Source organism: Pedobacter sp. JY14-1 (assembly GCF_029269825.1).
GTDB lineage: Bacteria > Bacteroidota > Bacteroidia > Sphingobacteriales > Sphingobacteriaceae > Pedobacter.
In genome coordinates, this window is the sequence record NZ_JARJHU010000001.1 from 1,114,013 (window position 1) to 1,160,345 (window position 46,333).

The following is a 46,333-nucleotide window of genomic DNA, read 5'->3' on the forward strand; positions in this document are numbered from 1 at the left end:
ATCCTGTCTGCAGTGCTTTCGGGCGCGAATTATGGGCCCTGGGTACCTCCTTTCGTGGCTTTCCTGGAACCTGCCTCCGACCCGGTAGGTGAAGGTATTGGCCATTTTCTGGGTGCGATGCGGGTAGATGGGTTCAGACCTGTGGAAGATTTCAAGAGCCATATGGATACCTGGATACGGCGGTTTAAGTCTGCGAAGACAGTAGAACCTGGACAGCAGGTAGTAATCCCCGGAGAACCGGAATACGAAGCGGAAGCTCAGCGTCGGCAAAACGGCATTCCACTGATAGACATAGTGGTCAGAGACCTGAATGAACTGGCGGAGAAACTGGGGATAGAGCGGTTGAGCGCGCGAGAAATTTCATAAAATAAACAAGGGCTGTCCTCATCGGACAGCCCTTGTTCTACCAGCAGGTACTGATGCGCTTTTCTATTTCTGAGCCCACCAGAGGGGGGTCAGGATGGCGTCCGCACCATTGAGTGCCGACACCGCTTGTGCGTATCCTTTGCTGTTTGTATTTTGCAGGCTTGAAGGATACTTTAAACGTTGTGGCAGAAACTTCACGCTTGCCGTATTTACAGTAGATTCCGTAAGACCGGGAAGTGTATTAATGCTTTGCTCCACTACCGGGTTCTCAAAGAAAGGCAATCCAAGTCTGCGGTGATCGTTCCAGGTTTCCAATGGCAACCATGGGGTTTGTGCAATGAACTTCTGGGTAATGATCTTGGTCAGCTGGTCGTTGCGAACAGTCCCGTTCTTATAAAGATCATTTTTCGGATAGTTAACCGTCAGAGAACCTGCAGTGCCGGTCATACCATCTTCATAATTCATTAAACGTGGCCCCGGTTCTGTAGTATGTGTCCAGCTTACTGATGTACCGACTTTATTATAGTCTGTTGAAGTCAGGTAGCTCCCCAGTGAAAGTCCCCAGTATTCAAAACTCTTGGTAATGCCTGTCTCATAAGCTGTCTGTGCGCTGACAGGACTGTTCCAGTTACGTACCGCGGCTTCAGCAAGCAAGAAGTAAGTTTCCCAGGCACCGAAGAAAAGTCTTTTCTGGGTACTGTTCCTGAACTGCATATTGATGCGTGGCATGGTACCTCCATAGTTTAAAGGCTCATTCAAGGCGTCCTTGACACCCCAATTGCCATCTGTTCTTGTATTCCAGGTATATTTCGCATCGATTGCTTTGGCGACCGATCCATCTGCATTTTTCAGGTTGCGAACAGTAACGATATCGTAATTGCCGTTTTGCTTCGGATAATTAGCGTTCGTCACATCTCCGGGAATACTGAACAGCAGATAAGCGCGCGGATCTATCGCATAAGGCAGGCCGTTAAACCAGTATCCGGCAGAAGGGTCGTTGGTTTTAGTACTGAACTGGTCCGGATAGCGTTGTCCCAGCCAGTTTGCCGGTTTGACGTATGCAGCCAGGTCAGGACGCAGGTCGGCAGATTTGATACCGCCCAGTCCGGTGAACAAGTTATTTAAGGTTGAAGACAGTGGCTGTGTGTCCCATGAGCGGCTCATTACACCGGTCAGGGCATCCCATCCATCTTTTTCCTGTACCTGGAAATTGTCGGTATTATCAGTGATAAAGTCATTTGTCGCTGCTGCAGCCTCAAATTCGGTTTTCGCCTTACCGGCATCGACCTCGGAAAGCCTCATAGATAAACGCAAACGCAGTGAATTGGCATACTTACGCCATTTTGCATAATTATACTGATATGCGGGATCGAGTTTTTTAAGATTTTCATCTGGAAGCATAGAAATATCAAGTTTCGAGCTTGCGTCCTTCAGTTCGTCCAGTATGTAGTAGTAAACAGTTTTTACATCACTAAAATCCGGGTTAATTCCTTCGAACCCCTTGACAGGGATCGGACCAAAGTTATCAGACATTTCACTCATCAGATAAGCCCTCCAGATACGGGCGACCTGGATAAGGTTGGGCGTGTAAGTCTTTGCCGTTCCAGCGGCGATCTGCTTCTCGCCGATCTGAATGGCAGTGTTGGCCATGTTGAGCCAGCCAGATACCTGGTCATAATAGGCACCGATCCAGCCATCATTATAAGAACCTACAGAAATGACGCCTCCGTCGTAGTCAGCGGCCTGGTGGCCTGCCGGCTTCCAGTAAAGTACGAAGGAACGTTCTGCAACATCCGGATTCATCTGGGCTGAGATAATGGAGTTGTTCAGGAAGTATTCGACTTGCACCTGATCTTCATTGGCCTTCAAAGGGTCTACAGTCAGTTCATCGAATTTCTTACATGAGGCCAGCGCTACCGTTGCAGCAAGCAGGACACATGATTTTTTGAATATATTTTTCATCTTAACAGTGAATAAGATTAAAAGCCTAAAGTTAAATTGAACAGGAAGGTACGGGTAGTAGGCGCACTTGAGTTTTCAAAGCCTGTAGCATTTCCGCCCACGGCATATACTGACTCTGGGTCAAGTCCGTTCATGTGGCTGGTGATCAGCCATACGTTATTGCAGGATACGCCAATTTTTGCACGCTGGATCGGTGTGCGGGCGAGAAACTTCGGAGATAGGTTATAACTCAGGTTAACATTTCTCAGACGGATATTAGTCGCGTCATACAGGTTGGCTTCGGTAATCCCCTGATTATTGGCACCTGCAACCGTTTGCCAGTATCTTTGCGGAGAAACAGCAGTAGTATTTTTCTCATAGGCGCCGGTTGTCGTATTCAAAATATAACCGTCTACCACAAAATTGTCCCTGGCGCCATTGACCACAGTCTTGCTGGAAGTTCCGTCAGACTGCATCGAAGCCAGCGTACCGGAAAAGATCTTTCCTCCGAAACGACCGTCGACTAGGAAGGACAAGTTGAAACCCTTATAGGTAAAGGTATTCGTAATCCCCGCAAGTGCATTGGCCTGCTGATTGCCTAATCGTGAGCGGTCGGAAGACACCATGGGTAAACCATCTGAATTCAGGAGGATCTGTCCCGCATGTTCTCCGCTGGGTACGCGTTGGAAAGTAGTACCGTAGATTTCACCGTAACGTTGTCCGACTTTTGCATTTACCTGTACGTCATCAAATCCGCCCAAAGGATAAATATCCAGGTCGTCCGTAAGGTATTCCAGCGTGTTGTTGTTGCGGGAGAAATTTGCGGAAGCATGCCAGCCAAAGGCATTTTCGTTACGCAGGATATCAGCATCCAGTACCAGCTCGATACCTTTGTTCTGGATGTTTCCTGCATTAATGATCTTACGTTTGTAACCGCTGAGGGGGTCGAGTGAAATCTCAATCAGCTGATTGGTCGCATTTGATTTGTAAAGTGACACGTCCAGTCCCAGGCGGCTGTTGAGGAACCTGAATTCTGCACCAACCTCATAATTCTTGATCAACTCGTTAACGACATCGGGATTGAACAATATATCATTACGTCCGGCAGTAGTATTGCCATTAGGATCTTTACCGATCTGGTAGGTGTTGTACAACCTGTAAGGGTCCATATCGTTACCCACTGTGGCGAAAGAAGCCCTTACCTTACCATAGGTAAACCATGAAGGCAGTGTCTTGCCCATCCGTGTCAGCATTTCGCTGAATACGTAAGAGGCGCTCACTGAAGGATACAGGTATGAACGGTTGCCTGCGGCAAGTGCCGAGCTCCAGTCATTCCTCAGTGTACCGTCGAGGAACAGGTAACCATCCCAGTTTATCTGCAAGGTACCGTAAACGGAGTTAATTTTTTTATTGGCAGACACCTGCGAAACGGTAGGATTATTCTTCCCGTTGTTCAGCAGGAACAGATCGGGTACGACAAGTTCTCCGGAGTTTGCGCCCAGAATGTTGTTTTTCTGGTTCATCAGGTTGCCACCCAAGCTAAATGCACCGCCAAGTTTATCAATCAGGTTGTCTTTACGACCGGAAAGTAAAGCACTGAAGTTAGTTTCGGTAAAAGTTTGTTTGCTCAAACTGTAGGAACCGTTTGGAGTTGCGCGGCCACCTGAATAAAGCTTGCCTTCAACTGTAGTAGTATAGTTATCCACTCCGCCTTTCACTTCTGCATCCAGCCAGCTATTGAATTTATATTTCAAAGACCCCGTCATGATATAGCGATTACGTACATCGCTGTTCAGGTTGTTGTCCTTTGCCCAATAGGGATTATAGGTGTTGCCAGTAGGCTGATACCAGATCATCTTGCCGTCGGCATCGGTCGTATTTTTAAGCTGGGTAATATCAACAGACCTTGGCAGTGAATATAACGTCGCGAATACGTTGTTGATGTTTGCGCCATTGTTCGGCCTATTCTCCGCCAGGGAATTATTGAACTGGATCTTCGTATCTGTAGTCCAGCGGTCATCTTTACCAAATGTAGTTATTGCCCTGGCCATCAGGTTATTCCTGTGCAAAGAGGTGCCGGGGATAATGCTTTTATCGTCCAGTCGGTTATATGAGGTGTACACTGACGTCTTGCCTAACATCTGCTGAAAGTTTACACTCTGGTTTGAGGTAATGCCTTGTTCCGCATAGTTGCCAATGTTGTCATAAGTTCGGAGGCCTAGTTGCTGGCCATCCCAGCTTTCCAGCACCTGGCCTTCTGCCTTCGGCCCCCAGCTCAGTGAAGAGGTTTTCTCGAAAGCACCGTTGGTACCCTGTCCAAATAAATCCTGGGTTTTAGGTGTCGTAAAGATACGCTCCAAGCCGACAGTAGAAGAAATGGTGATGCCCAGGCCTTTCTGTGCCTTTCCACTCTTTGTGGTGATCATGATGACACCATTACCTGCTCTGGAGCCATATAATGCAGCCGCTGAAGGCCCCTTTAGTATAGATACACTTTCGATATCATCGGGATTGATGTCTCCCAGGCCATTACCCATATCTGTAGCAGGGTTGTAATAGTCGTTGTTTAACTGACCGTTAGTCGTATTGATCGCTCCCGTAAAGTTCGAAATCGGTACTCCGTCCACAACAATCAGTGGTTGGTTATCGCCGGTCAGCGAGTTGTTGCCCCTTAGGGTAATCCTGGAAGAACCTGCAGGACCGTTGCTTGATCTGGTGATCTGCAAACCCGCTACCTTACCGGAAAGCGCATTTACGAGGTTAGGCTCACGCGCCTCGGACAGCGTCTCACCCTTTACCTCCTGCACAGCGTAGCCCAGTGACTTTTTCTCCCTTTTGATACCAAGTGCCGTCACTACTACCTCCCCTAACTGGTTGGCGTCGTCTTCCAGCGTAACATTTATAGTCGAGGATTCGCCTACGGTAACTTCCTTGGCAGCCAGGCCGATAGACGTGAAAGTAAGTACTGAACCGGGCTTTACGGAAAGACTGAATTTCCCGCTTGCATCTGTGGAAGTCCCGTTGCGCGTGCCTTTTTCGGTCACGCTGACCCCGGGTATCGGCTGCCCCGCCTTTTCTGTCACCGTGCCGGTAACAGTTTTTTGTGCATAAGCGGTTACTGCCATCAATGTAAATAGCATAACGCCCAAACACCTAAAATAGATCTGTTTCATTTTTTTGATGATTAAGTGGTTAACGGTTAGTTCTGATAATTATTTAGGTTATGATGATTATTTATAATGGCAATGTTCCATCACGAGAATGGCCGCCCCAAGCAATTCAGATTCTGAAGCCAGTGCAGATATCCTGATCTCAGTGTCTTCCGCCAGTCTTGGAATACAAAACTCATGTATTGCCTGGTCAACCGGGGCCATCAGTATCCTCCCTGCCCTGGCACCTCTGCCACTCAGTATGATCTGTTTTGGATTAATGATATGGATAAGCGTCGCGATACCCTTTCCAACCAGGAAAGCAGCCTCTGAAAGCAAGGACACAGCCAGCGGATCTCCAGCTTTTGCAGCATCCAGTAAATGGTCTCCCGGAAGCTTGGTGTCATCCCTGAAAAGGTGCTCCATGCTGGAACTGGTTCCCTGAGCCATTTTCTCTTTTGCCCGTTCTACCAGCACCAGCAGCGATGCATCCACTTCAAGACATCCCCGCTTTCCGCATGAGCATAGTTTATTGCTTTGTGATAAGGGAATGTGACTGAATTCTCCGGCCAGGCCGCTATGACCGCGAAACAGCTGCCCATGAATGATCATACCCAGGCCAATTCCCCATCCTATATTGACCACCAGGACGTCTTTCTGCCCTTTGCCCACGCCAAATTTGTGCTCCGCAAGTGCGATGACCGTCGAATCGTTGTCGATAAATACCGGTAAGCCGATCTCCTTGTTCAGATGGTCACGAAGACTCACGTCCTCCCCTGTTTTAAAGAACGTATGGTTAATACCCTTTTCGGTATCCATAAATCCAGGCATACCGATACCCACTCCCAGAAAAGACTCTTTTGCAATACCAGATGAAGCAATATGCTGGTTTATGAAACGGACAAGTTGCTGAAGTGCATCCTTATCTTCAGCCAGCTTCAGGCTGATCATTTTCACAGGTGCCTGAGCCTGGTTGAACTGATCGTAAATAACAATCTGAACCGCAAGCTGGTCTACGGCGACAGCTACAATGTAGCGCTTTTGCTCCGAATTCAGCAAAAAAGCTACAGGCCTTCTTCCACCAGTGGAAGGTGCCAGGCCATGTTCAACGACAAATCCCTCTGCCGACAGGTCATTTACTATACTGGTTACCAGCGGCAGGCTTTTTCTGCAAAGCACACTTAGCTCTGTCAGTGTAAGCATCTTATGATAATAAAGCTGTCTGATGACATCCTTTCTGAGTTCCCGGTTTTTTTGGCGTATGACGGTCAAAGTGTAAAATTTGGTTGATCAAACTTAATTATATTTTTATAAAAACTTATTAACTTTTTAATTTTTTTTAAAAGTAACATCCACTTTACAAAGAACATCTGAAACTGGCAAAAAAAAAGAGGCTGTCCTGATTAGGACAACCTCTCAATACCTTTTAGGTAAAGCTTCTTCGGGATTAGTGAATACCTTTAAGCAGCCGGCTCCACCTGATCTTACTGAAGAATGATCCGTTCGTATCAAAGCTCATCCAGATGAATAATGCCTTGCCTACAATATGGTCCTCTGGTACAAAGCCCCAGTATCTGGAATCCAGTGAGTTATGCCGGTTATCGCCCATCATCCAATAATAATCCATCTGGAAAGTATAAGCTGTGGCAGGCTTCCCGTTAATGAGCCATCCATTACCCGATCTCTCCAGCTTATTGCCTTCGTAAATGCGGATACATCGCTCATATAACGGCATTGTGGCACTGTCAAGTCTCACTGTCCAGCCCTTTTTCGGAATGATGATCGGCCCAAAGTTATCTACGTTCCAGGACCTGCTGACATCAAACGGAAAAATATCCGGATCGGCTTCTCCCGCCGGCCTGTAAAGAGGATGGACCGATTTCACAAAATCCATTTTTCCGACCTTATCCATCATCTCTTCTGTCCCGTTGAATGAAAACATCGTTGGGGACAACTGATTAATGTCTTCCTGCATATTAAAACCAAGGTCCTCAAATGCACCAAAGTTTATATCCGTAGTCTTGAACTCTACCTGATAAGTGAAGTTACCCGTGGCTTTGAGCTTTTCAGGCTTACCGTTTACAGAGACCAGGCCCGCCGTCATACTCACCGTATCTCCGGGAATACCTATACACCGCTTAATATAATTTTCGCGTTTATCCACAGGACGGCTGATGACGGTATAGTTGGAATTAACCGCTCCCCAGCCGGCGTGTCTTACCAGCTGATAATAATCTGCATCCTGCTGTTCCAGTGCAACAGTGTCGCCCTGAGGGTAGTTGAAGACAACAACATCATTGTTTTTGATCTGTGACAGCCCGGGAAGCCGCCGGTATTTCCATTGCACGCCGTCCCAATACGCCTTAGTACCCGTAACCGGCATGGTATGATGTGCAAACGGAAACGCTATGGGAGTCATGGGTACACGAGCGCCGTAATTTACCTTACTTACGAAAAGGAAATCACCAATGAGCAGCGAACGCTCCATAGAACCTGTGGGGATGGTGTATGCCTCTATAAAGAACACCCGGATCACAGTAGCGGCAACTACTGCAAAAATGATCGCATCTACCCATTCACGGCTTTTGCTCTTTTTCTTTTCAGGCGCTTTGCCGTTGCCCTTGTCCTTTTTCCAAAACTTCCAATTCATCTTTAATTATTTAAAATTAAATATATCAGTAATGTTGTAAAAACCCTGCCTCTTTTCCAGCCATTCGGCTGCAAACACGGCACCGAGCGCAAAGCCCGAACGGTTATGTGCCGTATGCTTAAACTCAATCTCATCGACCTCGGAACTGTAAAGCACCGTATGCGTACCCGGAATATTCTCCATACGAAGCGATTCGATCAGCAACTGCTCCTTTTTCAGCACCTCTTCTTCCGCAGGCGTCCCGGCCAGCACATTTACCCATTCGCTCTTCCTGTCTACATTGGCAATGATATCTTCTGCGATCGTCATCGCCGTGCCACTCGGTGAGTCCAGCTTCTGCGTGTGATGGATCTCTTCGACCTGCACCTCATAGGCTGGGTAGTCGTTCATCAGCTTTGCAAGTATCCTGTTCACATGAAAGAATATATTCACCCCGATACTGAAGTTAGACCCGTACAACAGCGCATTGTTACTAAGCAGGCATTCATTCTTTACCTCCTGTAAACGGCCATACCAGCCGGTAGTGCCGACCACAATAGGCAGATTAGCCTCAAAACAAGCATATATATTCTCAACTGCCGAGTCAGGCGTACTGAAATCGATAGCTACATCAGCCTTCCTCAGGTTACTTTCAGTCAGGTCCTCCCGGTTATCGATATTGATCTTCAATACAATTTCATGCCCTCTTTCCAGAGCAATGCGCTCAATGATCTGGCCCATTTTACCATAGCCAAGCAATACAATCTTCATATTTAAAATTTAAGGGTAAGTTTAATGCCCGGAACGGGCTGGTTATAACCGTACATCATATCCGTGCGCACCAGCCCCGGTGTCACCTTAATGCTTGCGATATCGTCTACATTGAAATATTTAAGGCGGGCGTCTATATAAGCCTCAATAATATTAATCAGATATATACCCACATAGGAGAAGATAATCACCTCCTTGTTCCGCTCAAAGGTATCTTTAGCCCGGATCAGGCCATCGTCCTGGCGGTTTGCCAAAGGTCCAGGGCTCGCCTCGCCATGCTGTGCCCGGTACTTTAACTCATCTAATACCAGATTATAATTCCTGTTGTTGTCAATATAGGAAAGGGTAAGGAGAGTAGCTCCCGTATAAATCGCTGCAACCTTGGCCAGGCGATAAACAGTTACCCCATTGCCAAGCTGGCCCATGCCCGGCAGGATCATCGACCTGAAGGCCGCCCGTCTTCCCGCAATCTTACCGGGATTAACATAAGCGGGACGCTTCTTTACCGTATCCGCAGTCTTAACCACTACTGCATCTTTGGCAATTGAATCCTTTGGAACGGTCACCACTTCCTGCGCCTTTAAGCCAAAGACGCTAAGTACCAACACTACCGATAGCAAAAAGCCGCGCATTACCAGTCCAATAGTCCTAAGATACGGTTCAGGTCCTCTTCAGATACGAAAGGAATCTCTATGGCACCTTTCCCGTTTTCATTGACTTTCAGTTTTACTCTGGTCGCAAATTTGGCTGTAAGGTCACGCTGCAGCTTCTGAACTTCAAAGGCAGGGCCTTGCACTTCTTTTCTGCGGGCAGGCTTCAACTCGACGCTGTTGATACTTCGTACCAGCTCCTCTACCTTACGTACCGACAAACCCTTTTCTATGATCTCATCGTGGATATAGAGTTGCTTATCCGGCTGGTCCACATTGATCAGCGCGCGGGCATGCCCCATGGAGATTTTACCGTCCCGTATAGATACCTGTATCACCGGAGGTAATTTTAAAAGACGAAGATAATTGGTCACTGTAGTGCGGTTCTTGCCTACACGCTCCCCGAGTTGCTCCTGCTTCAGACTGCACTCATCGATCATCCGCTGAAAACTCAGCGCCACTTCAATCGCGTTCAGGTTTTCCCGCTGTATGTTCTCGATCAGTGCCATTTCCAGCATCTGCTGGTCGTCCGCCATGCGGATATACGCCGGGATCCGCGTCAACCCGGCCAGCTTAGAGGCCCTTAATCTGCGTTCACCCGAGATCAGCTGATACTTTCCATCTGTATGTTTTCTAACGGTGATCGGCTGTATCAGTCCCTGCACCTTAATGGATTCCGACAGCTCGTTAAGCGCAACCTGGTCAAACTCTGTCCTTGGCTGGAATGGGTTCGTCTGAACGTCACTGATATTGACCTCTCCGATCACATTGCCTGCAGACTCCTTCTTTATCTCGGCAGCCGGTACGGCCCCGTTCTTCGGCTGGTTTACGGCATCAGAGTCATCCAGTAGCGCGCTCAATCCCTTACCCAAACCTGTTTTTCGCTGAAAAGACGTCATTATATCCGATTATATAGTTGCCGTAGTTGAATTTTCTGTCTCCCTTAACATCCCGTTTTTTCCCACGATCTCCCTGGCCAGGTTCAGGTAATTGATAGCGCCCTTACAGTTCGCATCATGCATGATCACCGAAACGCCATAGCTTGGTGCTTCACTCAAACGCGTGTTACGCTGGATGATCGTATCAAATACCAGGTCCTGGAAATGGGTCTTCACCTCTTCCACCACCTGGTTGGAAAGGCGCAGGCGGACATCATACATTGTCAGAAGAATCCCCTCTATTTCCAGCTCAGTATTCAGTCTGGTCTGTACGATTTTGATCGTATTGAGTAGTTTGCCGAGTCCTTCAAGCGCAAAATATTCACATTGTACTGGAATGATCACCGAGTCTGCGGCAGTCAGCGCATTGATGGTAATCAGGCCAAGGGATGGTGAACAGTCAATGATGATGAAATCATACTGGTCCTTCACCTTCTCTAGCACCGCCTTCATCTTATATTCACGGTTACCCAGATTGATCATCTCTATCTCCGCACCCACAAGGTCTATGTGCGCCGGCAGCAGGTCCAGGTTCGGAGTCTCCGTCTTCTGAATTGCATCCTGAGGATCAATGTCATTGATGATACATTCATAGATGCTGTTCTTTATGCTCCTTGGGTCATACCCGATACCCGAAGTAGAGTTGGCCTGCGGATCGGCGTCAACCAATAAAGTCTTGTATTCCAGTACGGCCAGGCTTGCTGCTAGGTTAATGGAAGAAGTTGTTTTACCTACTCCTCCCTTCTGGTTTGCCAGTGCAATAATTTTACTCATCTATCTCTTAAATGTTGTGTTACGGCTTGCTTTATTTTCGCCCCTTATCTGCAAAAAAATGCTATTTTTGCACTTATCCGGGCATATTTTTACGGATAGCTAAGATACAAACTAAAAGGCAAAACTTGTAGGAAAGCAGTAAACCTTTTACACATGTTACTAACAATTACCGCATGGTCACTATTATATCAGGCACCAACAGGCCTTCAAATAATACGCTAAAAGTTGCAGAATATTATCAGCGTATATTGCAACAGAAAGGACTGGAAACAACCCTTTTGAACCTGCAGGTGCTACCCCCTTCCCTTATCGCTTCAGACCTTTATGGCAAACGGAGCGAAGCCTTCCTGCCCATACAGGAAATGGTAGACCGCAGCACGAAGTTCCTCTTTATCATCCCTGAATATAACGGCAGTTTTCCTGGCGTCCTAAAGACCTTTATAGATGCCTGTACCTTCCCCGGAAGTTTCTATGACAAGAAAGCCGCGCTGGTTGGCGTCTCTTCCGGAAAGTATGGGAATATCCGCGGGGTAGACCATTTTGGAGGCGTATGCAGCTACCTGCACCTGCATGTATTGCCCCTGCGCCTGCACATTGCCTCCATTAAGACAGAGCTGGATGAAAACGGAAACTTCTACAAAGAAGACACCCTGAAATTTACCGGCGAACAGATGGATAAATTCATCGCGTTTTAAAATCGGACCAGGTCTTACCTTCGTTACCAAAGACGAACTGTCCCGGATACAGCATCTCTGCCAGGTCCTCCACAGCAGCCACCGTCCCATCGGCCCCGGCCGTTAAACCTTCCCAAAGATAGACCCTGTCATATATTACCGCAGGCCATTCCTCCCGCAGTAAGCTGGGCACCGTTCCCATCAGTTGCAGCAGACCGGCGCCTTCCTCAAGGTATACCACTACCCTCGCCGCCAGCGGATCAGGCTGAAGTTCGGCTCCCACAGCCTCCGCCAGCCACTCCAGCCCATTCACCGGGATATTTCTTGCATCCAGCAAAGCCAGAGGCACCCTTTCCATAAACCTGATCTTGTGCTGTACGATATCTACCCGTTCCTGCAGTTCCTCCATCAATAACTCATCCGGGACCTTATTTATGACCGCACTTAAAAAAGACATAGCGAATTTATTTATTACTTTGTACAAAAGTAACATTCCCGTCCCATGCTCCGAATGATCCGTCCCATTTTTTATCGCATCCTTTGCGGCCTGCTGCTTGCGGTCATTACAGTCACCGCCTGCCGGAACCCACGGAAGGCCGGCAGCAAAAAAACCTTCAGTATGAACCTGGACCAGAACCTGACCTCCATGGACCCTGCCTTTGCCCGCAACCAGAATGCGCTGTGGATGATCAATCAGGTCTTTAACGGTCTTGTACAGATCGACAGCAATCTCCATATCATCCCCTGCGTTGCCAAAAGCTGGGAAATCTCAGAGGACGGCCTCAGCTATACCTTCCATCTGCGCAACGATGTCTATTTTCATGACGACCCGCTGTTTCCCGGAGGCAAAGGAAGGAAAGTCATTGCGAGCGACTTCGCCTATAGCTTTTACCGGTTGATAGACCCCGAAGTTGCATCTTCAGGTGGCTGGATCTTCAGCGACAAAGTGAAAGATCACAGTAGTTTCAGTGCCCCGGACGATACTACTTTCCGCATCAGGCTAAGCAAACCATTTCCGGCATTTATGAACCTCCTGACCACCCAGTATTGTTCCGTTGTACCGAGGGAAGTCGTGGAGCACTACGGAAGAGACTTTCGCAGCCATCCTGTCGGCACGGGCCCTTTCAGGTTCAGATACTGGAAAGAAGATGAAATCCTGGTCCTGCTCAAAAATGAAAACTACTGGGAAAACGAAAATGGGAAAAAGCTGCCCTACCTGGATGCCATCAAGGTAACCTTCATTTCCGACAAGCAAAGCGCTTTTATGAGCTTTCTGAAAAAGGAACTCGATTATTTTGACAAAGTAGACGGCAGTTACCGGGACGACATCCTGACCAAGAGTGGTAAAATGACCAGCAAGTACAAAGGTAAATTCCGGCTGTACAAACGACCCTACCTTTGTACCGAATACATCGGCATCATGGTAGACTCTACCAAAGCAATTACCCGCAACTCGCCGCTCAGGCTTAAAAAAGTCCGTCAAGCTATCAATTATGCCATCGATAAACCCAAGCTGATCAAATACCTGCGCAACGGAATTGGCATTCCTGCCACGGCAGGGTTTGTCCCGCAGGGTATGCCCGGCTTTGACAGTACCGTGGTCAAAGGTTATCATTACAATCCGCAAAAAGCCATGCAGTTATTGAAAGAAGCCGGCTTTCCGGGAGGAAGGAATATGCCTCAGCTCACCCTGAGCACTTCCACCAATTATAAAGACCTGATCGAGTTTGTGCAGGGAGAGCTTGAGGGTATCGGCATAAAGGTGAAGGTAGACGTAAGCCCCAGTTCCAGCCTTCGCGACCTGATGTCCAAAAATGAAGTCAACTTTTTCAGGGGTTCCTGGATTGCAGATTATCCAGACGCTGAGAATTACCTGGCTGTATTCTATTCAAAGAACAAAGTACCCAACGGCCCAAACTATACTGCCTATTATAATAAGGACTTCGACCAGCTGTTTGAACAAAGCTATTATGAAAGGGACGACCGGAAACGTTATCTCCTGTATCAGCAAATGGAGCGCATGATTATCGATTACGCCAACATGGTGCCCATTCTTTATGACCAGTCGGTAACCATGATCCAGAATAACATCAGCGGGCTGAACATTAACCCCCAGAATCTGCTGATCCTGAAAACTGTACAGAAAAAATAAAAAGGGGCCAGGCCCCTTTCTTTATTGTTGCTGGTTACCACCACCCATGCCGCCGCCTACGCCGCCCTGGCCACCTTGTCCTTCTTCTTTCTTCAGGTCGTCGTTCTTTACCGTTTTCTTCTGAGTAAACTTCAGTTTACCAAAATTATAACTGAAGTTCAGGCCGAACGAACGCAATGGATAATGAATGTCCGTACGCTGCGTAGCAGAAGCAGTATTGTTCACCGTTTTAATATTCAGGTCCCGGTTTAGCGGGTTCAGCACATTCAGGCCAATGGTCGCTTTCTTACCCAATATTTCCTTCTTTACTGCACCACCATAAAAATACATCATATCGGTCTTACCCTGGAAAGTACGTCTTGGCGAATTGATCACACCCCAGAGCTCCGTATTCCATCCTCCCGGAAAACCATAAGCCGAACGCAGAAACGCATTATAGTTCAGCAAGGTACCGGTATTTACACCTGTCGAACTGTTATTTACCTCATAGGTATTCAACCCGAAGTTCGCCATTATCGTCCACTTAGGCTTAGGATTATAGGACCCGAATACATTGAAGCCAACAGAAGGGCTTGTACCCACATTTGCATAAGTAGTTAAATTCTTATTGTCCTCAATCGGTCTCATAGCACTTTCAATTACGTCCTGTGTACGCTTGTAAAACACCGAAGCATTGATCACGGAGCCCTTGATGAAGGTAGAATACCCAAGCTCTATATTGTCGGTAAGCTCCGGCTTCAGTTTCGGATTACCTTCCCTCGGGTTAAATACATCGCTCTCATTGCGGAAAGGGTTCAGATAAAACAAGCTGGGACGCTGTACCCTTCTGTTATAGCTTAGCTTTAAGGTACTCATGCCCTTCAGGCTTTGCGAAAGGACCACACTCGGGAACACGTTAAAATAGTCATTGTCAAACGACAGCGTGTTTCCGGCCAGTCCGTCTATCTTTGTATATTCAGTCCTCAAGCCCGCCTTAGCCGTGATTTTCCTGGTCAGTTTAAACCCCAGCACCGTATAGGCTGAAGCTACATCCTGGTTATAGTCAAAATCCTGGGCCGACACATCATAATCCGAATTAATCTTTCTGAAAATACCCTTTGCACCGACCTCAAGTGTAGTCATCTTGTTAAACGGATATACATAATCACTTTGTAAGGTATATTCATTGTTTTTACCGGTATTCGAGCCTAGTATCAGCACATCAGGCACGCCGGAAGCAACGAAGCGGTTTGAAAAATCGCTTGTGTTTCTGCCTGAAGACCATTGTGCGGATACACTGAATTCCTCACCTTCGCGCTTGCTGGTCCTGCGGTAATCCGCCGTCCAGTCCAGGTTCTTGAAGCCCATATCCATATCGCGAATATTCCGGGAGAAATTATCGTTTACCCAGATGTCCGAGCTGCCCGGCCCCCCGTTAGAAAAACTGTTCAGCTTTACGTTAGTCGTGAAATTATTGTAGGCATTCATGTCGTAGTCTAACCCAGCGCTTCCGTTATAGCCTACCCGTGACCACTTTGAAAAACCATCCTGGTTTACAGTACTGGTCACACCGTTCACAATCGACTCGTTAAAGCTGACTACGCTTGAACGCTGGGGGTAGGCATGGTTCACACCTAGATTGGTGGTCAGTGCCAACCTTCCGGTCTTCACATTAAGGTTAAATGCCCCATTATTAGAACGTGTGCCCGCAGATGCATTTACACTGCCGCTTGTACCTTCAGCCGTATTTTTCTTGGTAATGATATTAATAATGCCGCCTGAACCTTCAGCATCATACTTGGCAGATGGGCTGGTAATTACTTCAACGCTCTTGATCTGTTCGGCGGGGATCATTTTCAGCGCGTCCGCCACGCTATTGGCCATCGTGCCCGAAGGTTTACCGTTGATGAGCACCCGAACTGCACTACCTCGCAACTGTACATTACCATCCATATCTACGGAAAGCATTGGCACCTTACGCATCACGTCTGTTGCATCACCTCCTGCATTAGTGATGTCCGCCTCTGCATTGTAGACAACTTTGTCCACTTTATTCTCAATCAGCGCCTTCTGTCCGGTTACAGAAACCTCCTTAAGTGTATTTTCCGTCGGTTTAATATACACAGCGCCCACATTATGGTCTGGCTTTTCCGGTGTGGTTTTCACCATAACCGTCTTTGTCTGATAGCCCATAAACCCTATAAGCATCTTGTATTGGTCCGGAGCTACATTCTGCAGGGAAAGCTTCCCCTTTTCATCGGTTACTCCTCCATTTACAGATTTATTGTCTGAAACTTTAAGCAGCGATACACTTGCATAGTCTACAGGTTTCTTTGTCAGCGAATCCAGTACCACTATCGAAATCTTGCCCGTTACCTTAGGTTTGGCTGGTCCGCCGCCCAGCATATTGAATTGCGCGCCGGCCTGCAGCGTCATTCCCAGCCCCGCGATCAAAAGTAAAAATCGTCTCATAAAAATTAGGTCCTTGTAGTTTGTTAGTCGGCGCAAGTTCGCAAATGTTACGCGCACTGCGGAAGCCGATCAGAAAATTGACCATCGGCTAACGGTGAATGAAGGTATTTTACCGGTGAAACTGGGACTGGATCAAAAAAAATAAGGAGAAGTCGACTTGCGTCTCCTTCCCCTCATACAATCATCCCTATTGATGTAACAAATTTATAACGTTATTCTTAATTATCAAAATTTAATTGAAACTTTTTTCAGACCACTACATTTACGATACGACCTTTCACGACGATCACCTTTTTAGGCGTTTTGCCATCCAGATAGCGCTGCACATCTTCATTCGCCAGCACCTGCCGCTCGACCTCATCATTTTCCAGTGCAAGGCTCAGATTCAGGTTCATCCTGGTCTTGCCATTCACCGAGACCGGGTAACTGAACTCATCCTCTACCAGGTATTCAGGATGGAATACCGGGTAGCTGGCATAAGATAAACTGCCTGCCTCATGGCCCAGCAGCGACCATAGTTCTTCACAAATGTGTGGGGCATAGGAAGACAGTACAATAACCAGATCTTCCAGCACCTGACGGTTTTTACACTTCAGGTCTGTCAGTTCATTGACAGCGATCATAAAACTTGATACGGATGTATTGAAAGAAAAGCGTTCAATGTCATCCTGTACTTTTTTAATGATCTTATGCAACGCCTTCAGTTCCGCTTTTGAAGGTATTGAGTCCTCCACATGAAAGGCCAGTTGCTCGTTGTGGAACAACTTCCAGAACTTGCGCAGAAACTTAAATACACCCTCTATACCATTGGTGTTCCAGGGCTTGCTCTGCTCCAGTGGCCCCAGGAACATTTCATACATCCTAAGTGTATCCGCGCCGTAATTATCAATCAGCACATCCGGGTTCACGACATTGAACTTCGATTTAGACATCTTCTCGACCTCGACCCCGCAGATATATTTCCCATTCTCCAGTACAAATTCTGCATCAGCAAACTCGGGACGGAACCGCTTAAACTGCTCAATGTTCAGCACCTCATTATCCACAATATTCACATCGACATGCAATGCAGACACTCTATAGTCTTTTTTTAGACCATGGGAAACCAGTTTATTGGTTCCACGGCCATCCGCATCAATAACACGGTAAACAAAATTGCTCCTGCCCTGGATCATGCCCTGGTTGATCAGTTTTTTGAACGGTTCCTCTTCTTGTACATAACCCAAATCTTTCAGAAACTTATTCCAGAAGCGGCTGTATAACAGGTGACCGGTCGCATGCTCTGCACCACCGATATACAAGTCGACATCCTTCCAGTAAGCTACAGCTTCCTTTGACGCAAATTCATGTTTATTGTGTGCATCCATGTAGCGGTACCAGTACCAGCTTGATCCCGCCCAACCCGGCATGGTACTGAGTTCATAGGCATATTCATCATCATAGTTCCAACCCTCAGCCCTGCCAAGCGGCGGCTCACCAGTCTCCGTGGGTAAGTATTTGTCAATCTCCGGGAGCAGCAGTGGCAGTTCCTCTTCCTGTATCAGGTAAGGAAGCCCGTTCTTAAAATATACCGGGATCGGCTCACCCCAGTAACGCTGGCGCCCGAATACCGCATCCCGCATCCGGTAGTTTACTTTTGCCTTGCCGGCACCATTTTCCTCCAGCCAGCCGTTCAGCGTAGCCACAGCCTCCGCATAGCCCATACCATTAATAAAACCAGAGTTGACATAAGTACCCTCCTTAGTCGCATCAGCCTGTTCATCAATGTTTTGCTGGGCATCCAGGATCTGCGTTACCGGCAGGCCAAAATGACGGGCAAACAACCAGTCGCGCTGGTCACCGCTCGGCACACCCATTACCGCACCTGTACCATAACCGGCCAGTACATAGTCTGCAATCCACAACTGTACACGTTCACCGTTTACCGGGTTGACCACATAGGTACCCGTAAACGCACCCGACACGGTTTTCGTATCCGCCATACGGTCCAGCTCTGATTTACGTTTGGTCTGTGCTACATACTGCGCTACGGCCTCACGCTGTTCTTCAGTGGTCAGTAGCGGTACCAGTTCATGTTCAGGTGCCAACACCAGGTAAGAAACACCGAATATGGTATCTACCCGGGTCGTGAACACCTCAATTTCATCGACGGGAAGTGTGTTGTCTTTAGCCTTTAGATCTGCGCCTTCTATCTTAAACCGCACACTGGCCCCTACACTCTTGCCGATCCAGTTACGCTGCATTTCCTTTACCGGCTCCGGCCAGTCAATGGTGTCCAGTCCCTGAAGCAGGCGCTCCGCATAAGCGGTGATCCGCATGCTCCACTGCATCATTTTCTTCTGTTCTACCGGGTGGCCGCCACGCTCCGAATAGCCGTCCTTTACTTCATCATTGGCCAGTACTGTCCCCAGTGCAGGGCACCAGTTCACTGTGCTCTCCCTTAAATAGGTCAGCCTGTATTTCAGCAGCTCTTCCTGTTTCTCTTCGTCGCTCATCGCCGCCCAGTCACCAGGCAGGAAGTTGCGTACGTCTTCATCGCATACCGCCTTTACATCGGCGCTGCCCGCCGCATTGAATTTTTCGATCAGCGTAGTGATGTCTTCCGCCCTGTCCGTTTCCAGGTTATACCAGGAATTGAACAGCTGCATAAAAATCCATTGCGTCCATTTATAATATCCGGGATCACTGGTGCGGACCTCTCGGCTCCAGTCAAAGGAAAAACCGATCTTGTCCAGCTGCCCGCGGTAGGTATTGATATTGGTTTCTGTGGTCAGTGCCGGATGTTGCCCGGTCTGTATTGCATACTGCTCCGCCGGCAGGCCGAAAGAGTCGTATCCCATGGGGTGCAGTACATTGAAGCCTTTCAGTCGCTTGTATCTAGAAAAAACATCAGAAGCGATATAGCCAAGCGGGTGTCCCACGTGAAGCCCTGCTCCTGAAGGATAGGGAAACATATCGAGCACATAATATTTTGGCTTATTTTTGTCCTCACTTGCCTTAAAGGTCTGGTTTTCCGCCCAGTGCCGCTGCCACTTTTGTTCTATTTCTTTAAATTGGTAATCCATGTAATGGTATTTTAACTGGTGCCTTGCACCAACTGTCGTTTTTTGATTAAGCGCACGAAATTAAGGAATTATAACAAGAAATGTTTTGGAAACTTATTCTCCGGCGCATTATAGATGCTGTACCTTCCAGACACCATGTAAGCTGTAAAGCAGGCAACAATTACGTATACCGCGCAGGACAACCCAAACAACTCTAGGGCCATCAGGCAACAGGCAACTGGTGTTTTGGCTGCGCCAGCAAATACCGCAACAAACCCCATCCCCGCCATCAGACCCACAGGTAGCGGCAGTATAAGAGAAAGTGAGCTGCCCAGCGCAGCACCGATGAAAAACAGGGGCGTTACCTCGCCACCCTTAAACCCGGCTCCAAGGGTTACTGCGGTAAAGAGCAGCTTCAAAGCAAATTCCTGGCCGTCAAGCGCATGTGAAAAAGACTCCACGATCACCGGCACACCTAATCCTAAATAACGGTTAGTCCCCAATACCGTTACCAGCAGCAACACCACGATACCACCGGCAAAGGGCCGCAGCGGAGGAAAAGTAATCTTTGCAAACCAACGCACAAAAAGTTCGGTCAGCCGTACAAACAATATTGCCGCAATTGCAAAAGCGACTCCCGCAAGCAGGCTATATATCAATCCCATTAACGTAATGCCCGGAACTACACCTATTTCATAATGTGTATGTCCGATGCCCCATAGTTCCGTAACCCAGGTTCCGGTAAAAGCTGCGGCCAGGGCCGGGATCACGGCTCCATAAGGCACTCGTCCCAGCAGCAGAACTTCCAGGCCGAAAACAAAACCTGCCAGCGGGGTTCCGAAGACGGAAGCAAAACCGGCGCTCAGTCCTGCGATCAGTAATACCGATCTTTCCGTACCGCTTAAACGAAAAGGCCGGTGTAGCTGGTCAGCGGCGGCGGCAGACATCTGCAATGCCGTCCCTTCCCGGCCCGCTGAGCCGCCAAACAAATGCGTGATTACGGTTCCCATCAACACCATCGGCGCCATCCGGAACCGGATCAGGTCCCTGGGATTATGAATGGTGTCAAATACAAGATGATTTCCCCTGGCTACATCCTTGCCCAGATAGTGATAAGCCAGCCCAACCCAAAAACCGGCAACCGGCAATAGCCAGACCAGCCAGCCATACTCAGTCCGGATAGCAGTGACTTGCTCCAGCATCCACAAAAACAGCGCAGACAAACTGCCCGCCATCGCACCAACCAGTGCCGACAGCAAAAGCCATTTGCCCGCTGCTAAAAATAATTTAGGAAAACGAGTATTCACCAATATTCTACAGCTTGAACGGGAGACCGGAATACCGGCAAGACCCTGAAGCCGTAAAGATAACAATTACCTCTTAAGGTACACCGTCTCTGTCTTTCCGTCACCCGAAGACGTAAATTCCAGCCTGTTACCATCCAAAACTGACACCTTGCAGTTATAGAGTTTGGCGCCGATAGTGATGTTGATCTCATTACCCACTATCGGAGAATAGGTACCGGACTGCGTATTCCCGCCTCTCCGGATCTCCACAATATCATCTTCCCCGCTTTTGAAATCATAATAGTCACCAGAAACAACCAATGGTAACGAAGAAACGGGTTCTATTTTTGAAATCTCCCACCTCCCGGCAAGGTCGGTTTTGAATTTATCCGCAGAATCTTTTTTACACCCGGCAAAAAGCAGGGCAACAACTGCAACAGCAAGTACTAATTTTTTCATTGAGTTTTTTTTTGAGAAAGGCACAAAAATATACCCTCCCCCTGTTAAACATAGGATTGATTACCGTAATGAACGAAAAAAACAAGATTTTAGTATTGTATTGAGGCCTAATTTAAGCCCCTCCGGCACCGCTGAACACCATTAACGCATCTGCAAGTGCTACCGGACTACCTCTCCAGTAAAACCGCCGGCAAGGCTCCCCGTCTTCCAGTTCAGATACACTTAAAACAACCACGCCGGGAAAGTCTTCCGGAATTTCAAGATCGATCGCGAACCGTCTTCCTGTGGTATTGTACAACTCTATCCCTAAATAAGACTTTGCTGTTCGTGCAAGGAGATCTTTGCGGTAGCGGTTCAGTTCCCTGCACAGCTGATTCCTGCCGTTAAACGTTTTAATCCTGAAAACATTTTTCTTACCTTTCTTAAACCATACCTCCGCCTGGTCGTCTGGTTTTCTATATAAACCTATAAATAACATAAGGCCGAAAAGGTCAGTAAAATCAGGCATAACCAACAAGCAGAAGTTTTAACAAATATTAACGCATACCGCAGCGGCATTATTTACGTTATTCCACATTATATTTATATTTTCGCAGAAACATAAAGACAACTACATGGAAGAATTTGAAGTAAGCGACGCTTCCAGAAAAACTAAGACCATTTATATTTCCACAATTTTCAGCATTGCACTGGTGTTGCTGATGTTGGGAATGCTCGGGCTCATTCTGGTTCATGCGAAAAACCTGTCCAACTATGTAAAGGAAAACATCGTACTGAATATCATTGTAGATGAAGGCGCCAAGGAAGCCGATGTGCTGCAGTTCCAGAAAACACTTAATGCCAACCCTGCTGTCAAAAGTACCCAATATGTAAACAAGGAAATGGCTGCACGAAACCTGACCAACGACCTGGGTGAAGATTTCGTAAACTTCCTGGGTTATAACCCGCTTCTGTCTACTGTTGACGTTTATCTCAAAGCCGATTATGCCAACAATAAAAGTATTGATGCACTTAAAGCAGGCATTGCCCAAAACCCGGTAGTGAAGGAAGTGATCTATCAGAGCTCACTGATCGATATGGTAAACAAGAATATCAATACCATCGGGCTCATTATCCTCGGATTTGCAGGTATTTTACTGGTCATTTCGGTAGCGCTGATCAACAACACGATCCGCCTTGCTATCTATTCGCAACGTTTCCTCATTAAAAGTATGCAACTTGTAGGTGCAACAAAGGCCTTTATCCGCAGACCTTTTGTACTGCTGGCCGCTCTACACGGGCTTATTGCCGCATTCATTGCCATATTGATCTTACTTGGTCTGCTGTATTATGCCCAGCGGGAAATTCCTGAGATTGTAATCCTGAGAAACTATACTGAATTCGGCATCGTATTGCTGAGCCTGGTAGGTGTGGGTATTTTTATCACGGCCATCAGTACCTCTGTAGCCGTAGGCAAATATTTGCGTTTGAAGATTTATGATCTTTATCGATAATCAAGAGACCTCAATTCAATATCATGATAGAAAAAAAAGCAAGCCCGCTGAGCCGGGAAAACAAATCTGAACTGGTCTTCACCAGGAAGAACTACCAATTGCTCCTCATCAGTATTGCTATCGTAGCCATCGGCTTTGCACTGATGATCGGCACCACCGACATTTATGACTTCAGGAAAACCTTGCTGGCTCCGCTGGTGGTGCTTGCGGGCTTTGGATTTGGTATTTACGCAATCCTGAAAAAGTAAACGATCAGTTATGAATTATATACAGGCCCTGATACTTGCAATTATCGAGGGTATTACCGAGTTTTTACCGGTTTCTTCTACAGGACACATGGTGCTGGCCAGTTCTTTTATGGGTATTGGCAAAGACGAATTTGTTAAACTATTTGAGGTGGCCATACAGCTCGGGGCCATCCTGGCGGTTGTTGTGCTGTACTGGAAGAAGTTCTTTGACTTCAGCAAGTGGCAGTTTTATGTGAAGCTGATCATAGCCGTAATCCCTGCCCTGGTATTTGGCAAGCTGCTGAACGACTTTATTGACGAAAAACTGGGCAACCCGATCTTTATCGCCGTAGTATTGCTGTTTGGCGGCCTGGTCCTGCTGGTGATCGACAAGCTGTTTAAGACCCCTGAGATACACCATGAGGCAGAGGTAACTAACCTGACCGCCTTCAAGATCGGTTGTTTCCAGGTACTTGCTATTGTCTTCCCCGGACTGAGCCGCAGCGCGGCCACGATCATAGGGGGTATGCAGCAAAAGCTCAGCAGACATGCCGCAGCCGAGTTCTCCTTCTTTCTGGCGGTACCGACGATGTGCGCGGCCACAGGATATAAATTATTAAAGGGCTATCACCTGCTGAATACGGAAAATGTGAAATTACTGCTGTTTGGCAACCTGATCGCCTTTATTGTAGCGATCATTGCCATCCGGTCGTTTATCGGCTTTCTGTCTAAACATGGTTTTCGCATTTTCGGCTGGTATCGGATCATTGTCGGGGTGGTGATCCTTGCCCTGTATTTTTCCGGCGTCGAAATGAACGTGCTCTAATGACTGAAATCAATAGCGAACCTACAGCATTTCCTGAATTTAATTTTGCAGAAGGAGAACTCCTGCTTATCAATAAACCTTATCGCTGGACGAGTTTCGACGTGGTCAGCAAAATCCGTAATTCACTAAAACCGCTAAAACTGAAAGTTGGCCATGCCGGCACACTTGATCCGCTGGCAAGTGGATTACTAATCGTGTGTACGGGTAAACTTACCAAACAGATCGATACATTCCAGGCCGAAGAAAAGGAATATACCGGTACAATGGTACTGGGCGCAACTACTCCATCCTATGACATGGAGACTGAAGTGGAACAGGTATTTCCTTTAAATGGCTTGACTGAAGAAGCAGTCAGGACTGCTGTTCATTCTTTTATCGGCGACATTCAGCAATATCCGCCTGCGCATTCGGCAGTGAAGGTGAACGGGGAGCGCTTGTATGAGAAAGCCCGCCGTGGCGAAGCACCGGAACTGAGGCTGCGTAACGTGACGATCAGCGAATTCGAAATTACCAGGATAGCATTGCCGGAAGTCGACTTTCGGGTAGTTTGCAGCAAGGGTACCTACATCCGTTCACTGGTATCAGATTTCGGGAAGTCCCTGCATAACGGGGCTTATCTTTCCAAACTTACCCGTACACGCAGTGGTGGCTTTTTACTGGAAAATGCATTTGAGGTAATGGACCTGGTTCATTATCTTAGAAACAAAAAGGAATAACCTATGCGAGGGGAGTACCGTTCCAAAAAACTCAATTTTGTAAAAAATATCTTTCTAGTGGTCTGTGGCATTGTATCGGCATGCTTCGGCCTGAAGAGCTTTTTGCTGCCCAGCGGCTTTATTGATGGTGGTGTAACGGGTATTTCTCTGCTGGTGAGTACGCTGACCGGCCTGAAACTCTCCTATCTGATCGTTGTGATCAATATTCCCTTTGTCATACTGGGCTATAAACAGATCGGAAAAGTCTTCGCCTTTAAGACCGCTGCAGCCATCTCACTACTGGCCCTACTGCTCATTTTTGCACCCTTTCAGCCGATTACGCACGATAAACTCCTAATCGCTTTTTTTGGCGGGCTTTTCCTGGGCGGGGGCATCGGCCTGGCCATGCGGGGTGGCTGTGTCATCGACGGCACTGAGGTATTGGCGCTGTACATCAGTAAGCAAAGTACCCTGACGGTAGGCAATATCATCCTCATGCTGAACATTGTAATCTTTTCCTTTGCGGCATTGATGATCAATATAGAAACTGCGCTCTATGCCATATTAACCTATCTTTCGGCATCAAACACGGTCGATTACATCGTAAACGGTATCGAGCAGTATACCGGGGTAACGGTGATCTCCGTAAAGAACACCCAGATCCGGAAGTTCATCATTAACCAGATGAAGCGTGGGGTAACCATTTATAAGGGCGAAGGCGGCTATGGGGAGCAAAAAGACATTGATATTTTATATACGGTAGTAACCAAGCTGGAAATGAGCAAACTGCAGACGGCAATACGGAAGATTGACCCGGATGCCTTTGTAATCCAGCAACAGATTGCTGACATTAAGGGAGGTGTTGTGAAGCGCCAGTCTTTACATTAAATTATGAAAATCTATCATCATTTTTCTGAGTTCAGGAAGCTGAACAAGGCAGTGGTCACCATAGGCACCTTTGACGGGGTACATCACGGACATCAGAAGATCATCAAACGTTTGTGTGAAACGGCAAAAGCTACGGGCGGTGAAAGCGTGATCCTGACGTTCTTCCCCCACCCCAGGCTGATCATTGATCCGGAGAACCAGGATCTGAAAATGATCAATACCGTAAGGGAAAAGGCGGAAATTCTGGAGCAGCTGGGTGTAGATCATCTGATCATTACCCCATTTACCCGTGATTTTTCCAATATGCCTCCCGACGAATACGTACGGGATATTTTGGTAGGTACCATCGGTGTAAAGCACCTGATCGTAGGTTATGACCATCGCTTCGGAAAAAACCGGCAAGGCGGCATGCCGCAACTGGAAGCCTTTTCCAGGCAATACCACTTTACACTGGAGGAAATACCGGAGCAGGACATCAATGATGTCGCCGTAAGCTCGACCAAGATCAGAAAAGCGCTGATGAATGGCGAGGTAGCCCTGGCTGCAAAATACCTCGGATATTACTTTTCGCTCCGGGGGCCGGTGGTCAAGGGCGACAAGATCGGCAGGACGATCGGCTACCCTACCGCCAATATTTTCATAGAGGAAACCTATAAGCTGATCCCTTCAGACGGTATTTATGCAGTAACGATTGAAATGGGCGATGAAACATTCCGAGGCATGGCTTATATCGGGCAACGCCCTACAATCAACGGTATGACCCGTAACATAGAGGTGAACATCTTTGATTTTAACCGGGAAATCTATGGCCAGGAAGTAAAGATGAATTTTATGGCGTTTCTGCGGCACGATGTGAAGTTCACAGGCCTTGAAGCTTTAATGGAACAGCTGGGCAAAGATAAGGAAGCGACACTTGCTTACTTCAATAAAATGTCATAACGGGAGGAAAGGCGCCTTTTAGCAGGCAGAAAGGGCATTTTTTTTTTATCTTACGGCAAAAACCCGTTTTTTGCCTATGATCCATTTACCGGTACTCATCACAGATTTAGGACTGATACTGGCTGCCGCTGGTATAACCACATTACTTTTCAAACGTATCCGGCAACCACTGGTACTGGGTTATATTCTGGCCGGTCTTCTGGTCGGACCTCATGTAAAGTTCATTCCAACGGTAACCGACAATGAAAGTATCCATATCTGGGCAGAAATCGGTGTCATCTTTCTGCTGTTCAGCCTCGGACTGGAATTCAGTTTTAAGAAACTGGTAAAGGTTGGAGGTTCCGCAGGAATTACCGCAATTGTAGAAGTAGTGTTTATGCTGCTGACCGGCTTTGCAGCAGGAAAGCTGATGGGCTGGGCAACGATGGACAGCATTTTCCTGGGTGGCATCCTGTCCGTGTCTTCCACTACGATCATCATCAGGGCTTTTGAGGAACTGGGCGTAAAACATAAGAAATTTGCCGGACTGGTATTTGGCGTACTGATTGTAGAAGACCTGGTTGCCATTTTATTGCTGGTCCTGCTCTCAACCCTGGCAGTAAGCCAGCAATTCGCAGGACCGGAAATGCTGGAATCCATTTTAAAGCTGGGCTTTTTCCTGGTATTGTGGTTCATCGGCGGTATTTTCCTGGTACCCAGCTTCCTGAAGGCCACGCGCAAGCTCATGAACGATGAGACCATGCTGGTCGTATCCATTGCGCTCTGCCTGGTCATGGTACTCCTGGCAGTGAAAGTAGGTTTCTCCCCTGCTTTGGGCGCGTTTATCATGGGTTCCATCCTGGCAGAAACGACACAGGCGGAACGGATAGAGCACCTGACCAAATCAGTAAAGGACTTATTTGCCGCTATCTTTTTTGTCTCCGTAGGGATGCTGATTGAACCTGCCATCCTGGTGAAATATGCGGTACCGATCTTCATCATCACCCTGGCTACGGTAGCAGGCAAGTTCCTGAGCTCGGGCCTCGGGGCCCTGGTATCGGGGCAACCTCTCAAGACTTCCGTGCAGACGGGCATGAGCCTGGCGCAGATCGGAGAATTTTCTTTTATCATTGCCACATTGGGGCTGACCTTAAAAGTGACCAGTGACTTTCTCTATCCAATTGCGGTAGCAGTATCTGCGGTAACGACATTTACCACACCTTACCTCATCAAAGCCTCTGAGCCATTCTACCATTTTCTCGAACGTACCTTACCACGTAAATGGATAGAGGCCATTAACCGGTACAGTTCAAGCACGGCGGGTATAACGACACTGAGCGACTGGAAGATATTGCTTAAGGCTTATATGTCCAATACCATTATCCATTCGGTCATCCTCATCGCCATTGTATTCCTGGGCACGAAGTTCATGCAACCCTTTATTGCACAGCATCTGATCAACGGGAAATACGGCACAGCGGTGAGCCTGGTCCTGAGCCTGGTGATCATGACGCCTTTCCTCTGGGCACTCGCCCTCAGGAGGCTGGCGAGGACAGCTTATTCACATTTGTGGCTGAACAAAAAATATACAAGAGGGCCATTGATTGCCCTCGAAGTGGTAAGGATAGCACTTGCACTCTTCTTTGTAGGTTTCCTGATCTATCAGTTTTACAGTACCTGGATCTCGGTATCTGTTGCCGTGTTTCTGTTGGTGCTGGGCATGTTTTTATTTTCCCGAAGGCTACAGAGCTTTTATAACCGCCTGGAAAGCCGTTTCCTGCTGAACCTGAACGCCCGCGAACGGGAGAACGCGCAGCCTGACATCTTGCCCTGGGATACACACCTGGCAGACCTGGTCGTGGCCCCGGAATCGAACCTCGTTGGTAAGACACTGGTAGATCTCGCCATACGCGAGAAATACGGGGTAAATATTGCGCTCATTGAACGAGGGAAACTAATGATCCCTACGCCGGGACGCGACGAAAGGCTTTATCCAAATGACAAACTGATGGTGATCGGTACAGATGACCAGTTAGCGGCAGTAAAGGCGCTGTTTGAAACAAATATACCTGAAAGCCAGGAGCCAAGCTTCCCAAGAGAGGAAATGACGTTGCAAAAAGTAGTGATTACAAGTGGCTCTCCGGTATTCGGGCAAAGTATAAGGACATCCGGCATCAGGGAAACAACCCAGGGCCTTGTCGTAGGCATCGAACGCAGTGGTCAGCGTATCCTGAACCCTGATTCGGGAATGGTATTTGAAAGCGGGGACGTCGTCTGGATCGTCGGCAATAAAAAGAAAGTTCCGGAACTGATGCGCGGGGCTATTTAATGAAGTGGATATAGATCAGTTTGCATATATGATAGCCTGAAAGAATGAAGAACAGGATAGCAATGCTCTTGTTAACGATATAACTGCTCAGGTCAAATTTCTCCTGAATATATTTGGCAAAACGGGCAAACCCATATAATGCAAGGCCTGCGCCCACTCCGGAGCCGATACTGAAGACAATCAGTGACACATAGCCGATGTCTATCCATTCATGAGAGATCAGATAAGTGCCGACAAACAGCCAATAGGGAATCTGCATCGGATTCAGGACACCCAACAGCATACCATAACGAATGCTGTCTTTGTTAGAATAGTCTGTCTTTGGCATTTCCTTTCTGGAGCGCCAGGTGATAAAGCCAAGCACACCGAACATCAGGATCATCACCACGTCGATGATGTTGTCAAGCTGGATTTCGCTGGACAACCATTGCACAAAACGCATTACGGCAAAGGTGAAAAGGACTTCTACCGCAGAAAAAGCGAATATAAAATACAAGGCTTGGCGGATGCCGCGGGTAATGGTGATCTGGACCACGGTAAGGTTGATGTTCCCTGGTGGAATATACCCCAGCATGTTCAGCACGATCCCCAGGAAGAGAGTCAATAATAACATGGTGCGAAGATACGATTATTCTAAATGTGCTTTCAAAAACTTGCCTGTATAGGAAGATTCTACTTGCACAAGGTCTTCCGGAGTGCCTTCAAAAACGAGGTTTCCGCCTTTGTCGCCTCCTTCGGGCCCGATGTCAATAACCCAGTCGGCAGATTTGATCATATCCATGTTGTGCTCAATGACCAGGACGCTATTGCCTTGTTCGATCAGCGTGTTCAGCGCAATGAGCAACTTACCAATATCATGAAAATGCAGACCCGTGGTCGGCTCATCAAAGATGAAAAAGGTTTTACTGGCGTTGTTGCCCTTAATGAGGAAAGAGGCCAGTTTAATGCGCTGGGCTTCTCCTCCCGAAAGCGTATTGGATGACTGGCCCAGGTGTACATATCCAAGTCCGACATTAACCAGAGGCTGAAGCTTCTGGAGTATTTTAGGTTCATCTTTAAAGAAGGCAACCGCTTCGTCAATGGTAAGATCAAGAATATCGGCAACGTTCTTATCTTTATAAGCCACATCAAGCACCTGTTGCTTGAAACGCCGGCCGCCACAGGTCTCACAGGGCAGGTAAATATCGGCCATGAACTGCATTTCGATCTTCACTTCACCTTCGCCCTGACAGACATCGCAACGCCCACCTTCAACATTGAAAGAAAAGGCAGCTGGTTTCAGTCCTGCAGCCTTAGAAGCCGGAAGCGCAGCAAACAGGTTACGGATATCATCCCAGGCTTTGACATAGGTAACCGGGTTGGAGCGCGAAGAACGGCCTATGGGATTCTGATCAACCATTTCAACCTGACTGACCAGTTCATAATTGCCAGAGATTCCGTTATGCGCACCTGTCTGCTCACCCGCATAATTGCCTATAGCTTTCTGAAGCGCAGGATATAATATCTTCCTGACCAGACTGGTTTTACCGGAACCGGATACACCGGTAACTGCTGTAAATACGCCTAATGGAAATTTGACGTCGATGTTCTTCAGGTTGTTTTCCCTGGCCCCGGTGATGAGGATATGATCCTTCCATTTCCGGCGGATCTCTGGTACGGCGATTTGGCGCGCTCCGGAAAGGTACTGGCCGGTAAGACTGTGCTTATCCTTAACGATCTGCTGGAAATTCCCGCTAAAAATGAGGTTACCGCCATGCGTACCCGCTTCAGGGCCAATATCGATAATATGATCTGCGGCAAGCATCATTTCTTCTTCATGTTCAACCACAAGCACAGTATTGCCTACATTGCGCAGCGAAACGAGGACTTCAATAAGTTTTTGAGTATCCCGGGGATGCAACCCGATGCTGGGCTCATCCAGGACGTAAATGGACCCGACCAGGCTGCTTCCTAATGAAGTGGCCAGGTTGATGCGCTGTGACTCGCCGCCGGAAAGCGTATTGGACAACCGGTTCAGGGTAAGGTAGCCAAGGCCAACATTGTTGAGGTAAAGTACCCGGTTCCTGATCTCGGTAAGCAGGCGTCTGGCGATCTTCTCCTCACCGGCATCAAGTTTGAGCCCGTCAAAGAATGCAAGTATCTCCGAAAGTGGCATCAATACAACATCGATGATCGATTTGCCATTGATCCTGACGTAAGAAGCATCTTTACGCAATCTCGACCCTTTACAGTCCGGACAGGAGGTTTTACCGCGGTAGCGTGACAGCATAACGCGGTATTGGATCTTATAGGTCTGTTCTTCAAGCTCCTTGAAGAAATCATCGAGTCCGGAAAAATAGCGGTTACCGGTCCAGACCAGTTGCTGCTCCTTTTCACTCAGCTCGTTATACGGCCGGTGAATCGGAAAATTGAATTTCTCGGCATTGCGGACGAGTTTGTTGAGCCATTCACGCATCTTCTCACCTCTCCAGGGAGCAATGGCATTGTCGTAAACACTCTTGCTTTTATCGGGGATCACCAGGTCCTGGTCAATGCCGATGACATTACCATAGCCTTCACACCTTTTACAGGCACCGTAGGGGTTATTAAAGCTGAAAAAGTTAGGGGTCGGCTCTTCAAAACGGATATCATCGAGTTCGAAACGGTCGCAGAAGTGTTCCGTTTTACCCTCATGTTCCACATAACAATCTCCCTTGCCTTCAAAGAAGGCCGTCTGCACGGAATCTGCGATGCGACTGATCGTTTCGTCTTCGGTGTTCACGACAATACGGTCGATAAGGATGCGCACGGCCTGCTCATCTTTCAGTTCGAAGTCTTCAAAGGCACTGTCTTCGAGGATATTTTCAATCTTGTGTATTTTATGGTCATAGAACACCCGCAGGAAACCCTTTTGAAGGAGTACCGCCAGTTCTTCTTTCAGCGAACGGTTGTTATGCGGAAATAACGGACAGTAAATCGTCACCGTGGCCTCTTCACCAAGTCCGGTAATAAAATCGGTAACCGAGGAAACCGTATCTTTCCTTACCTCATTACCGGATACCGGTGAATAAGTCTTGCCGATCCGGGAGAACAGCAGCTTAAGATAATCATAGATCTCTGTAGAAGTCCCCACAGTAGACCGTGGATTAGAAGTAATGACTTTTTGCTCGATGGCGATCGCCGGAGCAATACCCTTGATATAATCCACATCCGGCTTGTTCATCCGGCCCAGAAACTGCCGGGCATATGCAGAAAGGCTTTCCACATAACGGCGCTGTCCTTCCGCGTATAAGGTATCAAAGGCAAGTGAAGATTTGCCTGATCCCGACATCCCGGTGATGACGACAAGCTTGTTTTTGGGTATGGCAACGTCTATGTTCTTAAGATTGTGAACTCTGGCACCTTTTATGATTATATGTTGATGTGGGTCTTTTTCTAGTTCGGTGTTCATCGATTTTGCGGGATAGCGGACTGCAAAAATAAAACACAAAGGCCACTTTTATGTTTTTTTAACATTTTTTGTGTTGGGATTGTAAATAAAAAATGCTTCTTTTGAAATTGAAACTTAAATATTATTCAACCAATATCACTAAAACCAATAGGAGAACAAGTATCGAAACAAACCTCTACTAAATATTTTTAGCAAGCAAAAGGCAAGGGAATTTAGTTATGGATACTCCTATGAAGTTTCAACAATATAACGATCAGGACTTGATAAAATTGTATCTTTCAGGTGATGAATCCGTTTTGGAGGAGTTGCTTAAGAGACACAAGTCTAAGATTTACACATCGATCTATCTGCTGGTGAAGGACCAGTATCTGGCGGAAGATATATTTCAGGATACATTTATTAAAGTGATCAATACGCTGCGTTCCGGGCGTTACAATGAGGAGGGTAAGTTTTTGCCCTGGGTAATGCGCATCGCGCACAACCTGGTGATCGACTTTTTCCGTAAGGAAAAGCGTGCGCCGATCATCACAAGTGCCGATGGCACTGATGTACTGAACCTGCTGCAGGTCTTCGAAGAAAGTGCAGAGGAAAGAATGCTCAGAGAACAGACTCACGCAGACCTGAGAGCCATGATCCAGCAGTTACCGGATGATCAAAAGGAAGTACTTATTATGCGGCATTACGGTGACCTTAGCTTTAAGGAAATTGCGGATCTGACGGGAGTGAGCATCAATACGGCACTGGGCCGGATGCGTTATGCCCTGAGCAATCTGAGAAAGATGATGAAAGTAAAGGAAGTATCATAATAAATCCCGCAGTGGCAGCGTTTATATGTTACTTAATCACCTAACAGATTGCTGCTTGCTTATGATGGAAACCTCTACTTCAATTAACAAATCAGATTACGAACAATCAGAAAAGCAGGAAATGCTGGCGACAGAACTGGACACCAGGGACCGTGCTTTCTATGAAAGCATTAAAGCCCAGCTGGACGGCTTGAAGAAAAGCCCTTCCGAAGACACGATCAGCAGGATACTTGCGTATTCGAAAGCTAAATGAATGTGCCGACAGATAGTCTCGTAACTTAAGGAAACTAAGGCTGCCCCCGGGGGGCAGCTTTTTTTATTTTCCTGATTTGGCTATGTTTGTCCATGCTCAGAAAAGAACGGTATGACCGGTTCGTGGCGCATTTTGCGATGAAACAGCCGGATGCGGAAACAGAACTTCACTACAGTAACCCCTTCCAGCTGCTGATGGCAGTGATCTTGTCGGCGCAATGCACAGATAAGCGCATTAACCAGGTAACTCCTGCACTGTTCCAGCGTTTTCCGACACCGGAGCATCTTGCAGAAGCAACACCTGACCTTGTATTTGATTACATCAGAAGCGTGAGTTACCCTAATAATAAGTCAAAACACCTGGTGGGTATGGCGAAGATGCTGGTAGAGGATTTCAACGGTGAAGTGCCTTCAGATGTAACGCAACTGCAGAAATTGCCGGGTGTCGGCCGGAAAACGGCAAATGTAATTGCTTCTGTAGTATACCACGCCCCGGCTATGGCGGTAGACACTCATGTGTTCAGGGTAGCCAACCGCATCGGCCTGACTACAGGTAAAACTCCGCTGGCAGTGGAAAAAGACCTGGTAAAAAACCTGCCCGAAGATATTATCCATATTGCACACCACTGGCTGATCCTGCACGGAAGGTATGTCTGCGTGGCGAGATCACCGAAGTGCGGAATTTGTGAGATTACAGGTTTTTGTAAGTATTTCCAAAAGACTGAGAAACAAGCTAAAAAAATTAGTGAACCTGACATGACGGATAAAAAATAACCGGCCACTATTTGGAATTTAACTTTTGATTTACATATATTTGCTAACACAATTAGCAAAAGACATTTATCTATATTACAATGAGCGCAAACGCGGAAAAATTAAAAGCATTGCAACTTACGCTGGATAAGTTGGAAAAATCCTATGGCAAGGGAACGGTCATGAAACTGGGAGACAACGCCGTGGAGCCGATTGAGGCCATCTCTACCGGATCTATCAGCCTGGACATTGCACTGGGGATAGGTGGCGTACCCAAAGGCAGGATCATTGAGATCTATGGCCCTGAATCTTCCGGTAAAACAACACTGGCTACGCACATCATCGCAGAAGCGCAGAAAAAAGGCGGGCTTGCGGCAATCATCGACGCAGAACATGCCTTTGATAAAGTATATGCAAAGAAACTGGGTGTAGATGTGGATGACCTGCTGATCTCACAGCCGGACAACGGAGAACAGGCCCTGGAAATTGCAGACAACCTGATCCGCTCGGGAGCGATCGACGTGATCGTGATCGACTCTGTAGCAGCACTGGTACCCAAGGCAGAGATTGAGGGCGAAATGGGCGATTCAAGAATGGGGCTTCAGGCGAGACTGATGTCGCAGGCGCTGCGTAAGCTGACCGGAACGATCTCCAAGACCGGATGCTGCTGTATCTTCATCAACCAGCTAAGGGAAAAGATAGGGGTCATGTTTGGTAATCCGGAAACGACTACAGGCGGAAATGCCCTGAAATTCTATGCTTCGGTAAGGCTGGATATCCGCAGGACCTCGCAAATCAAGGATTCGGACGACGTATCCGGAAACAGAGTTAAGGTGAAGATCGTAAAAAATAAAGTAGCCCCTCCCTTCCGTCTGGCCGAGTTTGACATTATGTTCGGTGAGGGCATTTCGAAGACCGGGGAGATCATCGACCTGGGCGTTGATTTCAATATCATCAAGAAGGCAGGATCGTGGTTCTCCTATGGTGACACGAAACTCGGACAGGGCAGGGATGCCGTCAAGCAACTGCTGCTCGACAATCCTGAACTTGCCGAAGAGATCGAAACCAAGATCAGGGAAGAAGTAACTGGTGAAAAGCTCGAAGACAGGGAATAACCTGCTGTAAAAGCGATCATAAAAAGACAGGCCTTCGCCTGTCTTTTTTATTTATAGCTGGGCCCGCTTTTCTGAATGACGCCGTTTTGCTTTTCCATGAAGTTGGCATCAAACTTCACAATCGCAACGATAGCGATGATGGCCATCATAATCAGCACAAAAATACCTATATAACTTCTTTTTTTATCTTTCTGGAGCAACCAGGCCACGAACAGCAATAGTGGCAGCAGCATCAAACCAAAAAATATCCAGCTCATTGTTCCCATATCATTATCTTTTAAAATTCCATTCTCGCCAGAGGAGCTACGTCCTGCCCGACAAAGTCCTGTTTCAAATATTTATAGTGTGCCGCGATGGCGATCATTCCCGCGTTGTCCGTGCAATACTGAAAAGCGGGAATGTAAATATTCCAGCCTAATTCAGTTGCCGTTTCCTGCAATGCACCCCTTAAGCCACTGTTTGCAGATACGCCTCCTGCAATGGCAATTTCCTTGATTCCGTATTGCTTAGCTGCTTTCTTTAATTTGTTAAGCAGGATGTTGATGATGCTGTATTGCACGGAGGCACAAATGTCATCCAGATTCCTCACTGTAAATTCAGGATCTGCCTTCTCCTGGTCCCTGATGAAATAAAGAATAGAAGTCTTAAGGCCACTAAAGCTGTAGTCAAGATCTTTGATCTGAGGTTCTCCGAATTTATAGGCCAGCGGATTACCCGTCCGGGCATGTTTGTCAATAAGCGGCCCTCCGGGATAAGGCAGGTTAAGTATCTTTGCCGTCTTGTCAAAGGCTTCACCTGCGGCATCGTCAAGAGTTTCCCCTACAATCTCCATATCGAAATGACTGCTGACCAGCACGATCTGTGTATGGCCTCCCGATACCGTAAGGCACAAAAACGGAAATGAAGGCTTGGGCTCATCGATAAAATGTGCAAGAATGTGTGCTTGCATATGATTAACAGAGATGAGCGGCAAGCTCAGGGCCAGGGCAAAGGACTTGGCAAAAGAAACGCCGACCAGAAGGGAACCCAGCAGTCCGGGCCCCTGGGTAAATGCTACTGCACTGAGATCAGACCTGGTAACACCGGCATCTTTGAGCGCCTGATGCACCACGGGCACGATATTCTGCTGGTGCACGCGGGAAGCCAGCTCGGGGATCACCCCCCCATAATTTTGATGAATTGTTTGGTTTGCAATAACATTGGCCGTAATTTTGTCGTTATTACAGATGGCAACCGAAGTTTCGTCGCAGGAAGATTCTATGGCAAGTATTACAGGCACGTCGTTCACGATTATTAGGCTACAAAATTATTAAAAAACTATTAAAAATACTGCTTTGGTTGGTAGCAGCAGTTTTTATACTGCTCTGCATACTCATTTTCTCATTGCAATTCAAACCGGTACAGACCTTTGTGGCCAAGCGGGCAGCAGCATACCTGTCAGAAGAATTGAATACAAAGATATCGCTGACCGGTCTCTACATTAAACCTTTCAAGTCCGTAGTGCTGGAAAACCTGCTGGTACTTGATTTACAAAAGGACACTTTACTGAATACTCCCGAATTTATAGTGGACATTAACCGCTTTTCACTGAAGAAACGGGTCATGAACATCAATACAGTACAGATCAATAACGGCACTTTTTACCTTAAATCGTATAAGAACAGATCATCCAACCTGGATTTCATCATTGATTACTTTGACTCGGGCACATCATCGCCTAAAACAAGAAGCAAGCCTTTCGAAATCGGGCTTAAACGGGTGATCATCAATAATTTTGATTTCAGATACAAGAACTACAGAGTGGATACCGTCATTAAAGGTATAAATTTTGACGACGTCCATATGAAAGACTTTAACGGGATCTTTGAAGGGCTTAACACAAAGGATCACCTGTTCCAGGCGAACATCAAGAACCTCAGCTTCCGCGAAAAAAGCGGCTTCTACCTGAAGAACCTTTCCGCGGTGACCACGGTAGACAGCAACAGCATTGAACTTCAGAAGCTGATGCTGGTTACCGAAAAGAGCCGCCTGTCTGATTATTTCAGGATGCGCTTTAACAGATACAGGGACTTCAGGGATTTTGAAAACAAAGTGCGTATGAAGGCCAGTTTCAGGAACAGCTTCATTTCATCGAAGGATGTGGCCTATTTTGCACCGGAACTGAATGATATGAAGCTGGAACTGGAAGTAGACGGACAGATAACTGGTCTGGTCAACAACCTGAAAGCAAAGAAACTTCTGGTAAAGGCGGGCAAGGCGACTTATATTAAAGGAGATTTTTCGATACGTGGCCTTCCGGTCTGGCGGGAAACGTTCATGGATTTCAAGATTGAGATGGCCGGCACCAACAAAACAGACCTGGACGAAATTGTAAGCGGCATTTCAGGAAAAAAAGGAAAACAAATCCCCGAAATCATTTCAAAGTTCGGTAATGTAAACTTTAACGGCTCATTTACAGGCTTCCAGAATGACTTCATTGCCTATGGTGAGTTTAAAACGAAACTGGGGAGGCTGGCATCAGATGTCAATATGAAAATTGACAAGCAGGGCGTTCCTTCTTACACAGGTACCGTAAAGACCTATGACTTTGATCTGGGTACACTGGTGAACGAACCGCTTTTGGGACGGCTAAGCTCCTCCCTGGCCATAAAGGGCCGGGGCACAGAAGTAAAGCATATGAATGAAGTCCTGAACGGGGACATTGCTTATATCGACTTCAACAAATACCGGTACCGCAATGTGAAGATCGACGGGACTTTTAATAAAAAATATTTTGACGGCAGTTTAAAGATCAATGATAAAAATGTCAGACTGGTATTTGACGGTGGGGTAAACCTGAACCCGGCACTTCCCGTATTTAATTTCAAGGCAGAGATCAATAGCGCCAAACTGAAGGCCCTCAACCTCTATAAGGACTCACTCATGGTAGATGCAAAATTCGCGACGAATTTTTCAGGGACCAATCTGAACAACATACAAGGTCAGCTGATGATCAGTCAGATCCGGCTGGACAATGTGAAAGGGGTGTATCATATCGATTCCGTAAGACTGGAGGCCGCGGGCACGGGACAGGACAGGACCCTGGCCATCCATTCAGACGTGCTGGAGGCGAGTGTTACCGGGCAGTATGACCTGAACACCATACCTTCCTATTACAAGGCGCTGGCCAGAAAGTACATTCCTTCCATGCAGATGCAAGTCTGGCCCTACGGCAAACAGAAGTTCCAGTTTAACCTGAAGATCAAGCGTTTTGAGCCAATCGCACAATTGGTGGCACCAGGCCTGCAGATAGAGAACCAGGCTGCATTCACCGGAAATTTTGATTCAGAACAAAATATAGCGACAGTAAACGGCTTCATTAAGAAGCTGAAGTACGGGGGTATGACGGTGAACAACATCATTCTTGACGAAAACACGTCTGCCGGTCAGCTCCAGGCAATCGTGACCTCCGACCGGGTAGATATCAACGATAGTCTGTTCATTAAAAACGTGAACATTTCCAATATCCTGCGCAACGATAGTCTTGCGCTTAACATGAAACTGGCAGATGCTGAAGATGCCAACCAGCTGGACCTGAACGGACTGGTGGAGTTTGCAAAAGACACTACGGCAAAGATCAGCATTTTGCCTTCGATCCTGAAGATCAATAATGAGGACTGGAAGATACAGGAAAAGGTAAACATCAACTTTCAGGGCGGCAAGACGAACATTGACAATTTTGATCTGAGCAACGGCGACCAGATGATAACGGTGGACGGTATAGTTTCAGGTGAAAAAGATGATTTACTGCAAGTTGGCTTTAAGAACTTCAGCCTGAAAAGCCTGAATCCCTTTATGAAGGGTTTTGGCGTGCAGCTGGCAGGGCATCTGAATGGAAAAACCCGGATGTACAGCGTGTTGAAGTCACCAAGAATATCAGACAGCATCAGTGTAGATTCACTGACGTTTAATGATACCTATATCGGCAGGCTCACAGATACGTCTTCTTATGATCCGTCGCTTAAAATGGCCGGCATACATACGAAGATCGTTGCAGACAACAGAGAAACCCTTAATGTGCTGGGCAACCTGGATTTCGACAAGAGGGAAATTGACCTGGGGGTAAAGCTGGATAAAACTGAGCTCACCGTACTGGAACCATTGTTGAATAACCTGGTTTCCGATCTGAAGGGGCATGTTTCCGCAGACCTTACGGTAAAGGGGGCGCTGGACAAACCGGAGATCAACGGCGATATTTCTTTTGACCAGGGCAGAATGACGATCAACTACCTGAAAACAACTTATACGCTGAATGATGATGTAAGCGTAAACAACAGTGTGATCAGGCTGGATGAACTAAAGCTCCAGGATACAGAGGGCCACGAGGCAGTGGCAAGCGGATCTGTCGACCTTAACGACATCAACAACCCAACCCTGGACGTTACCGTAAATGCGCAGAATTTCATGGCCCTCAACACAACCCAGAAAGACAACGCAGTATATTTCGGCAGGGCATATGGAACAGGCACCTTTAAGTTTAAGGGGCCCACGAATAACATTTTCATCGATATTGATGCAAAAACGGAAGAGGGAACTGTGTTCAACCTGCCGCTTAACAATTCAGAAACAGTTACCAGCAAGGATTTCATTACGTTTGTCAGCAAGGATACCGCAAAGGTCGTAAAACGCCAGACCAGCTTTGACGGCCTGACGATGAACCTCAAACTGAGCGTAGATGCAAACAGTACAGCCAATATCTTTACTTCCCTGGGCAACCTGAGCGGAAAAGGCTATTCAAAGAACCTGGAGCTGAACATCAACAGTCAGGGTGATTTCGAAATGACCGGCGACTATATCATAGAGTCAGGAAGTTTTGACTTTACCGCACAGGAGGTCATCAATAAGAAGTTTACCATCAGACAGGGCGGTACGATCAGGTGGACGGGCAACCCTTCTGCCGCGCAGATCAACCTGAAAGCAATCTATGCGGTAAGGGCCAGCCTCTCCGACCTTTATACAGCCGCCAACCGTGAAGCGGTGGGCAATACAAACCCTAGCGAACGGGTCTTGACAGAAGTAGAAATGGGATTGAGCGGATTATTGCTCCAGCCGGAGATCAAACTGGATATTTTCTTTCCATCCAACCCTTCGATCAAAGAGGACATGCAGTCTTATTTCAGCGACGAAAACAACAGGTCTTTACAGGCGCTCAGCCTGATCATCCGAAGAAGTTTCGCACCGGGCACCGGCAGGGAAGACTTCGGTAAACAGCTGACTTCCGGTGTCGCCAGTACTGCGACCGAATTGCTGTTCAACCAGTTCAACAATGTGCTCTCTTCCCTGAACCTCAACTTTGTCGACATCAATATCCGCTCGCTGAACGAAGCCAATGCCTCTTTCCGCTTTTTCAACAACAGGGTGGTCCTCAATGCAGGTATTGTAGACAGAAGAAGTACCAATGACTTATCATTTGGTTTCAACAGCAACAATTTCGGCGGAGAAGTAGAATTGCTTACGCTGATCAAGAAGGACGGAAGCCTGGTGGGCAAACTGGCAAATAAACCCCCTACCCAACAGTCCAACTTCCTGACTGCGCTCAATCAGACCAATAACGTCACTTCACTTGGCCTGATCTATACGCAGCAGTTTGACAGCTTCTCCGAGTTTCTGAAACGCATCACCGGCCAGCACCAAAAGGAGCAAAAAAAGAAAGCGGAAGAAAAGTCTTCGTCCGCTGAAAAGAAAGTAGCTCCAAACAAGGAAGCAGTAATTATCGACAATAAGAAGAACAGGAAAAGGTAATCAGCCTTTCATGATCTGATGCCCCATCTTGTCGCGTTTTGTTTTAAGATAAACTTCATTATGAACATTGCTGGCAATCTCAATAGGAACATTTTCCACGATCTCCAGTCCGTAGCCGATAAGGCCGGCCCGCTTCATAGGGTTGTTGGACATCAGTCTCATTTTGGTAACACCCTGCGCACGAAGTATTTGAGCGCCAACACCATAATCACGTTCGTCACCCTTGAACCCTAATTTAATATTGGCCTCTACGGTATCAAAGCCGGCATCCTGAAGGTTGTAAGACCTGAGTTTGTTGATCAGGCCTATCCCCCTTCCCTCCTGGTTCATGTAAACAATAACCCCTTTCCCCTCTTTGTGGATCATCTCCATTGCTTTATGGAGCTGAGGGCCGCAGTCGCACCGGCAGGAGCCAAAGATATCGCCGGTTACACACGAGCTGTGCACCCGCGTTAGCACAGGTTCGTCTTCTGTCCATTCACCTTTGCTGATGGCAAGATGGGTAGCGTTGTTATCGATCTGGGTATAGGCCGTCATCTTAAAATCACCCCAGGCTGTGGGCAGGTTGATCGTAACTTCCTGCCGGATCAGACTTTCCTTACATAACCTGTAAGCGATCAGGTCTTTTATGGAAATGATCTTCAGCTGATGCTGCGCAGCAATCTTGATCAGGTCAGGCAATCTGGCCATTTCTCCGTCTTCCTTCAGTATCTCTACAAGCACGCCCGCCGGCTCCATTCCCGCAAGCCTGGCGAGGTCTACTGCAGCCTCTGTATGACCGGAACGACGGAGTACGCCCCCTTCTTTTGCCCTTAGCGGAAAAATATGACCAGGACGCCCAAGCTCTGCGGGATCGGTCTTTGGATTGATCAGCGCCATAATGGTCTTGGACCGGTCCGAAGCAGATATTCCGGTAGTACATCCGTGGCCCAGCAGATCTACAGAAACCGTAAAATTGGTTTCATAAGCCGCGGTATTTTTTCCCACCATTGACTCCAGCCCCAATTCATCACAACGCTCTTCAGTAAGCGGTGCACAAATTAGCCCCCTTCCGTAAGTGGCCATGAAATTAATGACTTCCGGTGAAGCGTTTGCTGCGGCAGTCAGGAAATCACCCTCATTTTCCCGGTCCTCATCGTCTACAACAATAATAACCTTGCCCGCTTTTATATCCGCAACAGCATCTTCTATTGCATCCAGTTTAATTTCCATTTTTATGAATCTAAAACAGCTCCGGACGTTCCCTGAAAAACTGTTAATACAAACACAAAGTTACAATGTAATCGCTCAATTTATGATATTTAAAATATCATAAATAAGTAATGATGGCAACAGGGAGTCTCCTGCTACAGGCTTTTCCTTTTTCTCTTAAACAGATTGACAAAAAATTGTCTGAAATATTCCACATCAAATAAGGCAGAATCTACAGTGGCCTTATAGGTTAAAAACGCCCCAAGCGGAGAAAGCAGAAAAATAGCCAGCCACATTCCGAAAAAGGAGCGGAGCGAACCCGTAGTTGCCGACTTTTCCGCCACCGTAGCAATGATGTGGTATAACAGAAAGAACACGATGGCCATGACTACCGGCAGGCCAAGTCCGCCCTTTCTGATGATGGCGCCAAGCGGAGCGCCGATAAAAAAAAGCAGCAGGCAAGAAGCAGCCAGTGTAAACTTACGCTGGTATTCCAGATCTACCCTGATGATGCTTCTCGTCTTGTCATCATAGTCTCCTGTCCGGGAAGCTACCGTCTGCAAAATGGTGCCGGCATTATCCTCTGCGGCCTGCAGCGCCATGAGCCGCTGTGCTTTAGGTATTTCTTTCAGCAGATCTCCCTTTATCGGCCTTGCCGCTGTCCGTTCTCTTGTGTATCCTTTGGTATAGTTATTCTGCTTATAGTAACTGCCGATGTTCACCGCTGCAAACTTGTTAATGCTGTCCAGGTCTTTCCGGAGTGAATCTCCCTTCTTCCTGAGCCCCTTGAGGTTCAGCATCGCGGTATTGTTACGGAAATCCTGTTCGTCGGTCCTGACCATCTTGAAACTGGAAATATCAAACTTCTGGTCGGTCTCAGAAAACCTCATCCTGGTCAGCTCTTGTCTCGGGTTACTGTAGTTGTCCCTGCCTCCGGACTCCTCGTACCTCACCCCGTCCTTCAGTTTAAGAAAGAGATATTGGTCATTGCTCGACATTTTCCCTTCCTTTGCAAGTATTACCTTGGCAATACCATTGGTACTGGTATGGTCGTAAATGATGACGTTATACAAAGAAGTCCCATCGTCGCCTTTTTTGTCTACGCGTATAGCGTACCCGGGTATACTGCTGTTAAAAACACCAGGCTTTATAAGAAAAGAAAGTTTTTTATTGGTAATGTCCCAAAGCAGCGAACCAAACTTCAGATTCGCTTTGGGCAATATATAATCAGAGAAGAGGAAGGAACTTATTGCGATCCCAACGATCAGTACCAACAGTGGCGTCATTGCCTTCTGGAGCGAAACCCCTGCAGATTTGATCGCCACAAGTTCGTAGTTCTCGCCCAATGTTCCGAATGTCATAATAGAAGACAAAAGAATGGACAAAGGCAGCGCCATAGAAACATTGGCTGCGGAAGCATAATACATCAGCTCCAGGATCACGTACCATTCAAATCCCTTTCCGATGAGATCATCTACGTACTTGAATAAAAAGAGCATAAGCAGGATGAACATCACAATAAAGAAAGTGACGAAGAAAGGACGTATGAATGCTTTGATCAGAAGTAAGTGTATCTTTTTCAACAAGGCAAATTTACGCAAAGCATTTAAAAAACTTATGCCCCCAATACACTGTGCAGGTAACCGATCTGGTTATCCCAGATCTTTTTCCGCTCGGCTATGGTCTCATCAGTGGCAAAATCAGTAATGGCCAGTGCCACGTCATTCGTAAGCTCATCCTGGATGATCTCCATTTCAAAGTAACAATGGGGCTCATCCTCAACCCACTTAAATTTCACAGACTTGTTTTCCTTGACACTCAACAGCTTTGCCTGCTGCACTTCGTCGTCCCAGGAGAATGTATAAATCTGGTCCCTGAAGATTACATCGTCAGCGAACCACTGAGACAAACCATTCGGCTCACTGATAAAGCTGAACAAAATACGCGGAGATGATTTCAGTTCGTATTCCAATGTAAACTTTTTCTTTTCTGACATTACTTGAGACTGGCTTTTTTTGAATTAATCGGGCTATTTTTTTTACTATTTGTTTCTAAAGAAAAGTAATTTATTCTATATTTGCAACTCTTTAAAAACAAGATTTTGGCGGGGTAGCTCAGATGGTTAGAGCGTAGGATTCATAACCCTAAGGTCGGCAGTTCGATCCTGCTCCCCGCTACTAAAAAAGCCGGTTTAAACCGGCTTTTTTATTGCGATGCCCTTTCCTGCCCGACTAAAAAAAGATCACTTGGAAACAGCATAACTATCTGCTAGTTTCAGGGCCTCATAAGCATTTACAACCCCTCCGCTTATACAAAGTTCAGAAAAAGGCACCCTTGTATTTTCCCCTTTATCATTTACAAGCTTTACCTTCTGTCTTACCTTTACCACAGATTTCATAATGATTTCCCGGACCTGGGCAGGTGTCAGTTCAGGATAGTATGACAGGATAAGGGCTGCAAGCCCCGACACAACCGGAGCGGCCATACTTGTTCCGTCAAACTCCTTGTATTTAGACTCAGGGACTGTTGAATTGATCATAAATCCCGGCGCAAAGACATCAACAGTATGCTTTCCGTAATTAGAAAAAGAAGCTTTTAATTCTGCATCATTTGCATAGGCACTTGCTCCTACCTCAATCCAGTTCTCTGCATGCGGGAAGGCAAACCTGGTCGTATCCATAGGCTTTGGTTTGATGGTTGCCCCCACAGGCCTGCCCATCGGGCCGTACCTGGAATTCATCCTTTGCTGCTGTTGCTTTTCCAGGTTAGCCCTGTCCAGCAGTTCCTTCAGGTCAGCCGCCTTCTTCTCCTTTTCATACGCTATCGACTCCGGCGTTTCATAGTACTTATTGGGGAAATTGTCAGCAATGTCATTATTTGAATTGTCATTCCCCGCGGCATGCACTAAAAGTACACCCTTTTGTGCCGCATAGCGTACGGCTTCATCGACAATTTTCTTATCCCATTTAAAGCTTTTCCCAAAACTCATATTGATGATCTTAGCACCATTGTCCACTGCATAGCGGATACCGTTGGCTACGTCCTTGTCCCGCTCGTCACCCTCAGGTACCACTCTTATCGCCATGATCCTCACATTGTCGGCAATCCCGTCGATCCCGATTCCGTTGTTCCTTTTCGCGGCAATGATACCAGACACATGCGAACCGTGATCGGCATTCGGCCCTTTAACATCATTATTTCCATAATTACGTTCGTGCGCGTCCTCATAATGATCACCGACCAGTTCTTTCCGCTGGTCGTAGTTCATATTCAGATTATATTTTAGCATCACTTCGAGCTGCTTGTAAGCATCCTTCATTTCTTCATGGAATTTATCCATTCCATCCTTACGCGCATTTTTAATAATATATTTAAGGTAGTACTCTTCCTCTTCATCTCCGGGCGCATATTTCTCAAAATCAGCCAATGCAGGTACAGTTTTGCCCGTCGCCCTGGAAACCGAATCCAACAGGGTTACAATCCTGCTGACATAACTAAAACTCCGTTCGGCTTCATTGTATTTTTTACCAAACTCAGCGGTCACCTTTTTATAGCGGGCAAAATCCTCCTTGTCCGCGCTATCCAGCTTCGTCAGCTGCGTAGTTGACACAAAGCGCGGTTCCAGTACCTTTCTTATCCGTACCAGCTCCAGATTATCGTAGGCCAGATTCCCGTTCCTGGAACCTATAAAATTCCAGCCATATACATCGTCAACATAGCCGTTTTGGTCTTCGTCAATTCCATTGCCGGCGATCTCCCGCTTGTTGATCCAAATAACGTCCTTTAAGTCTTCGTGCCGAACGTCTACTCCACCATCGATCACAGCTACGATCACTTCCTGCTTCGGTTTTCTACCGGCAAGCAACTCCTTATACGCTTTCTCTGTACTTATACCAAAATAGCCATTTTGCTGTAAATCCAGATTGTACCAATTAGCAGGTAGCTTTACATCCTTATTCTGTGCAAAGGATGATAAACTGATCAGCGTGAAAAGTATATAAGAGAAAAATCTGTTAAACTTCATATATCCAGGTATTGCAAAATAAACGTAACGTAAAACACAATATTACGGTTTTATCAAAAGCAAATCCCCTATTTAGCATATTTTAACAATGTTTAGCGACCAGAAGGTATCCATGTCTTCGGAGAGAAGCCCGGATGAAGATTACCTTAAAATGGCCAATGAAATTACAGCCCATTATTCTGCATGAATCCGGGCGGCAGTGTATACGGGGGCATTTAAGGCGGATAAGCGTAATTGGGTTGGGTATAAAACAAGAAACCCCTGCAGCATTGCTGCAAGGGTTCTTTAAGATTGGGCACCGACCTACTCTCCCACGTGTTA

Annotated in this window: 37 protein-coding genes and 1 tRNA gene (1 of these 38 only partly in view); 16 read left to right on the forward strand and 22 right to left on the reverse strand. The window is 47.0% G+C overall.

Annotated elements, in window-relative coordinates; translation table 11 throughout:
- Positions 1-366: the 3' portion of an Ldh family oxidoreductase gene (locus P2W84_RS04905; protein WP_276088988.1), read on the forward strand. Its footprint begins 735 nt before the window's first position; 366 of the gene's 1,101 nt are visible here — the last part of the coding sequence; its start codon lies beyond the left edge, outside the window; its stop codon occupies positions 364-366.
- Between the two features lie 63 nt (positions 367-429).
- Here the strand turns inward: P2W84_RS04905 and P2W84_RS04910 are convergent, their stop codons facing one another.
- The 8 genes from P2W84_RS04910 to P2W84_RS04945 form a co-directional block, all read right to left on the reverse strand.
- Positions 430-2,328 carry a SusD/RagB family nutrient-binding outer membrane lipoprotein gene (locus tag P2W84_RS04910; protein ID WP_276088989.1) on the reverse strand — a complete coding sequence of 633 codons (1,899 nt, stop codon included), beginning with the start codon at positions 2,326-2,328 and terminating at the stop codon, positions 430-432.
- A gap of 17 nt (positions 2,329-2,345) precedes the next feature.
- On the reverse strand, positions 2,346-5,480 hold the full coding sequence (locus P2W84_RS04915) for a SusC/RagA family TonB-linked outer membrane protein (RefSeq protein ID WP_276088990.1): 3,135 nt from the start codon (positions 5,478-5,480) through the stop codon (positions 2,346-2,348).
- 57 nt (positions 5,481-5,537) lie between these two features.
- Positions 5,538-6,728, reverse strand: coding sequence for an ROK family protein (locus P2W84_RS04920; RefSeq protein ID WP_276088991.1), 1,191 nt, complete (start codon positions 6,726-6,728; stop codon positions 5,538-5,540).
- A gap of 175 nt (positions 6,729-6,903) precedes the next feature.
- Positions 6,904-8,106 carry a signal peptidase I gene (gene lepB / locus P2W84_RS04925; RefSeq protein WP_276088992.1) on the reverse strand — a complete coding sequence of 401 codons (1,203 nt, stop codon included), beginning with the start codon at positions 8,104-8,106 and terminating at the stop codon, positions 6,904-6,906.
- A 6-nt stretch (positions 8,107-8,112) separates the two neighbouring features.
- The gene (dapB, locus tag P2W84_RS04930) at positions 8,113-8,856 is read right to left on the reverse strand and encodes a 4-hydroxy-tetrahydrodipicolinate reductase (protein WP_276088993.1); all 744 of its coding nucleotides are present in this window, start codon (positions 8,854-8,856) and stop codon (positions 8,113-8,115) included.
- 2 nt (positions 8,857-8,858) lie between these two features.
- Positions 8,859-9,488 carry a DUF5683 domain-containing protein gene (locus P2W84_RS04935; protein ID WP_276088994.1) on the reverse strand — a complete coding sequence of 210 codons (630 nt, stop codon included), beginning with the start codon at positions 9,486-9,488 and terminating at the stop codon, positions 8,859-8,861.
- Positions 9,488-10,405: a ParB/RepB/Spo0J family partition protein gene (locus P2W84_RS04940; RefSeq protein WP_276088995.1), complete on the reverse strand. Its 918-nt coding sequence runs from the start codon at positions 10,403-10,405 to the stop codon at positions 9,488-9,490. Before P2W84_RS04940 ends, P2W84_RS04935 begins: the two co-directional genes overlap by 1 nt.
- A 9-nt stretch (positions 10,406-10,414) precedes the next feature.
- Positions 10,415-11,218 (reverse strand): AAA family ATPase, encoded by an 804-nt coding sequence (locus tag P2W84_RS04945; protein WP_276088996.1) that lies wholly within the window; start codon positions 11,216-11,218, stop codon positions 10,415-10,417.
- Positions 11,219-11,391: 173 nt separating this feature from the next.
- On the opposite strand from P2W84_RS04945, the gene P2W84_RS04950 reads away from it, so the two are divergent.
- Entirely contained in the window at positions 11,392-11,913 is a 522-nt protein-coding gene (locus tag P2W84_RS04950) for an NADPH-dependent FMN reductase (RefSeq protein WP_276088997.1), read from the forward strand.
- Here the strand turns inward: P2W84_RS04950 and P2W84_RS04955 are convergent.
- Positions 11,900-12,349 carry a hypothetical protein gene (locus tag P2W84_RS04955; RefSeq protein WP_276088998.1) on the reverse strand — a complete coding sequence of 150 codons (450 nt, stop codon included), beginning with the start codon at positions 12,347-12,349 and terminating at the stop codon, positions 11,900-11,902. The genes P2W84_RS04950 and P2W84_RS04955 overlap by 14 nt on opposite strands.
- A 54-nt stretch (positions 12,350-12,403) precedes the next feature.
- Between P2W84_RS04955 and P2W84_RS04960 the strand changes: the two genes are divergently transcribed.
- Entirely contained in the window at positions 12,404-14,044 is a 1,641-nt protein-coding gene (locus P2W84_RS04960; RefSeq protein ID WP_276088999.1) for an ABC transporter substrate-binding protein, read from the forward strand.
- A 21-nt stretch (positions 14,045-14,065) separates the two neighbouring features.
- Here P2W84_RS04960 and P2W84_RS04965 read toward each other — a convergent pair whose 3' ends face one another.
- The 5 genes from P2W84_RS04965 to P2W84_RS04985 all read right to left on the reverse strand — a co-directional run bounded on the left by P2W84_RS04965 (position 14,066) and on the right by P2W84_RS04985 (position 21,792).
- Entirely contained in the window at positions 14,066-16,495 is a 2,430-nt protein-coding gene (locus tag P2W84_RS04965) for a TonB-dependent receptor (RefSeq protein ID WP_276089000.1), read from the reverse strand.
- Positions 16,496-16,743: 248 nt separating this feature from the next.
- Positions 16,744-19,560: a leucine--tRNA ligase gene (leuS, locus tag P2W84_RS04970; protein ID WP_276089001.1), complete on the reverse strand. Its 2,817-nt coding sequence runs from the start codon at positions 19,558-19,560 to the stop codon at positions 16,744-16,746.
- 68 nt (positions 19,561-19,628) lie between these two features.
- Complete coding sequence (locus P2W84_RS04975; protein WP_276089002.1) at positions 19,629-20,846, reverse strand: chloride channel protein; 1,218 nt, start codon at positions 20,844-20,846, stop codon at positions 19,629-19,631.
- A 66-nt stretch (positions 20,847-20,912) separates the two neighbouring features.
- Entirely contained in the window at positions 20,913-21,284 is a 372-nt protein-coding gene (locus tag P2W84_RS04980; RefSeq protein ID WP_276089003.1) for a hypothetical protein, read from the reverse strand.
- Between the two features lie 112 nt (positions 21,285-21,396).
- Complete coding sequence (locus P2W84_RS04985) at positions 21,397-21,792, reverse strand: hypothetical protein (protein WP_276089004.1); 396 nt, start codon at positions 21,790-21,792, stop codon at positions 21,397-21,399.
- Positions 21,793-21,898: 106 nt separating this feature from the next.
- Here P2W84_RS04985 and P2W84_RS04990 point away from each other — a divergent pair, with 106 nt between their 5' ends.
- The 7 genes from P2W84_RS04990 to P2W84_RS05020 all read left to right on the forward strand — a co-directional run bounded on the left by P2W84_RS04990 (position 21,899) and on the right by P2W84_RS05020 (position 28,660).
- On the forward strand, positions 21,899-22,777 hold the full coding sequence (locus P2W84_RS04990; RefSeq protein ID WP_276089005.1) for a permease-like cell division protein FtsX: 879 nt from the start codon (positions 21,899-21,901) through the stop codon (positions 22,775-22,777).
- A 23-nt stretch (positions 22,778-22,800) separates the two neighbouring features.
- Entirely contained in the window at positions 22,801-23,025 is a 225-nt protein-coding gene (locus tag P2W84_RS04995; RefSeq protein ID WP_276089006.1) for a DUF3098 domain-containing protein, read from the forward strand.
- Between the two features lie 10 nt (positions 23,026-23,035).
- Positions 23,036-23,830, forward strand: coding sequence for an undecaprenyl-diphosphate phosphatase (locus P2W84_RS05000; RefSeq protein ID WP_276089007.1), 795 nt, complete (start codon positions 23,036-23,038; stop codon positions 23,828-23,830).
- Entirely contained in the window at positions 23,830-24,546 is a 717-nt protein-coding gene (truB, locus tag P2W84_RS05005; protein WP_276089008.1) for a tRNA pseudouridine(55) synthase TruB, read from the forward strand. The genes P2W84_RS05000 and truB overlap by 1 nt, the downstream gene beginning before the upstream one ends.
- A 3-nt stretch (positions 24,547-24,549) precedes the next feature.
- Entirely contained in the window at positions 24,550-25,413 is an 864-nt protein-coding gene (locus tag P2W84_RS05010; protein ID WP_276089009.1) for a YitT family protein, read from the forward strand.
- 3 nt (positions 25,414-25,416) lie between these two features.
- Entirely contained in the window at positions 25,417-26,352 is a 936-nt protein-coding gene (locus P2W84_RS05015) for a bifunctional riboflavin kinase/FAD synthetase (RefSeq protein WP_276089010.1), read from the forward strand.
- A 76-nt stretch (positions 26,353-26,428) separates the two neighbouring features.
- Positions 26,429-28,660, forward strand: a complete 2,232-nt coding sequence (locus P2W84_RS05020; protein ID WP_276089011.1) for a cation:proton antiporter — start codon at positions 26,429-26,431, stop codon at positions 28,658-28,660.
- Here P2W84_RS05020 and P2W84_RS05025 read toward each other — a convergent pair.
- Both P2W84_RS05025 and uvrA read right to left on the reverse strand, forming a co-directional pair.
- Positions 28,653-29,273 carry a LysE family transporter gene (locus P2W84_RS05025; RefSeq protein ID WP_276089012.1) on the reverse strand — a complete coding sequence of 207 codons (621 nt, stop codon included), beginning with the start codon at positions 29,271-29,273 and terminating at the stop codon, positions 28,653-28,655. The two genes, P2W84_RS05020 and P2W84_RS05025, sit on opposite strands and share 8 nt — an antisense overlap.
- A gap of 15 nt (positions 29,274-29,288) precedes the next feature.
- On the reverse strand, positions 29,289-32,090 hold the full coding sequence (gene uvrA, locus P2W84_RS05030; RefSeq protein ID WP_276089013.1) for an excinuclease ABC subunit UvrA: 2,802 nt from the start codon (positions 32,088-32,090) through the stop codon (positions 29,289-29,291).
- Between the two features lie 230 nt (positions 32,091-32,320).
- Here uvrA and P2W84_RS05035 point away from each other — a divergent pair, with 230 nt between their 5' ends.
- The 4 genes from P2W84_RS05035 (at position 32,321) to recA (ending at position 35,016) form a co-directional block, all read left to right on the forward strand.
- Positions 32,321-32,896 carry a sigma-70 family RNA polymerase sigma factor gene (locus P2W84_RS05035; RefSeq protein ID WP_276089014.1) on the forward strand — a complete coding sequence of 192 codons (576 nt, stop codon included), beginning with the start codon at positions 32,321-32,323 and terminating at the stop codon, positions 32,894-32,896.
- A 61-nt stretch (positions 32,897-32,957) separates the two neighbouring features.
- Complete coding sequence (locus P2W84_RS05040) at positions 32,958-33,149, forward strand: hypothetical protein (protein WP_276089015.1); 192 nt, start codon at positions 32,958-32,960, stop codon at positions 33,147-33,149.
- A 92-nt stretch (positions 33,150-33,241) separates the two neighbouring features.
- Positions 33,242-33,922: an endonuclease III gene (gene nth / locus P2W84_RS05045; RefSeq protein WP_276089016.1), complete on the forward strand. Its 681-nt coding sequence runs from the start codon at positions 33,242-33,244 to the stop codon at positions 33,920-33,922.
- 80 nt (positions 33,923-34,002) lie between these two features.
- Positions 34,003-35,016 carry a recombinase RecA gene (recA, locus tag P2W84_RS05050; RefSeq protein ID WP_276089017.1) on the forward strand — a complete coding sequence of 338 codons (1,014 nt, stop codon included), beginning with the start codon at positions 34,003-34,005 and terminating at the stop codon, positions 35,014-35,016.
- Positions 35,017-35,063: 47 nt separating this feature from the next.
- Here recA and P2W84_RS05055 read toward each other — a convergent pair whose 3' ends face one another.
- On the reverse strand, positions 35,064-35,282 hold the full coding sequence (locus P2W84_RS05055) for a hypothetical protein (RefSeq protein WP_276089018.1): 219 nt from the start codon (positions 35,280-35,282) through the stop codon (positions 35,064-35,066).
- Between the two features lie 11 nt (positions 35,283-35,293).
- Positions 35,294-36,295: a tRNA (adenosine(37)-N6)-threonylcarbamoyltransferase complex transferase subunit TsaD gene (tsaD, locus tag P2W84_RS05060; protein WP_276089019.1), complete on the reverse strand. Its 1,002-nt coding sequence runs from the start codon at positions 36,293-36,295 to the stop codon at positions 35,294-35,296.
- A gap of 104 nt (positions 36,296-36,399) precedes the next feature.
- Here tsaD and P2W84_RS05065 point away from each other — a divergent pair, with 104 nt between their 5' ends.
- Entirely contained in the window at positions 36,400-40,797 is a 4,398-nt protein-coding gene (locus P2W84_RS05065; protein ID WP_276089020.1) for a translocation/assembly module TamB domain-containing protein, read from the forward strand.
- On the opposite strand, the gene P2W84_RS05070 is transcribed toward P2W84_RS05065, so the two are convergent.
- The 3 genes from P2W84_RS05070 to P2W84_RS05080 form a co-directional block, all read right to left on the reverse strand.
- Entirely contained in the window at positions 40,798-42,009 is a 1,212-nt protein-coding gene (locus tag P2W84_RS05070) for a bifunctional 3,4-dihydroxy-2-butanone-4-phosphate synthase/GTP cyclohydrolase II (protein ID WP_276089021.1), read from the reverse strand.
- Between the two features lie 134 nt (positions 42,010-42,143).
- Positions 42,144-43,571: an LptF/LptG family permease gene (locus P2W84_RS05075; RefSeq protein ID WP_276089022.1), complete on the reverse strand. Its 1,428-nt coding sequence runs from the start codon at positions 43,569-43,571 to the stop codon at positions 42,144-42,146.
- A gap of 32 nt (positions 43,572-43,603) precedes the next feature.
- Positions 43,604-43,984 (reverse strand): START-like domain-containing protein, encoded by a 381-nt coding sequence (locus P2W84_RS05080; RefSeq protein ID WP_276089023.1) that lies wholly within the window; start codon positions 43,982-43,984, stop codon positions 43,604-43,606.
- A 107-nt stretch (positions 43,985-44,091) separates the two neighbouring features.
- Between P2W84_RS05080 and P2W84_RS05085 the strand changes: the two genes are divergently transcribed.
- Positions 44,092-44,165, forward strand: a tRNA-Met gene (locus tag P2W84_RS05085).
- A gap of 65 nt (positions 44,166-44,230) precedes the next feature.
- On the opposite strand, the gene P2W84_RS05090 is transcribed toward P2W84_RS05085, so the two are convergent.
- Complete coding sequence (locus P2W84_RS05090; RefSeq protein WP_276089024.1) at positions 44,231-46,012, reverse strand: S8 family peptidase; 1,782 nt, start codon at positions 46,010-46,012, stop codon at positions 44,231-44,233.
- Positions 46,013-46,333 lie beyond the last annotated feature (321 nt).

Excerpts from the sequence above, each read along its gene's own strand:
- P2W84_RS04910 (WP_276088989.1), bottom strand. The coding sequence starts at position 2,328 with ATGAAAAATATATTCAAAAAATCATGTGTCCTGCTTGCTGCAACGGTA.
- P2W84_RS04915 (WP_276088990.1), bottom strand. The coding sequence starts at position 5,480 with ATGAAACAGATCTATTTTAGGTGTTTGGGCGTTATGCTATTTACATTG.
- lepB (WP_276088992.1), bottom strand. The coding sequence starts at position 8,106 with ATGAATTGGAAGTTTTGGAAAAAGGACAAGGGCAACGGCAAAGCGCCT.
- dapB (WP_276088993.1), bottom strand. The coding sequence starts at position 8,856 with ATGAAGATTGTATTGCTTGGCTATGGTAAAATGGGCCAGATCATTGAG.
- P2W84_RS04935 (WP_276088994.1), bottom strand. The coding sequence starts at position 9,488 with ATGCGCGGCTTTTTGCTATCGGTAGTGTTGGTACTTAGCGTCTTTGGC.
- P2W84_RS04940 (WP_276088995.1), bottom strand. The coding sequence starts at position 10,405 with ATGACGTCTTTTCAGCGAAAAACAGGTTTGGGTAAGGGATTGAGCGCG.
- P2W84_RS04945 (WP_276088996.1), bottom strand. The coding sequence starts at position 11,218 with ATGAGTAAAATTATTGCACTGGCAAACCAGAAGGGAGGAGTAGGTAAA.
- P2W84_RS04950 (WP_276088997.1), top strand. The coding sequence starts at position 11,392 with ATGGTCACTATTATATCAGGCACCAACAGGCCTTCAAATAATACGCTA.
- P2W84_RS04955 (WP_276088998.1), bottom strand. The coding sequence starts at position 12,349 with ATGTCTTTTTTAAGTGCGGTCATAAATAAGGTCCCGGATGAGTTATTG.
- P2W84_RS04960 (WP_276088999.1), top strand. The coding sequence starts at position 12,404 with ATGATCCGTCCCATTTTTTATCGCATCCTTTGCGGCCTGCTGCTTGCG.
- P2W84_RS04965 (WP_276089000.1), bottom strand. The coding sequence starts at position 16,495 with ATGAGACGATTTTTACTTTTGATCGCGGGGCTGGGAATGACGCTGCAG.
- leuS (WP_276089001.1), bottom strand. The coding sequence starts at position 19,560 with ATGGATTACCAATTTAAAGAAATAGAACAAAAGTGGCAGCGGCACTGG.
- P2W84_RS04980 (WP_276089003.1), bottom strand. The coding sequence starts at position 21,284 with ATGAAAAAATTAGTACTTGCTGTTGCAGTTGTTGCCCTGCTTTTTGCC.
- P2W84_RS04985 (WP_276089004.1), bottom strand. The coding sequence starts at position 21,792 with ATGCCTGATTTTACTGACCTTTTCGGCCTTATGTTATTTATAGGTTTA.
- P2W84_RS04990 (WP_276089005.1), top strand. The coding sequence starts at position 21,899 with ATGGAAGAATTTGAAGTAAGCGACGCTTCCAGAAAAACTAAGACCATT.
- P2W84_RS04995 (WP_276089006.1), top strand. The coding sequence starts at position 22,801 with ATGATAGAAAAAAAAGCAAGCCCGCTGAGCCGGGAAAACAAATCTGAA.
- P2W84_RS05000 (WP_276089007.1), top strand. The coding sequence starts at position 23,036 with ATGAATTATATACAGGCCCTGATACTTGCAATTATCGAGGGTATTACC.
- truB (WP_276089008.1), top strand. The coding sequence starts at position 23,830 with ATGACTGAAATCAATAGCGAACCTACAGCATTTCCTGAATTTAATTTT.
- P2W84_RS05010 (WP_276089009.1), top strand. The coding sequence starts at position 24,550 with ATGCGAGGGGAGTACCGTTCCAAAAAACTCAATTTTGTAAAAAATATC.
- P2W84_RS05015 (WP_276089010.1), top strand. The coding sequence starts at position 25,417 with ATGAAAATCTATCATCATTTTTCTGAGTTCAGGAAGCTGAACAAGGCA.
- P2W84_RS05020 (WP_276089011.1), top strand. The coding sequence starts at position 26,429 with ATGATCCATTTACCGGTACTCATCACAGATTTAGGACTGATACTGGCT.
- P2W84_RS05025 (WP_276089012.1), bottom strand. The coding sequence starts at position 29,273 with ATGTTATTATTGACTCTCTTCCTGGGGATCGTGCTGAACATGCTGGGG.
- uvrA (WP_276089013.1), bottom strand. The coding sequence starts at position 32,090 with ATGAACACCGAACTAGAAAAAGACCCACATCAACATATAATCATAAAA.
- P2W84_RS05035 (WP_276089014.1), top strand. The coding sequence starts at position 32,321 with ATGAAGTTTCAACAATATAACGATCAGGACTTGATAAAATTGTATCTT.
- P2W84_RS05040 (WP_276089015.1), top strand. The coding sequence starts at position 32,958 with ATGATGGAAACCTCTACTTCAATTAACAAATCAGATTACGAACAATCA.
- nth (WP_276089016.1), top strand. The coding sequence starts at position 33,242 with ATGCTCAGAAAAGAACGGTATGACCGGTTCGTGGCGCATTTTGCGATG.
- recA (WP_276089017.1), top strand. The coding sequence starts at position 34,003 with ATGAGCGCAAACGCGGAAAAATTAAAAGCATTGCAACTTACGCTGGAT.
- P2W84_RS05055 (WP_276089018.1), bottom strand. The coding sequence starts at position 35,282 with ATGGGAACAATGAGCTGGATATTTTTTGGTTTGATGCTGCTGCCACTA.
- P2W84_RS05070 (WP_276089021.1), bottom strand. The coding sequence starts at position 42,009 with ATGGAAATTAAACTGGATGCAATAGAAGATGCTGTTGCGGATATAAAA.
- P2W84_RS05080 (WP_276089023.1), bottom strand. The coding sequence starts at position 43,984 with ATGTCAGAAAAGAAAAAGTTTACATTGGAATACGAACTGAAATCATCT.
- P2W84_RS05090 (WP_276089024.1), bottom strand. The coding sequence starts at position 46,012 with ATGAAGTTTAACAGATTTTTCTCTTATATACTTTTCACGCTGATCAGT.